This window comes from Ruegeria sp. N4 (assembly GCF_056531425.1).
The window spans coordinates 169,558-225,162 of record NZ_JBQFLT010000005.1 but is presented as its reverse complement, the minus strand read 5'-3'; the positions used below and the strand labels follow the sequence as shown (position 1 = coordinate 225,162).

At 60.5% G+C, this 55,605-nt stretch carries 57 protein-coding genes (1 of these 57 only partly in view); 25 read left to right on the top strand and 32 right to left on the bottom strand.

Features of this window, described 5'->3' with window-relative positions; genetic code table 11:
- Together ACR0LW_RS10495 and ACR0LW_RS10490 are read left to right on the top strand one after the other, a co-directional pair.
- Positions 1-123 carry the final stretch of a peptidase associated/transthyretin-like domain-containing protein gene (locus tag ACR0LW_RS10495; protein ID WP_170623688.1) on the top strand. The gene continues 366 nt to the left of window position 1, outside the view, so only the last 123 of its 489 coding nucleotides appear in the window; its start codon lies beyond the left edge, outside the window; its stop codon occupies positions 121-123.
- A 3-nt stretch (positions 124-126) separates the two neighbouring features.
- A complete protein-coding gene (locus ACR0LW_RS10490) occupies positions 127-726 on the top strand; it encodes a ferric reductase-like transmembrane domain-containing protein (protein WP_170623690.1) in 600 nt (199 codons plus the stop codon).
- Here the strand turns inward: ACR0LW_RS10490 and argF are convergent.
- Positions 723-1,649 carry an ornithine carbamoyltransferase gene (gene argF, locus ACR0LW_RS10485; RefSeq protein ID WP_480882607.1) on the bottom strand — a complete coding sequence of 309 codons (927 nt, stop codon included), beginning with the start codon at positions 1,647-1,649 and terminating at the stop codon, positions 723-725. The genes ACR0LW_RS10490 and argF overlap by 4 nt on opposite strands.
- Before the next feature lie 75 nt (positions 1,650-1,724).
- Positions 1,725-2,912, bottom strand: coding sequence for an acetylornithine transaminase (locus tag ACR0LW_RS10480; protein ID WP_480882606.1), 1,188 nt, complete (start codon positions 2,910-2,912; stop codon positions 1,725-1,727).
- 293 nt (positions 2,913-3,205) lie between these two features.
- Here ACR0LW_RS10480 and ACR0LW_RS10475 point away from each other — a divergent pair, with 293 nt between their 5' ends.
- Positions 3,206-4,096 (top strand): DMT family transporter, encoded by an 891-nt coding sequence (locus ACR0LW_RS10475; protein WP_480882605.1) that lies wholly within the window; start codon positions 3,206-3,208, stop codon positions 4,094-4,096.
- Here the strand turns inward: ACR0LW_RS10475 and ACR0LW_RS10470 are convergent.
- Positions 4,078-4,881 carry an ABC transporter permease gene (locus ACR0LW_RS10470; RefSeq protein ID WP_170737033.1) on the bottom strand — a complete coding sequence of 268 codons (804 nt, stop codon included), beginning with the start codon at positions 4,879-4,881 and terminating at the stop codon, positions 4,078-4,080. The two genes, ACR0LW_RS10475 and ACR0LW_RS10470, sit on opposite strands and share 19 nt — an antisense overlap.
- 128 nt (positions 4,882-5,009) lie before the next feature.
- Here ACR0LW_RS10470 and ACR0LW_RS10465 point away from each other — a divergent pair, with 128 nt between their 5' ends.
- Together ACR0LW_RS10465 and ACR0LW_RS10460 are read left to right on the top strand one after the other, a co-directional pair.
- The gene (locus ACR0LW_RS10465; protein WP_170454159.1) at positions 5,010-5,585 is read left to right on the top strand and encodes a GcrA family cell cycle regulator; all 576 of its coding nucleotides are present in this window, start codon (positions 5,010-5,012) and stop codon (positions 5,583-5,585) included.
- 5 nt (positions 5,586-5,590) lie between these two features.
- Positions 5,591-6,235, top strand: coding sequence for an NUDIX hydrolase (locus ACR0LW_RS10460; protein WP_480882604.1), 645 nt, complete (start codon positions 5,591-5,593; stop codon positions 6,233-6,235).
- A gap of 8 nt (positions 6,236-6,243) precedes the next feature.
- On the opposite strand, the gene ACR0LW_RS10455 is transcribed toward ACR0LW_RS10460, so the two are convergent.
- Positions 6,244-7,320 carry a T6SS phospholipase effector Tle1-like catalytic domain-containing protein gene (locus ACR0LW_RS10455; protein WP_170454161.1) on the bottom strand — a complete coding sequence of 359 codons (1,077 nt, stop codon included), beginning with the start codon at positions 7,318-7,320 and terminating at the stop codon, positions 6,244-6,246.
- 186 nt (positions 7,321-7,506) lie between these two features.
- Between ACR0LW_RS10455 and ACR0LW_RS10450 the strand changes: the two genes are divergently transcribed.
- The 5 genes from ACR0LW_RS10450 (at position 7,507) to ACR0LW_RS10430 (ending at position 13,530) form a co-directional block, all read left to right on the top strand.
- Positions 7,507-7,803, top strand: coding sequence for a hypothetical protein (locus tag ACR0LW_RS10450; RefSeq protein ID WP_480882603.1), 297 nt, complete (start codon positions 7,507-7,509; stop codon positions 7,801-7,803).
- A gap of 110 nt (positions 7,804-7,913) precedes the next feature.
- Positions 7,914-8,642: a dienelactone hydrolase family protein gene (locus tag ACR0LW_RS10445; RefSeq protein WP_170520647.1), complete on the top strand. Its 729-nt coding sequence runs from the start codon at positions 7,914-7,916 to the stop codon at positions 8,640-8,642.
- A 79-nt stretch (positions 8,643-8,721) separates the two neighbouring features.
- The gene (locus tag ACR0LW_RS10440) at positions 8,722-11,862 is read left to right on the top strand and encodes a valine--tRNA ligase (protein WP_480882602.1); all 3,141 of its coding nucleotides are present in this window, start codon (positions 8,722-8,724) and stop codon (positions 11,860-11,862) included.
- A gap of 138 nt (positions 11,863-12,000) precedes the next feature.
- Positions 12,001-13,164, top strand: a complete 1,164-nt coding sequence (locus ACR0LW_RS10435; protein WP_480580321.1) for a benzoate/H(+) symporter BenE family transporter — start codon at positions 12,001-12,003, stop codon at positions 13,162-13,164.
- Between the two features lie 33 nt (positions 13,165-13,197).
- Positions 13,198-13,530 (top strand): DnaJ family domain-containing protein, encoded by a 333-nt coding sequence (locus tag ACR0LW_RS10430; RefSeq protein WP_480580318.1) that lies wholly within the window; start codon positions 13,198-13,200, stop codon positions 13,528-13,530.
- On the opposite strand, the gene ACR0LW_RS10425 is transcribed toward ACR0LW_RS10430, so the two are convergent.
- Positions 13,531-14,313, bottom strand: coding sequence for a crotonase/enoyl-CoA hydratase family protein (locus tag ACR0LW_RS10425; RefSeq protein ID WP_480882601.1), 783 nt, complete (start codon positions 14,311-14,313; stop codon positions 13,531-13,533).
- A gap of 130 nt (positions 14,314-14,443) precedes the next feature.
- Between ACR0LW_RS10425 and ACR0LW_RS10420 the strand changes: the two genes are divergently transcribed.
- Complete coding sequence (locus ACR0LW_RS10420) at positions 14,444-15,553, top strand: pyridoxal phosphate-dependent aminotransferase (RefSeq protein WP_480882600.1); 1,110 nt, start codon at positions 14,444-14,446, stop codon at positions 15,551-15,553.
- A gap of 98 nt (positions 15,554-15,651) precedes the next feature.
- Here the strand turns inward: ACR0LW_RS10420 and ACR0LW_RS10415 are convergent, their stop codons facing one another.
- The 6 genes from ACR0LW_RS10415 to ACR0LW_RS10390 all read right to left on the bottom strand — a co-directional run bounded on the left by ACR0LW_RS10415 (position 15,652) and on the right by ACR0LW_RS10390 (position 24,476).
- Positions 15,652-16,842, bottom strand: a complete 1,191-nt coding sequence (locus tag ACR0LW_RS10415) for a pyridoxal-phosphate-dependent aminotransferase family protein (RefSeq protein WP_480882598.1) — start codon at positions 16,840-16,842, stop codon at positions 15,652-15,654.
- A 51-nt stretch (positions 16,843-16,893) separates the two neighbouring features.
- The gene (locus tag ACR0LW_RS10410; RefSeq protein ID WP_480882597.1) at positions 16,894-17,526 is read right to left on the bottom strand and encodes a bifunctional 4-hydroxy-2-oxoglutarate aldolase/2-dehydro-3-deoxy-phosphogluconate aldolase; all 633 of its coding nucleotides are present in this window, start codon (positions 17,524-17,526) and stop codon (positions 16,894-16,896) included.
- Positions 17,527-17,529: 3 nt separating this feature from the next.
- Positions 17,530-19,335 (bottom strand): phosphogluconate dehydratase, encoded by a 1,806-nt coding sequence (gene edd, locus ACR0LW_RS10405; protein WP_170736927.1) that lies wholly within the window; start codon positions 19,333-19,335, stop codon positions 17,530-17,532.
- A gap of 2 nt (positions 19,336-19,337) precedes the next feature.
- On the bottom strand, positions 19,338-20,783 hold the full coding sequence (gene zwf / locus ACR0LW_RS10400; RefSeq protein ID WP_170632942.1) for a glucose-6-phosphate dehydrogenase: 1,446 nt from the start codon (positions 20,781-20,783) through the stop codon (positions 19,338-19,340).
- Between the two features lie 164 nt (positions 20,784-20,947).
- Entirely contained in the window at positions 20,948-23,191 is a 2,244-nt protein-coding gene (gene ptsP, locus ACR0LW_RS10395; protein ID WP_170454187.1) for a phosphoenolpyruvate--protein phosphotransferase, read from the bottom strand.
- Between the two features lie 46 nt (positions 23,192-23,237).
- Positions 23,238-24,476 (bottom strand): aspartate kinase, encoded by a 1,239-nt coding sequence (locus ACR0LW_RS10390; RefSeq protein ID WP_170454189.1) that lies wholly within the window; start codon positions 24,474-24,476, stop codon positions 23,238-23,240.
- A gap of 165 nt (positions 24,477-24,641) precedes the next feature.
- On the opposite strand from ACR0LW_RS10390, the gene ACR0LW_RS10385 reads away from it, so the two are divergent.
- A complete protein-coding gene (locus tag ACR0LW_RS10385) occupies positions 24,642-24,998 on the top strand; it encodes a hypothetical protein (RefSeq protein ID WP_170454191.1) in 357 nt (118 codons plus the stop codon).
- Here the strand turns inward: ACR0LW_RS10385 and ACR0LW_RS10380 are convergent.
- From ACR0LW_RS10380 to ACR0LW_RS10360, 5 genes are all read right to left on the bottom strand, one after another.
- A complete protein-coding gene (locus ACR0LW_RS10380; protein WP_480882596.1) occupies positions 24,992-25,630 on the bottom strand; it encodes an SDR family NAD(P)-dependent oxidoreductase in 639 nt (212 codons plus the stop codon). The genes ACR0LW_RS10385 and ACR0LW_RS10380 overlap by 7 nt on opposite strands.
- 3 nt (positions 25,631-25,633) lie before the next feature.
- Positions 25,634-26,089: a DUF1178 family protein gene (locus tag ACR0LW_RS10375; RefSeq protein WP_170632937.1), complete on the bottom strand. Its 456-nt coding sequence runs from the start codon at positions 26,087-26,089 to the stop codon at positions 25,634-25,636.
- Between the two features lie 71 nt (positions 26,090-26,160).
- A complete protein-coding gene (locus tag ACR0LW_RS10370) occupies positions 26,161-26,622 on the bottom strand; it encodes an NUDIX hydrolase (protein ID WP_170623711.1) in 462 nt (153 codons plus the stop codon).
- A 129-nt stretch (positions 26,623-26,751) separates the two neighbouring features.
- The gene (locus ACR0LW_RS10365) at positions 26,752-27,495 is read right to left on the bottom strand and encodes an EcsC family protein (protein WP_480882595.1); all 744 of its coding nucleotides are present in this window, start codon (positions 27,493-27,495) and stop codon (positions 26,752-26,754) included.
- Positions 27,496-27,548: 53 nt separating this feature from the next.
- The gene (locus ACR0LW_RS10360) at positions 27,549-28,043 is read right to left on the bottom strand and encodes a GNAT family N-acetyltransferase (RefSeq protein ID WP_480882594.1); all 495 of its coding nucleotides are present in this window, start codon (positions 28,041-28,043) and stop codon (positions 27,549-27,551) included.
- A gap of 72 nt (positions 28,044-28,115) precedes the next feature.
- On the opposite strand from ACR0LW_RS10360, the gene ACR0LW_RS10355 reads away from it, so the two are divergent.
- Positions 28,116-28,721, top strand: a complete 606-nt coding sequence (locus ACR0LW_RS10355; RefSeq protein WP_170623717.1) for a flavin reductase family protein — start codon at positions 28,116-28,118, stop codon at positions 28,719-28,721.
- Between the two features lie 135 nt (positions 28,722-28,856).
- Here ACR0LW_RS10355 and ACR0LW_RS10350 read toward each other — a convergent pair whose 3' ends face one another.
- Entirely contained in the window at positions 28,857-30,491 is a 1,635-nt protein-coding gene (locus ACR0LW_RS10350) for a SulP family inorganic anion transporter (protein ID WP_170520613.1), read from the bottom strand.
- Between the two features lie 215 nt (positions 30,492-30,706).
- Between ACR0LW_RS10350 and ACR0LW_RS10345 the strand changes: the two genes are divergently transcribed.
- Positions 30,707-31,579, top strand: a complete 873-nt coding sequence (locus ACR0LW_RS10345; protein WP_170454205.1) for an S-methyl-5'-thioadenosine phosphorylase — start codon at positions 30,707-30,709, stop codon at positions 31,577-31,579.
- A gap of 5 nt (positions 31,580-31,584) precedes the next feature.
- Here ACR0LW_RS10345 and ACR0LW_RS10340 read toward each other — a convergent pair whose 3' ends face one another.
- Positions 31,585-32,448, bottom strand: a complete 864-nt coding sequence (locus ACR0LW_RS10340) for an alpha/beta hydrolase (RefSeq protein WP_480882593.1) — start codon at positions 32,446-32,448, stop codon at positions 31,585-31,587.
- A gap of 170 nt (positions 32,449-32,618) precedes the next feature.
- Here ACR0LW_RS10340 and ACR0LW_RS10335 point away from each other — a divergent pair, with 170 nt between their 5' ends.
- Positions 32,619-33,248, top strand: coding sequence for a LysE family translocator (locus ACR0LW_RS10335; RefSeq protein ID WP_170454209.1), 630 nt, complete (start codon positions 32,619-32,621; stop codon positions 33,246-33,248).
- A gap of 1 nt (position 33,249) precedes the next feature.
- Here ACR0LW_RS10335 and ACR0LW_RS10330 read toward each other — a convergent pair whose 3' ends face one another.
- Positions 33,250-33,423: a hypothetical protein gene (locus ACR0LW_RS10330; protein ID WP_170520607.1), complete on the bottom strand. Its 174-nt coding sequence runs from the start codon at positions 33,421-33,423 to the stop codon at positions 33,250-33,252.
- 324 nt (positions 33,424-33,747) lie between these two features.
- On the opposite strand from ACR0LW_RS10330, the gene ACR0LW_RS10325 reads away from it, so the two are divergent.
- Positions 33,748-34,287 carry an adenine phosphoribosyltransferase gene (locus ACR0LW_RS10325; protein ID WP_170454211.1) on the top strand — a complete coding sequence of 180 codons (540 nt, stop codon included), beginning with the start codon at positions 33,748-33,750 and terminating at the stop codon, positions 34,285-34,287.
- 169 nt (positions 34,288-34,456) lie between these two features.
- Positions 34,457-34,939 carry a fasciclin domain-containing protein gene (locus ACR0LW_RS10320; RefSeq protein ID WP_170454213.1) on the top strand — a complete coding sequence of 161 codons (483 nt, stop codon included), beginning with the start codon at positions 34,457-34,459 and terminating at the stop codon, positions 34,937-34,939.
- Positions 34,940-34,977: 38 nt separating this feature from the next.
- On the opposite strand, the gene ACR0LW_RS10315 is transcribed toward ACR0LW_RS10320, so the two are convergent.
- The 11 genes from ACR0LW_RS10315 to coxB form a co-directional block, all read right to left on the bottom strand.
- Entirely contained in the window at positions 34,978-36,393 is a 1,416-nt protein-coding gene (locus ACR0LW_RS10315) for an FAD-binding oxidoreductase (protein ID WP_480882592.1), read from the bottom strand.
- Positions 36,394-36,431: 38 nt separating this feature from the next.
- Entirely contained in the window at positions 36,432-37,250 is an 819-nt protein-coding gene (locus ACR0LW_RS10310) for an MBL fold metallo-hydrolase (protein WP_480626805.1), read from the bottom strand.
- Between the two features lie 161 nt (positions 37,251-37,411).
- Positions 37,412-37,996 (bottom strand): GNAT family N-acetyltransferase, encoded by a 585-nt coding sequence (locus ACR0LW_RS10305; protein WP_170454219.1) that lies wholly within the window; start codon positions 37,994-37,996, stop codon positions 37,412-37,414.
- Positions 37,996-39,258 carry a M16 family metallopeptidase gene (locus tag ACR0LW_RS10300; RefSeq protein WP_480882591.1) on the bottom strand — a complete coding sequence of 421 codons (1,263 nt, stop codon included), beginning with the start codon at positions 39,256-39,258 and terminating at the stop codon, positions 37,996-37,998. The genes ACR0LW_RS10305 and ACR0LW_RS10300 overlap by 1 nt, the downstream gene beginning before the upstream one ends.
- Positions 39,255-40,643, bottom strand: coding sequence for a threonine synthase (gene thrC / locus ACR0LW_RS10295; RefSeq protein WP_480580268.1), 1,389 nt, complete (start codon positions 40,641-40,643; stop codon positions 39,255-39,257). Before thrC ends, ACR0LW_RS10300 begins: the two co-directional genes overlap by 4 nt.
- Positions 40,640-41,317: an SURF1 family protein gene (locus ACR0LW_RS10290; protein WP_480882637.1), complete on the bottom strand. Its 678-nt coding sequence runs from the start codon at positions 41,315-41,317 to the stop codon at positions 40,640-40,642. The genes thrC and ACR0LW_RS10290 overlap by 4 nt, the downstream gene beginning before the upstream one ends.
- Positions 41,318-41,572: 255 nt before the next feature.
- Entirely contained in the window at positions 41,573-42,388 is an 816-nt protein-coding gene (locus tag ACR0LW_RS10285) for a cytochrome c oxidase subunit 3 (RefSeq protein WP_170454227.1), read from the bottom strand.
- 22 nt (positions 42,389-42,410) lie between these two features.
- Positions 42,411-42,986, bottom strand: coding sequence for a cytochrome c oxidase assembly protein (locus tag ACR0LW_RS10280; protein WP_170454229.1), 576 nt, complete (start codon positions 42,984-42,986; stop codon positions 42,411-42,413).
- Positions 42,986-43,147: a hypothetical protein gene (locus ACR0LW_RS10275; RefSeq protein WP_170632917.1), complete on the bottom strand. Its 162-nt coding sequence runs from the start codon at positions 43,145-43,147 to the stop codon at positions 42,986-42,988. The genes ACR0LW_RS10280 and ACR0LW_RS10275 overlap by 1 nt, the downstream gene beginning before the upstream one ends.
- Positions 43,144-44,100 carry a heme o synthase gene (gene cyoE / locus ACR0LW_RS10270; protein WP_480580265.1) on the bottom strand — a complete coding sequence of 319 codons (957 nt, stop codon included), beginning with the start codon at positions 44,098-44,100 and terminating at the stop codon, positions 43,144-43,146. The genes ACR0LW_RS10275 and cyoE overlap by 4 nt, the downstream gene beginning before the upstream one ends.
- Before the next feature lie 85 nt (positions 44,101-44,185).
- The gene (gene coxB / locus ACR0LW_RS10265; RefSeq protein WP_170632913.1) at positions 44,186-45,097 is read right to left on the bottom strand and encodes a cytochrome c oxidase subunit II; all 912 of its coding nucleotides are present in this window, start codon (positions 45,095-45,097) and stop codon (positions 44,186-44,188) included.
- Between the two features lie 176 nt (positions 45,098-45,273).
- Between coxB and tldD the strand changes: the two genes are divergently transcribed.
- The 3 genes from tldD to topA all read left to right on the top strand — a co-directional run bounded on the left by tldD (position 45,274) and on the right by topA (position 50,876).
- The gene (gene tldD, locus ACR0LW_RS10260; RefSeq protein ID WP_480882590.1) at positions 45,274-46,695 is read left to right on the top strand and encodes a metalloprotease TldD; all 1,422 of its coding nucleotides are present in this window, start codon (positions 45,274-45,276) and stop codon (positions 46,693-46,695) included.
- 238 nt (positions 46,696-46,933) lie between these two features.
- Positions 46,934-48,067: a DNA-processing protein DprA gene (dprA, locus tag ACR0LW_RS10255; protein ID WP_480882589.1), complete on the top strand. Its 1,134-nt coding sequence runs from the start codon at positions 46,934-46,936 to the stop codon at positions 48,065-48,067.
- 163 nt (positions 48,068-48,230) lie between these two features.
- On the top strand, positions 48,231-50,876 hold the full coding sequence (gene topA, locus ACR0LW_RS10250) for a type I DNA topoisomerase (protein ID WP_480882588.1): 2,646 nt from the start codon (positions 48,231-48,233) through the stop codon (positions 50,874-50,876).
- On the opposite strand, the gene ACR0LW_RS10245 is transcribed toward topA, so the two are convergent.
- The gene (locus ACR0LW_RS10245) at positions 50,873-51,457 is read right to left on the bottom strand and encodes a TetR/AcrR family transcriptional regulator (RefSeq protein ID WP_480580256.1); all 585 of its coding nucleotides are present in this window, start codon (positions 51,455-51,457) and stop codon (positions 50,873-50,875) included. The two genes, topA and ACR0LW_RS10245, sit on opposite strands and share 4 nt — an antisense overlap.
- A 65-nt stretch (positions 51,458-51,522) precedes the next feature.
- Between ACR0LW_RS10245 and ACR0LW_RS10240 the strand changes: the two genes are divergently transcribed.
- From ACR0LW_RS10240 to ACR0LW_RS10230, 3 genes are all read left to right on the top strand, one after another.
- Positions 51,523-51,951 carry a VOC family protein gene (locus ACR0LW_RS10240; RefSeq protein WP_480882586.1) on the top strand — a complete coding sequence of 143 codons (429 nt, stop codon included), beginning with the start codon at positions 51,523-51,525 and terminating at the stop codon, positions 51,949-51,951.
- An 87-nt stretch (positions 51,952-52,038) separates the two neighbouring features.
- Positions 52,039-52,743 (top strand): CoA transferase subunit A, encoded by a 705-nt coding sequence (locus ACR0LW_RS10235; RefSeq protein ID WP_170454246.1) that lies wholly within the window; start codon positions 52,039-52,041, stop codon positions 52,741-52,743.
- Positions 52,743-53,369, top strand: a complete 627-nt coding sequence (locus tag ACR0LW_RS10230; RefSeq protein WP_170520578.1) for a CoA transferase subunit B — start codon at positions 52,743-52,745, stop codon at positions 53,367-53,369. The genes ACR0LW_RS10235 and ACR0LW_RS10230 overlap by 1 nt, the downstream gene beginning before the upstream one ends.
- A 43-nt stretch (positions 53,370-53,412) precedes the next feature.
- Here ACR0LW_RS10230 and ACR0LW_RS10225 read toward each other — a convergent pair whose 3' ends face one another.
- Positions 53,413-54,279 (bottom strand): lytic transglycosylase domain-containing protein, encoded by an 867-nt coding sequence (locus ACR0LW_RS10225; protein WP_480882585.1) that lies wholly within the window; start codon positions 54,277-54,279, stop codon positions 53,413-53,415.
- A gap of 353 nt (positions 54,280-54,632) precedes the next feature.
- Between ACR0LW_RS10225 and ACR0LW_RS10220 the strand changes: the two genes are divergently transcribed.
- Together ACR0LW_RS10220 and ACR0LW_RS10215 are read left to right on the top strand one after the other, a co-directional pair.
- On the top strand, positions 54,633-54,866 hold the full coding sequence (locus tag ACR0LW_RS10220) for a Flp family type IVb pilin (protein WP_480882583.1): 234 nt from the start codon (positions 54,633-54,635) through the stop codon (positions 54,864-54,866).
- 273 nt (positions 54,867-55,139) lie between these two features.
- The gene (locus ACR0LW_RS10215; RefSeq protein ID WP_170632696.1) at positions 55,140-55,481 is read left to right on the top strand and encodes a hypothetical protein; all 342 of its coding nucleotides are present in this window, start codon (positions 55,140-55,142) and stop codon (positions 55,479-55,481) included.
- Positions 55,482-55,605: the final 124 nt, after the last annotated feature.

Below are 55,605 nucleotides of genomic sequence, written 5' to 3'. Positions count from 1 at the left end.
GGTCAGCCACACGGGCATCTGGCCTATGACAGTGGTGAATTCGAAACCGTGTTCCTGCGTCCGGTCATGTCCAGTGCAAGGGACAAAACCCTTGCGGCGCATTTCGTCCTTCAGCCCGTCTGAAGCGTGATCCGCAGCTTGGCAATCTGGGGGGCGCTGACGGCTGCCTTGCTTGTTCCGCTGATTGCAGCGGCGTCCAGCCCGTATCTGCAATGGCGTGACCCCATCTACATTACCGCCGGGTTCGCGGGTGTTCTGAGCATGGGTCTTCTGTTGCTGCAACCACTTCTGGCAGCCAAAGACCTGCCGGGACTATCGCCCGTGACCAGCCGGCGCTTGCATCGTGCGGTTGGAATAATGCTGGTCTTGGCCATCCTGACCCACGTAATCGGGTTATGGATCACAAGCCCGCCGGATGTCGTAGATGCCCTTCTCTTTACATCGCCAACCCCGTTTTCGGCATGGGGCGTGATTGCGATGTGGGCCGCATTTGGGGCCGCAGTTCTGGGCATCTGCTGGGCGCGCCTGAACCTGCGGTTTCGCCTGTGGCGGTTGAGTCATACGGGGCTGGCGATGATTACCATTCTGGGCAGCGTGATCCACGCCATGCTGATCGAAGGCACGATGGAGATCATGACCAAGACCGCTTTATGCGTTCTGGTGGTACTGGCGAGCGCCCGGGCGCTCACCAAATTACGGGTGTGGGATGCCAGACGGCGGGCTTAGACGCCGAGGCACCACCGCATGATCGACTTCTGCGCATGCAGGCGATTTTCAGCCTCGTCAAAAATGACCGAGTTCGGGCCGTCCATCACCTCGGACGTGACCTCTTCTTCCCGGTGCGCGGGCAGGCAGTGCATGAACAACGCGTCGGGCTTGGCGTGCGACATAAGCTCGGCATTGACCTGATAGGGGCGCAGCAGGTTGTGGCGGCGTTCCTTGGCCGATTGGGAATCGTGCATCGACACCCATGTATCGGCAACGATCAGATCCGCGCCTTCTACCGCTTTGTACGGGTCCCGTTCCACCACGATCTTCGAGCCTTTCTGGCGGGCGAACCCCATGAACTCTTGCTCGGGATCGAACTGCGCGGGGCCAGTGAAGGTCAGGTCAAACCCGAACTGACCGGCAGCGTGCAGGAACGAGGCGCAGACATTGTTGCCGTCCCCGGTCCAGACCACCTTTTTGCCTTTGATTGGGCCGCGATGCTCCTCAAACGTCAACACGTCGGCCATGATCTGGCAGGGATGGGTACGGTCGGTCAGACCGTTTATGACGGGCACATCCGAGTATTCGGCCATTTCCGTCAGGATCGTTTCGTCGAATGTCCGGATCATAATCATATCGACATAGCGCGACAGGACGCGGGCGGTGTCGGCGATGGTTTCGCCATGACCCAGCTGCATGTCCTTGCCCGACAGCACCATGGTCTGACCACCCATCTGCCGGACACCTACATCAAAGGACACGCGCGTCCGGGTCGACGGTTTTTCGAAGATCAGGGCGACCATGCGGTCCTTGAGCGGTTGTTCGTCGTCCAGTGCTGCCTTGGGGCGGCCCAGACGGGCCTGTTTCATTGCTGCGGCCTGATCGATCATGGCCCGCAGGTCCTCCTGATCGGTCATGTGGATATCAAGGAAATGGTTCATATCGTTTCGCTTTTGGCTGATCGGCAGGTGGGGGCCAGCCCCCACACCCCCGGAGTATTTGGGAAAAGATGAAGATCAGGCAGTGGCAAGTTGGCCTTCGACCTGCGCGGCGGCTTTGTCCAGGCGGATGACAGCCTGCGCGATGTCGTCTTCAGTCAGCGTCAGAGGCGGCAGCAGGCGGATCACGTTATCGGCGGCAGGCACGGTAATAACCTGATTGTCGTAGCCTGCATTCACCACGTCCAGATTGGTCGCCTTGCATTTCAGCCCCAGCATCAGGCCAGAGCCACGGACCTCTTCAAAGACGTCCGGATGATCGGCGATCAAACCTTCGAGTTTCTGGCGCAGCAGGCCCGCCTTACGGTTAACGCCTTCCAGAAATTCAGGGGTTGCGACGTGATCGATCACCGCGCATCCGACGGCGCAGCCCAGCGGGTTGCCGCCATAGGTCGAGCCGTGGGTGCCTGCGGTCATGCCGCTGGCGGCCTCTTCCGTGGCCAGCACCGCGCCCAACGGGAAGCCGCCACCGATGCCTTTGGCAACCATCATGATATCGGGCGTGATCCCCGCCCATTCATGAGCGAAGAGTTTGCCGGTGCGCCCGACGCCGCATTGGACCTCGTCCAGGATAAGCAGAAGCCCGTGTTCGTCGCAGATCTGGCGCAGGGCTTTGAGTTCCGCGTCGGGGACCGGGCGGATACCGCCCTCGCCTTGAACCGGCTCGATCATGATTGCGGCTGTCTGTTCGGTGATCGCATCGGTCACGCCATCCAGATCACCGAAGGTCAGGTGGACAAAGCCGGGCAACAGCGGGCCAAAGCCCTTTGTCATCTTCTCGGACCCCGCCGCCGCAATCCCGGCCGAGGAGCGACCGTGGAAAGAGCCGTCGAAGGTGATGATCTCGACCCGGTCCGGCTGGCCTTTGTCATAGAAATACTTGCGAGCCATTTTCACGGCCAGTTCGCAGGCCTCGGTCCCGGAATTCGTGAAGAAAACCGTGTCGGCAAAGCTGTGCTCGACCAGCTTGTCAGCCAGCGCCTGCTGCTGCGGGATGTGGTAGAGGTTCGAGACATGCCATAGCGCCTCTGCCTGCTCGGTCAGGGCGTTGACCAGTGCCGGATGCGCGTGGCCCAGCGCGTTTACCGCGATCCCCGCGCCGAGATCCAGAAACCGTCGGCCATCCGCCTCGGTCAGCCAGGCGCCTTCGCCCTTCACAAAGGTCAGGGGCGCGCGGTTATAGGTCGGCAGAACGGACGGGATCATCGGATCATCCTTTTCGGGTAGGTTAAGCCCTGTGGTTGATACACAAGGGCCATGGTCGTCAACTGATTTGGTGGGGTTAGCGCGGATTTACAGCGCGCAATTGGATCAAACGGGCCGGTTACGCTGTGCGGCGTCGGCGTCGGAGGCGCAGGATATGTGCTGTTTTGATCATGGCCGGTCGTATAGCGGGATGTGCAGGATCTGAAAACCCCGAATCTGCGCTGATACCCGAAAGGCATAAGGCGCGGGTTTTCCCACTTGCCATTTCCCCGGATGTAACGCACCGCTTGGACATGACACCCACGCCCCAGAACCCGCCGCTTGCGGCTTTGCTGATCTTTGTCGCAAGCGCCCTGATCGCCGCCACGACGCTGTTGGCCAAGGCGTTGGGCACTGACACTTTGGGCCCGCCTTTGCACCCGATGCAAATCAGCCATGGGCGGTTTCTGTTCGCGTTTCTGGTGATCATCAGCGCCGTCGCCGCGCTGCGTCCCAGGCTTCGGCGGCCGCATTGGGGCTTGCACATTGGCCGCACCAGTTTTGGCTGGTTGGGGATCACGCTGATGTTTGCTTCGGTCGCTTACATCCCAATAGCGGATGCCACCGCGATCTCTTTCCTCAACCCCGTCTTTGCGATGGTGTTGGCCATCCCGCTGTTGAAGGAAGGTGTTGGGCCGTGGCGCTGGCTGGCCGCTGCGGTAGCGCTGAGCGGGGCGCTTATTCTGCTGCGCCCGACGCCTGCAAGCTTTCAGCCCGCTGCTTTGTTGGCGCTGACGGCGGCGGCGGTGATCGGGATGGAGCTGATTTTCATCAAAAAGCTGGCGGGCCGGGAAATTCCGATTCAGATTCTGCTGGTGAACAATTCGATGGGTCTGGCCATTGCAACGGTCGCCGTGATCGCCGTGTGGCAGCCGCCTACACCTGCCCAATGGGCGGCGCTGGCTGGTATCGGAGGGTTGATGGCCTGCGCGCAGGCGTGTTTCGTCAACGGAATGGCGCGGGCGGATGCGTCATTTGTCGCCCCGATCAGCTATGCAACGCTGATCTTTGGTGCGCTTTACGATTTCGCGATCTTCGAAGTGATCCCCGATGTCGTCAGCGTCATCGGATCCTCGGTCATCCTGACCGGAGCACTAATCCTGGTCTGGCGTGAAACGCGGCAGCGTCAGGCCTTGAGCCGGTAACCGGTGCGCAGCATCTGCCAGGTGGCGCAACAGACAATCAACGTGGCCAACCCACACACCGCAAACCCCAAAACAGGTGCGCTGTCCGAGACTCCGATCATGCCGTATCGCAACCCGTCGATCAGATAGAACACCGGGTTTACATGGCTGATCCGGTTCAGAAGCGGCGGCAGCGCCTCGACCGAGTAGAACGTGCCCGACAAGAACGCCAGCGGGGTCACAATGAAGTTCGTGATCGCCGCCATCTGGTCGAACTTGTTGGCGAATATCCCGGCCAAAAGCCCCAGGGCCCCCATGAATGCGCCGCCCATGATAACAAAGATCAACGCGACCAGCGGGTGTTGCGGCACGATCCCCAACACCAAAGCCAGCGCAGCCGCAACGACACAGGCGATCAGCACGCCGCGCGCGATACCGCCTGCCAGATAGCCCAGAAGGATCTCCAAAGGAGAGAGCGGCGGCATCAGTGTATCGACGATGTTACCCTGTACCTTCGAGATCACCATCGACGAGGACGTATTGGCAAATGCATTCTGGATCACCGTCATCATCATGATGCCCGGGGCCAGAAAGGTCAGAAACGGCACACCCATGACGTCCGACCGGCTGGGGCCGATGGCGATGTTGAAGATCAGCAGAAACAGACCGGCGGTCACCAACGGGGCCAGCAAGGTTTGTGTCCAGACCGCCAGAAAGCGCAGCGTTTCGCGTTGCGCCAGCGTATAAAGACCCATCCAGTTGAACGGACCAAACCGTGGTTCACTCTGCTCTGCGGGGCTCTGCATCATCTGACCTCAATCCGATTCGAAGACTGCTTGTAACTCGGGGCGCAGTGATTAGAATAGGGGGCTGACACGAATTCCCAAGGCGGCCCGAATCCGGGGCCGCTTTCCCGTTTTTTGAAAGGCAACCCATGTCCTGGACCGACGAGCGCGTAGAACTGCTGAAAAAGATGTGGGGCGAGGGCCAGTCGGCCAGTCAGATCGCCAAGGAACTGGGTGGCGTGACGCGCAACGCGGTGATCGGCAAGGTGCATCGTCTGGGCCTGTCGAACCGGGCAACCGGCGCCAGCCCGGCGAAATCCGAACCCAAGGAAAAACCCGCGCCCGCACCCAAGGCCGAGGCCAAGCCCAAGCCTGCGCCCAAAACCGAACCGGCGCGCCCGGCCCCTGCCCCGGCGGCAGAAGCCAAACCAGCGGTCCCGGCCCGTCGTCAGATCATCCCTGCCGGTCAGCCATTGCCGCCGCAGCCCTCGGCCAACGAAATCAGCCCCGAGGCGCTGGCTAAGGTCAACGAGGTTGAGAAGAAGGCCAAGAAGCTGACGCTGATGGAGTTGACCGAGAAGACCTGCAAATGGCCCGTCGGTGACCCCGCGACCGATGATTTCTGGTTCTGCGGCCTGCCCGTTGAGGCTGGCAAACCCTATTGCGAGGCACATGTGGGTGTGGCCTTCCAGCCCATGAGCTCGCGCCGGGACCGTCGCCGCTAAATCCGATGCGCCAGGATCCGACCGCGATGGAGGATACCTGGCTCACCCGGGCAAAAAGACTGCTGGCTCTGGCCGAAACCGGCCAACATTTCACCAAAGACCCGTTCGACCGCGAACGCTATGACGAGATTGCCGACATGGCCCGCGCTATGCTGGCCGATCTGGGGCGCATCCCTCTGTCGGAACTCGACGCTTTGGTATCCGAACATGCGGGCGGCTACGCCACGCCCAGCATCGACATTCGAGGGGCCGTGATCCGCGACGGCCACATCCTGCTGGTGCGCGAGCGCAGTGACGGAAAATGGGCGATGCCGGGCGGATTTGCGGATATTGGAAGCTCTCCGGCGGAAAACATCGAGCGTGAAGTTTGGGAAGAGGCCGGATTGCGCGTTCGTGCACGGCACCTTTATGCGCTTCGGCACAAGGCACGGCACCCGTACCCGGCTGACATTCGGGATTTCTACAAGCTGTTCTTTCTGTGTGATGAGGTGGGAGCGGCCACACCGAAACCGGGACCCGAGACAAGCGACGTGGCGTTTTTCCCGAGGGACAGCCTGCCCGACCTTTCTTTGACACGGAACCTTGAACAGGACATTCAGGCGGCGTTCGAAGCGTTTCGGTCCCAACACCCCTCGGCACTGTTCGATTAAACCGAAGGTTACTGCGCCGGATGTGACGGGAAATCCGGCATCGGCACCCAGCGCGGCAACTCATCCGGTGCGACCGAGACATGCAACCGTTCCGACCGATCCTTCCCCACTTTTCGATGCTTGCGCAGCAGGAAAATCTTGCCCCACCCGCGCCACGTGCCAACAGACGGCGCATGGGCATTTGTGGGGAACCGGTCGCGCCACCCTTCGGGCAGCGGCAGACCGTGCATCTCGGCCTTATCCAGCATCCAGATCAGAGAGATATTGCTAAGCGGCCGCGCCTGCTCAAACCCGTTCAACTGGCCGCCCACATCGCCGTGGCTGCCGCGAAACCAGACCTGCTCGACATGGCCCTGAAAGTCGGGCGTGCATTTCCACAAGACGGGCTCAAAGACTTCGCGGGTTTCATCCAGCGCCATAGCGTGATAGCCGTGACGGGTGGCGCGACCCAGATGATGGTTGTGAAAGGCATGCCGATCCTCGGCCCAGCGCCACAGCAGCGGCAGGCGTAGACCCAGCGCTTTCACCGTGTCCCACACGCCGATCATCTCGATAGCGATCTCGTCATGGCAAAACTGCTGTCGAAAATCCCGTGCCGCGGCGCCACTGGGGTTGCACTCGTAATGGCGGTAGGCCTGTTTGATATTGCGCTCGGTTGCGTGTTCAGCCTTGAGCAACCCGATCATGTCGATCACCCCGGCCAGACTGCGCACCCCATAAGCCCCCCGCGAATAGCCGATGAAATAGATCCGGTCGCCCGGCTTGTACCGAGACGCCAGATACCCATACGCCCGGCGGATCTGCCGGTTGATGCCGCGCCCCATCATCACGTCCAGCGAAGATTTCCAGTTTTCCCACTGAACACCGGATTCGTAGAAGACCGAGACCTGACTTCCGGCCTCGCGGCACAAACGGTAGGTGTGACCGGCGTGGGTCTCAAACCCCGGCTCCAGCGTCGACATGGTACCGTCAAGAATGATGACATGGCTGATCGGCTCGCGATGCGGCGTCTCGGCGGAATGCTCGGATCGCAATGGCCGTCCGAGCCATCCAAGAACCCTCCTACTCAACCGCGACAAATTCATCTTTCAGCACTTCCTATTCGTTTTGGGATGTGGCGGACATCTCAGCCCGCTGCACCCTGTACGCCTTGGGCACGTCTCCGGCCGTATCTTCCAAGCGACCGGTGCGCCTGCCTAGCTGCCCCGGTCTCTGCCGCCGATCCCGAAGATACAGGTATCGCCAACACAACCGCCGGGGCAAACCTGATCATGGGTATCCCAAACGCCTGGGGCAAGGCACAGGCCATGAACGAAGGCGTGAGCCGTTGCCGATTGGCACCAAGGATCACGGCCAATCTCACCGCCGGATCGACAGCATCCCAAACCAGAGATTTCAAACGCGCTATGATCTTCATGACACTGAAACCATTAACAAAACACAAACAACACAACATATCAGACCAAAGCTATCACCTGAGCGTCGCAGCTACCCCAGATATGAGTTTTTGGGCAGCCGATCTGCTCGCGGTATTGCTATCTGAGTTACAATTTGTAGCAGATTGTTAGAGCATGGTCTGTGACGCGCCTCACGTTGCGAACCCACACCAAAGCAGCGATTTTCGGTACCCGTGCGCCCAAATGTTGCTGCGTTTCAGAAATCAGGTAGCATGCAAGCCATGGCTTGGACACATGACACCGTTTTCCCATTCACAGCCCCGCTGACCGGTGGGCAGAACACCACGCACGATGTTTATGTCGGCGGCAACGGCCCTCCGATCCTTATCCTTCAGGAATTGCCGGGCATCGGGCCTGAAACGCTGGATCTGGCAACCAAGCTGAACGCATCAGGGTTCCGCGTTTACCTGCCGCATTTGTTCGGCACCTATGGCAAGATTGAAATGGCCAAGAACGCCGCCCGGCTGTTTTGCGTGCGAAAAGAGTTCAACATCTTCGCAAGAGGCAAGCAAAGCCCCATCGCCGGATGGATGCGCGCCCTGACGCAAGAGATCAAGCAGCGCGAAAACAGCGCGGGCGTCGGTGTCATCGGCATGTGCCTGACTGGCAGCTTCGCCCTGACGCTGATGGCCGAAGATGCCGTGGTGGGCGGTGTGGCCAGCCAGCCCGCCCTGCCCATTTTTGGCGGCAAGCACCTGCATATGAGCGCGCAGGACATCGCCGCAGCCTCGGCCGGTATGACGGCGAAAGGCCCCGGATTGGCAATGCGATACGAAGGCGACAAGCTGGCCCCGAAAAAACTGATGGACGCGTTGGAACGGGCCTTTGGCGATCTGCTGGAAACCAAGGAATATCCGGGCAAGGACCACTCGCTTCTGACCCTCGACTTCCACGAACCGGCCTATCAACGCGTCGATGCCTATTTCAAAGCCCGCTTTGGCATGACCTAGGCGCGCAGGCCCTTCCCCTTCCTGCCTCCATTCGCTATTGCAGGCGCTGATCAAGGATTGACGACGCAGGACGCACCCCATGGCGATGGAAAAGACATTCAACGCGGCCGAGGCCGAGGCCCGCATTTACAAGGCCTGGGAACAGGCCGGAGCCTTCAAGGCAGGCGCGAACAAAACGCGTGACGAAAGCTTTACCATCATGATCCCGCCGCCCAACGTGACGGGTGCTTTGCATGTGGGCCATGCGTTCAACAACACGCTACAGGACATCCTGATCCGCTGGCACCGCATGCGTGGGTTCGACACGCTGTGGCAACCCGGTCAGGACCATGCGGGCATCGCGACCCAAATGCAGGTCGAGAAGATGCTGGCCAACACCCAGCAGCCCGGTCGGCGAGAGTTGGGTCGCGAGAAGTTCCTTGAGAAAGTCTGGGAGTGGAAGGGCGAATACGGCGGCACGATCATCGAGCAGCTTAAGCGCCTCGGCTCCTCCTGTGACTGGTCGCGCAACGCCTTCACCATGGCAGGTGCATCAGGCGACCCGCGCACGGGGCACGAGAACTCGGCCAATTTCCACGATGCCGTGATCAAGGTCTTCGTCGACATGTACGAAAAGGGCCTGATCTATCGCGGCAAGCGTCTGGTCAACTGGGACCCGCATTTCGAAACTGCGATCTCGGATCTCGAAGTCGAGAATATCGAAGTCGCGGGCCACATGTGGCACTTCAAATACCCGCTGGCGGGTGGTGAAACCTACACTTACGTCGAGAAGGACGAGGACGGGAACATCGTGCTTGAGGAAGAGCGCGACTATATCTCGATCGCCACGACCCGCCCCGAGACCATGCTGGGCGACGGCGCGGTTGCGGTTCACCCCTCGGATGAGCGTTACGCGCCAATCATCGGCAAACTCTGCGAAATCCCGGTTGGTCCGAAAGAGCATCGCCGCCAGATCCCGATCATCACCGATGACTACCCCGATCCGAATTTCGGCTCGGGCGCGGTGAAAATCACCGGCGCGCATGACTTCAACGACAACATGGTCGCCAAGCGCAGCGGCATTCCGATGTATCGCTTGATGGACACCAAAGGCGCGATGCGGGCCGATGGTGCGCCGTATGCCGAAGAGGCCGACAAGGCGCAGGAATATGCACGCGGTAAAGCATTCACCGAGAACGAGATCGACGCGATCAACCTGATCCCCGATCATCTGCGCGGGCTCGACCGGTTCGAGGCGCGGGCGAAGGTGGTGGAAGAGATCACCGCAGATGGTCTGGCCGTCATGACCCGCGCGGATGATCCCCGCTTGGGTTCGACCGCCTTGAAACCTGATCATGAAGGTGCAGACAAGCTAGTCCCGCTGGTCGAGAGCAAACCGATCATGCAGCCCTTCGGAGACCGCTCGAAAGTCGTCATCGAGCCGATGTTCACCGACCAGTGGTTCGTCGACGCGGCCAAAGTCGTCGGCCCCGCGCTGGATGCGGTCAAAGACGGCACGGTCAAGATCATCCCCGAGTCGGGCGAGAAGACCTATTACCACTGGCTGGAAAACATCGAGCCCTGGTGCATCTCGCGCCAACTGTGGTGGGGGCATCAGATTCCGGTTTGGTATGGGCCGAGCATGCTCAAAAAACCCGGCGAATATGTCGTAAGCGCACGTACAATGCCAGCGTTTCCAGAAGATGCATTTGACGAGAAGGGTAGACCTTTCGACGTATCACGCGTTGAATTCTTCTGCGCCCCCACAAAAGAAGACGCACAAGAGAAAGCTAGTGAGTTCTACGCTCCCTTCCCAGTCAAGCTGTTTGATGACGAACAGGAATATAAGGATGCCTGTGAATTCTGGAGAATGGGCAACCCCGAGGCACCTCATGAACTTCAACCAATCCCACTCTATCGCGACCCCGACGTCCTCGATACATGGTTCTCCTCCGGCCTCTGGCCCATTGGCACGCTGGGCTGGCCCGAACAGACCGAAGAGCTTGAGCGCTACTTCCCAACAGACGTCCTGATCACCGGTTTCGACATCCTGTTCTTCTGGGTCGCCCGGATGATGATGATGCAACTGGCCGTGGTCGATCAGATCCCGTTCCACACCGTCTACCTGCACCAGCTCGTCCGCGACGAGAAGGGCAAGAAGATGTCCAAGACCACCGGCAACGTCATCGACCCGCTGGAGATCGTGGACGAATTCGGCGCCGACGCGCTGCGCTTTACCAACGCCTCAATGGCGGCGATTGGCGGCGTGCTGAAACTGTCCAAGGAACGGATCACCGGCTATCGCAACTTCGGCACCAAATTGTGGAACGCCGTCCGCTTTGCCGAGATGAACGAGGTCTTCACCGACGCTGTGCCGCAACTGGACGTGGCCGACCTGAAACCCAAGGCGGCCGTGAACCGCTGGATCATCGGCGAAACCGCCCGCGTGCGCGAGGAAGTTGACGCCGCGCTGGAAAGCTATCGCTTCAACGACGCCGCCAACGGGCTGTATGCCTTTGTCTGGGGCAAGGTCTGCGACTGGTATGTTGAGCTGTCCAAACCGCTGCTGCAAGGCGACGACGCCGAGGCGAAGGCCGAAACCCGCGCCACCATGCGCTGGGTTCTGGATCAGTGCATGGTCCTGCTGCACCCGATCATGCCCTTCATCACCGAGGAACTCTGGGGTCTGACCGGCAACCGCGCGAAGATGATCGTTCACGCCGACTGGCCGACCTATGCCGCCGCCGATCTGATCGACGCGGACGCGGATCAGGAGATGAACTGGGTGATCTCGGTGATCGAAAACACCCGCTCGGCCCGTGCGCAGATGCGGGTTCCGGCGGGCCTCTATGTGCCGATGCTGGTGACGGAAATCGATGCAAACGGCCAATCAGCATGGGACCGCAACGAGACGCTGATCAAACGTCTGGCGCGGATCGACAGCCTGACCCAAGCGGACGAATTGCCCAAAGGCACCATCTCCATCGCCGCGCCCGGAGCCTCCTTCGGCCTGCCGCTGGCGGATATCATCGATATCGGTGCCGAAAAGGAACGGCTGGAAAAAGCCAAAGGCAAGCTGGCCAAGGAACTCGGGGGCCTGCGCGGGCGTCTGAACAACCCCAAATTCGTGGCCTCGGCCCCGGAAGAGGTTGTCGCGGAAGCCAAAGCCAACCTCGCCGCCCGCGAAGAGGAAGAAGCGAAACTGAACGAGGCCCTCGCCCGTCTGGCAGAAATCGCCTGATCTTCTTCTCGTTCCAAATACGGAAATCCCGAACCCCGCCACCCGTCTGGCGGGGTTTTCTATGGGCGACACAGCTTTCCACTTGCTCATGATAGCCCGCGATTGTTAGCAATCTGCTCAAACAAGCCCGAGGCAGCAATGGCGCACCCGCTTCCCCCCGTGCAGACAATCTCGACCGGCCTCGTGGTGGCGGTGGTCGGGTTCTTCAGCTCTTTTCCGATTGTGTTGCAGGGTCTTGCGGCGATGGGCGCATCGGGCGCTGAATCCGCATCCGGCCTGATGATGGCGGCGATTGCGATGGGGCTGGCGGCCATCATCCTCAGCCTTTGGCACAAGCAGCCGATCAGTGTGGCGTGGTCCACGCCCGGTGCGGCGCTGCTTGCGGTCTCGGCCACGCCTGCCGCTGGCTTTTCAGGGGCCGTCGGCGCGTTTCTGTGCGCCGGAGCCCTGACCGTTCTGGCCGGTCTCTGGCGACCGCTGGGGCGGCTGGCGGCGGCGATACCGACGACACTGGCGCAGGCCATGCTGGGCGGGGTGCTGCTGCCCCTGTGCATCATTCCCTTCAAAGCCGCCGTGGAACTGCCGTGGCAGGCCCTGTCGGTGATCCTGACCTGGTTCATTGCGGGCCGTTTCAACCGGCTGTTCGCCGTCCCCGCCGCCGTGGTCGCGGCGGCAATCGTCGTTGTCCTGAACGCCGGAGGCAGCCCCGTCCGCCCCGAGCATCTGGTGGCCGCGCCGGTCTGGACCATGCCCACATTCTCGGTGGCGTCCGCGGTCGGGATCGGCATCCCCCTGTTCATCGTCACCATGGCCACGCAGAATATCCCCGGCATCGCGGTGATGCGCAGCTTTGGTTACACGCCGGATGCGGGCAAGCTGTTCTCGGCGGTCGGAGGGGCCAGCATCCTGTCGGCCCCGTTCGGCGCCCCCGCCACCTGCCTTGCCGCAATCACCGCCGCGATGTGCTCGAACGAGGACAGCCACCCGGACCGGGACCAGCGCTATTGGTCGGCGGTCATGGCCGGTGTATTCTATTGCCTGTTTGGCGTTTTTGCTGTGGCGATCACCGGGTTTGCTGCCCATGCCGACCCGCTGTTGATGGGAACCCTGACCGGAGTTGCGCTGATCGGCGTGATGGCGAACGCAACCTTTGCCGCGCTCGAAGTGCCTGCCGAACGCGAGGCGGCCATCCTTACCTTTGCCATCACCGCTTCGGGGATTACGGTCTTTGGGCTGGGTGCCGCGGTCTGGGGATTGGCGGCGGGTGGCATCGCTTATCTGGCGACAAACCGAATCCGCTAGCTGCCGGGACCGAGATTGAGGTACAGTGAAGACATGTTTGGACCGCTGGGAAAACTGATCGAATGCCAGATCAAAAAGGCGCAGGCCGAGGGCCAGTTGCAGGGGCTTGAGGGCGAAGGCAAACCCCTGCCCGACCGGTCTGCCGAGGCGCAAGGCGATCCCGCCATTGCCGCCGGGCACCGGATCATGGCGCAGGCCGGTGTGCTGCCCGAAGAATTCGAGATCCGGAAAAATCTGGACGCCGCCCGCAAGGATTATGCCGCGCTGACTGACCCCGAGGCCCGCAAGGCCGCCATGGCCCGCATCGCCGAACTTGAGATGCGATACAACATGGCCCGCGATGCGCGACGGGCCTTCATGCGGTGACTATTTGAACTCGGGCTTGCGGCCCTGCATCTGGGCCATCACGACCTCCATCTGATCCGGCTTGCCGATCAGTTCCACCTGCGCGGCGGACTCCTCAAGCAGCACGTCGGCGCGGGGCCGGGTCTCGGCCACATCAATCAGCCGTTTCGCCGCACGGATGGCCGAGGGGCTTTTGCCCGCGATGTCTTCGGCCAGTGCCTGCGCCTCGGTCAGCGGATCGTCCGAGAGTTTTGTGACCAGCCCCCACTCGGCGGCCTGTGCCGCGCCGATGGGGCGCGCGGTGTAGGTCAGCAGGCGCAGCACATCCGAGCGCACAAGATTCGGCAGCAGAACCATGCCGCCCATATCCGGGATGATGCCCCATTTCATCTCCATCAGGGCCAGCTTGGCCTCGGGGTGGGCGATGCGGATATCCGCGCCCAGCGCAATTTGCAAACCACCGCCATAGGCCACGCCCTGTATGGCGCAAATCACCGGCACCGGCACGCGCCGCCAGATCATCGCGACCTCTTGCAAGGGGTTGGCGTCCTCATGCGTGCGCGGCATCAGCATCTCGTTCGGATCGGCCTGCGCCAGCCTCGCCATGCTGGCCATGTCCAGCCCGGCGCAAAAGCTTTTGCCTTCGCCCGACAGCACAACGGCGCGGGCGTCCGAGGCCGCGACGTCCTGCCCGGCCGACACAATCGCCTTGAACATCGCATCGTCCAGCGCGTTCATCTTGTCGCCGCGTGTCAGCGTTACGTGGGCAATGTGGTCTTTGTATTCGACGGATACGCGCGCCATGCAGGGCCTCCCAACTCTGGTTTTTGTCAGCATGCCCCGAAAGGCGGGCCGAGTTCCACTGCGACGTCAGGGCAAAGGCCAGCCTTGGCTGAGCCTTGTCGAGCCGCGCGACTTGCGTTTATCTGCACGTATGACCGGACCACGATATACATCCCTTGCGCGATCCCTGCCTGCCACCGTGCCCTTTGTCGGTCCCGAAACACAGGAGCGTCAGCGCGGCGCGTCCTTCACGGCCCGGCTGGGCGCGAATGAAAGCGTGTTCGGCCCTTCGCCGCGCGCAATTGAGGCGATGCGACAGGCGGCGGGCGAGATCTGGATGTATGGAGATCCGGAAAACCACGATCTGCGCGTTGCTCTGGCCGAGCATCATGCTGTGTCAGCCGAGAATATCGTGGTTGGTGAAGGCATCGATGGGCTGCTGGGCTATCTCGTGCGTTTGCTTGTGGGTCCGGGCGACGCGGTTGTGACCTCGGATGGGGCCTATCCGACGTTCAACTATCACGTGGCGGGTTATGGGGGCGTTTTGCACAAGGTGCCCTATGCCAAGGACCACGAGGACCCGTCTGCCCTGTTTGCCAAGGCCGCCGAGGTTGGGGCCAAACTGGTTTATCTTGCCAACCCGGACAACCCGATGGGCAGTTGGCATAGCGGGGAGGATATCGTGACCGCGATGGAGGCACTGCCCAAGGGCTGCCTGCTGGTGTTGGATGAAGCCTATGTGGAATGCGCGCCCGAAGGCACGGCAGCGCCGGTGTCGGCGGAAGACCCGCGCGTGATCCGAATGCGCACGTTTTCCAAGGTCTACGGGATGGCCGGAGCACGGGTCGGCTATGCGATTGGTGCGCCTGAATTGATTTTGGCCTTCAACAAGCTGCGCAATCATTTCGGGATGAATCGCGCGGCGCAGGCCGGGGCGCTGGCCGCGTTGGCGGATGGGGCCTGGTTGGCGCAGGTTCAGGGTTTGATCGACGCGGCTCGGGATCGGATCAACCAGATAGCGCGGGACAACGGGTTGGTGCCCTTGCCCTCGGCCACCAATTTCGTGGCGATTGACTGCGGTCGGGATGGTATCTTTGCCAAGGCAGTATTGGAGTCGTTGATCGCGCAGGGAATCTTTGTGCGGATGCCTTTTGTTGCCCCGCAAAATCGCTGTATCCGGGTCAGTTGCGGGACGGATGCTGATCTGGACGCATTTGCGGCCGCGTTGCCCAAAGCGCTGGACGCGGCGCGCGGGATGTGATCGGCGCAAGGGGGGCTGTCTGCCCCCCAATCGCGCATTGCGCGATTTCCCCCCGAAGATATTTTTGGCCAGATGAAGCAGCGGATCCTGTTGAGGGGTTACCCCGCCAGAACGGCAGCTGCAGCGTCGAGCGCGCCCGAGCCGCGGGGAATGTTCAGCGCAGAAAGGCCGGATTCGACGCCGCCCAGCATCCCCATGATCATCTGCCCGTTTACATGGCCCATATGGCCAAGGCGGAAACAGCCGTCTTCATCCGCCATTCCAAGTCCGATCCCCAGTGTCAGGCCCAATTGGGTCTCGGTGTATCTGCGAAGTGATGTTCCGCGCCCATCGGTCAGGCGTAGCGCGGTCACCGCGTGGCTGCGGTGCTGGCGGTCGGCGATGTTGATGTGCAGGGCATCGCCCTGGGACCAGATCTCGCAGGCGGCCCAAACAGCTTGTGCCAGACGTTCGTGGCGGGCCCAGACATGCTCGATCCCTTCCGCATGGATCATGTCCAGCGCGGCGCGCAAACCATACAAGTGGTGGGTGGGCGCGGTGCCGTTGAAATACTGGTAGAACAGATCGGGATTGGCGCGCGGCACCCAGTCCCAGTATTGCGAGACGCGGGGCATGGTTGCGCGTTTCGCCTGTGCCTTGTCGTTGAAGAAGACAAAGCCAACGCCTGCCGGGGTCATCAGCCCCTTTTGGCAGGCGGTCACCATGACATCGACGCCCCAGGCATCCATCTCGAACCGGTCGCAGCCCAGCGAGGCGATGCAATCGGCCATCAGAAGCGCCGGATGATCCAGATCGTCCAGCAGCGCGCGAAGGGCTGGAATATCGTTGCGGACCGAACTTGAGGTATCGACATGCACCGCAAGCACCGCTTTGATCTGGTGGGCGGTATCCGCGCGCAGGGCCTCGGATATCTGGTCGAAATCCCACGGCGACGCGGTGCCGAAATCCAGCAGTTGGACCTTGGCGCCGATCCCATCGGCCATCTCGGCCCAGCCATGGGTGAACCGGCCCGAAGCCGGGGCCAGCACCGTTTCACCCGGTGCGATCACGTTGGACAGCGCCGCCTCCCACGTGCCGTGGCCGTTGGAGATGTAGATGGCGACATTGTGATCCGTGCGGGCCACGCGACGCAGGTCGCGGGTCAACGCGGGCATCATCTCGATCAGCGCGCCTTCGTAGATATTGGGCGACGGTCGGTGCATCGCCTGCAGAACCGCGTCGGGTATGACGGACGGACCCGGAATCGCCAGATACCCGCGCCCCTGCGCAAGGGAGATTTGGTTTGTCATGGGATCAACCTGTATGAATTGATCCTTACCCTAGCGTTGCTTTGGGCGGCGTCAATCCGTCAGGCGGGACGCCTCGCGCGCAAGAGTTTCAATGCCTGCCCAGTCGCCATCCTGCACCATCTGTTTCGGCGCGACCCAGCTGCCACCGGCGCAGACCACGTTGGACAGGGAGAGGTAATCGCGCGCATTTGCCGGGGAAACTCCGCCTGTGGGGCAGAATTTGATCTGGGGCAGAGGTGCTCCGATCGCTTTCAATGCGGGCGCGCCGCCCGAGGCTTCGGCAGGGAAGAATTTCAGCATGTCATAGCCCCGTTCCAGCAGCGCCATCGCCTCACTGGCGGTGGCTGCGCCGGGCAGCAGGGGCAGGCCTTCTGCCTCGCAGGCAGCAATCAAAGCGTCGGTCGCGCCGGGTGAAACACCGAATTGCGCGCCCGCTTCTTTCGCGGCGCGGACATCGTCGGGCGTGACCAGTGTTCCGGCCCCAACGACACCGCCCGGCACGTCGGCCATGGCCCGGATTGCGTCCAGAGCCGCCGGAGTGCGCAATGTGACCTCAAGCGCCGGAAGGCCGCCAGCGACAAGTGCTTCGGCCAGCGGGCGCGCTGTGGCAGCATCGTCCACGACCAGAACCGGAACAATCGGGGCAAGGGCGCAAATCTCGCGCGTGCGTTGGGTTTTGGACATGGCTTACACTCCGAAAATGCTGGCACCGGTGTCGGCGGACCCGACATTGGCGCGGAATGTGCCGAACAGATCGCGCCCGACACCAAATTGATTGGCCGAGAGATCGGCCTTCGCAGGCACCCGGTCCAGAACGCCATCGGTGAGAATTTCCAGCTCACCTTTCACCGCATCGACCCGCACCAGATCACCATCCTGCAGATATGCGATTGCACCACCGTCCAGCGCTTCGGGTGAGACATGGATCGCCGCCGGAACCTTGCCGGACGCGCCGGACATGCGGCCATCTGTGACCAGCGCCACCTTCTGCCCGCGCCCTTGCAGGATCGACAGGATCGGGGTCAGCGAGTGCAGCTCGGGCATCCCGTTGGCTTTTGGCCCCTGAAACCGCACGACAACAATGACGTCATCGGTGAACTCACCGGCTTTGAAAGCGGCCTTGACCTCATCCTGATCGTGGAACACGCGGACCGGGGCTTCGACCACCTGATGTTCAGGCGCGACGGCGGACACTTTCATGACCCCGGTGCCCAGATTACCGGTCAGGCGCGACAGGCCTCCGGTGGGTTGGAACGGGTCCTTGGCTGAACGGACGATCTTTTCGTTCAGGCTGTGGCCCGTGCCGTCTTGCCACGTCAATTCTCCGTCGATCAGCTTGGGTTCTTTGGTGTAGTTGTGCAGGCCCTGCCCAGCGACTGTCAGTGTGTCGGGATGCAGCAGGCCATCCTCGAGCAAGGTGCCGATGGTGTAGCCCAACCCTCCGGCGGCGTGGAAGTGGTTCACGTCGGCCAGACCGTTGGGGTAAACCCGCGCAACCAAGGGGACCACGGCGGAGACGTCCGAGAAATCCTGCCAGTCCAGCACGATACCACCCGCGCGGGCCATAGCGATCAGGTGGATCAGCAGGTTCGTGGATCCACCGGTAGCCATAAGACCCACGATCCCGTTCACAAAGGCGCGTTCATCCAGGATCTGGCACACTGGCGTATAGTGATTGCCCAAAGCGCTGAGCGACAGCGCACGGCGCGCGCCCTCTTCGGTCAGGGCATCGCGCAGCGGCGTGTTTGGATTGATGAAGCTGGAGCCCGGCAGGTGCAGGCCCATGAACTCCATCAGCATCTGGTTGGTGTTGGCAGTGCCGTAAAAGGTGCAGGTGCCGGGGCCGTGATAGGCGGCCATTTCAGCGGCCATGAGTTCTTCGCGACCAACCTCTCCGGCAGCGAATTTCTGGCGCACCTTGGCCTTTTCGTCATTCGGCAAGCCACTGGTCATCGGACCGGCAGGCAGGAACACCGCGGGCAAATGACCAAACGCCTGTGCGCCGATCACAAGGCCGGGGACGATCTTGTCACAGACGCCAAGGAACACGGCAGCATCATAGGTGTTGTGGCTGAGCGACACTCCGGTCGCCAAAGCGATCACGTCGCGCGAGAACAGGGACAGTTCCATCCCCGCCTCGCCTTGGGTGACGCCATCGCACATGGCGGGCACACCGCCTGCGACCTGAGCGGTTCCGCCTGCGGCGCGAATGGCCTGACGGATCAGCTCGGGGTAACGCTCGAACGGTTGGTGGGCGGACAGCATGTCGTTATAGGCGGTGACGATGCCCAAATTTCCGGCTGTCCCGGTGGCCATGGCCTGCTGATCTGTGCCCGCCCCCGCATAGGCATGGGCCTGACCGCTGCAGGACAGATGACCCCGCGCGGGCCCCTTGGATTTGGCCTGTTCCATCCGTTCCAGATGCGGGCCACGCAGGTCGGCGCTGCGGTCGATGATCCGCTGGGTGACGTCCTTGATGACGGTGTGAACCATTCCTAACCTCCGATCTGACGCCAGCGGCGTCCATCGCGATGCATCAGCATCAGTGCTTCTTCCGGCCCCGAACTGCCCTGATCATACCGTGACGGGCGGTCGCCGCGTTGTTCCCACCCCTGAATGATAGGATCGACCCAGGCCCAGGCGGCTTCGGCCTCATCCCCACGCATGAACAGGGTCTGGTCGCCGCGGATCACGTCCATAATCAAACGCTCATAGGCGTCCGGGGCGCTGGCATCGTCGCCCAGCGCGTCGGCAAAGCTCATATCCAGCGAGACGTCGGACAGGCGGAAGCCGCCCGGACCCGGGTCTTTGATCGTGGTACGCAGGGTGATGCCTTCATCCGGTTGCAGGCGGATCACCAGCACATTGCCGCGCAAGGGGCCGACATTGGGGAAAATCGTATGGGGCGGGTCGCGGAAGAACACCGCAATCTCGGATTCGCGCGCCCGCAACCTTTTGCCCGTACGCAGGTAAAACGGCACCCCGGCCCAGCGCCAGTTGCCCAGGTGGACCTTGAGCGCAATGAAACTTTCGGTACGGCTGGCCGGATCGCCGACGTGGTCGACATATCCGCCCTCGCCCTTATCCGCACGGTACTGGCCACGTGCGATGTCTTTGGCGTCGACCGGCTCCAACGCCTCGATCACCTTGACCTTTTCGTCGCGCACCGAGTTTGGCGAAAACTTCGACGGCGGTTCCATCGCGGTCAGACACAAAAGCTGCACAAGGTGGTTCTGGATCATGTCCCGCATGGCACCGGACTGGTCATAATACGCGCCGCGCCCTTCGACCCCCACAGTTTCGGCCACGGTGATCTGCACATGATCAATATGGGTCGAGTTCCACAGCGGTTCGAACAGCGAATTGGCAAAGCGCAGCGCCATCAGGTTCTGCACCGTTTCCTTACCCAGATAATGGTCGATGCGGTAAATCTGATGTTCCTCGAAACAGGCGCGCAGACCTTCGTTCAGCGCCTTGGCCGAGGCCAGGTCATGCCCAAATGGCTTTTCCACCACGATACGGCTGTCGGGTGTCGCAAGACCCTGATCCTGAAGGCGCTTTGCGATCCCCGAGAACAGGCTTGGCCCCACCGACAGATAGAACGCGCGAACCACATCCTCGCGCAAAACGGACTTGAGATCATCCCAGCCCGCCGCGCCCAGCGCATCCACGGGGACATATTCGACCCGCTCAAGAAAGCGGTCCAGCGTGGCCTTGTCAAAGCCGGGCGCGAATTCGTCCATCGATTTGCGCACCTGATCCCGGAACGCGGCGCTGTCCATATCTGACCGCGCTGTGCCGATGATCCTGGCGTCTTCCGGCATCTGGCCCACCTGGAACCGATGATAGAGGCCCGGAATGATCTTACGCTGCGCCAGGTCGCCTGTCGCACCAAACAGCACCAGGTCGAACGGATCCACCGGAATTACGCGAGACACCATGGCAAGGTTCCTTTCGAATTCTCTGTCGTCAGCTTAGCACGACCGGCTTTTTCGGCACGAAGCGCCCAAAACGCGAAACTGTTATCGCTAACATTTAAGGCGTCAATAGAAAGGCCGCGCAGAAAAATCAAGCTTGGATTTGCGGAATGCGACAGGTTTTCCACCTATGGCTGGTTGCGCAGCCACTCCATCACCGATGGCCTTACGGATTGCTCACCCCTGTGGCGCGCATCCGCGATGATCTTGCGCACATCCTGCAGGTTCGAGCGCAGAAGAAGGGTTTTGACCGGCCCGATCGAAGCTGGACGCATCGACAAGGTCCGAATCCCCATGGCCGCAAGACACAGCGCCTCGACCGGACGCCCGGCATCCTCACCACAGAAGCTGAGCGGGGTGTCCGATATATCGCAGCGTTCGACGATACGCTCGATAAAGCTGAGGAAGCTGACATTCAGCGTGTCATAGCGGCGGCGGACCAGTTCGTTTTCGCGGTCGGCAGCAAAGAAAAACTGCTTCAGGTCATTGCCACCGATCGAGATGAAATCGACCTCGTCAAAGAATTTCTGCGGCGCGAACCCCAGCGAGGGCGTTTCCAGCATCGCGCCCACTTCCAGCGTTTCGGGCAGCACGTGACCCAGACGCTTTTCCCGCTCGATGGTCTTGTTGACCTCCCACCGGGCTTCGCGGAATTCATCGGCCTGCGCGACGAAGGGGAACATGATCGTCAGCGGCCGCCCGTTTGCAGCCCGGATCAACGCCTGCAACTGCATCCGCATCACGCCGCGCTTGTCCAGCCCAACGCGGATCGCGCGCCAGCCTAGCGCCGGGTTCGGCTCGGCCACGTGCTTCATGTAAGGCAGAACCTTGTCCGAGCCGATGTCGAGCGTGCGGAACACCACACGCTTGTCACCCGCCGCATCCAGCACGCGCTTGTATTGTGTGACCAATTCCGACCGTTTGGGCATCTGGTTGCGGACCAGAAACTGCAACTCGGTCCGAAACAGCCCCACGCCTTCTGCGCCCGAATTGTCCAGCGACGGAAGGTCCGCCATCAGCCCCGCGTTCATGACCAGATTTATCCGCGCGCCATCTTGCGTGACAGTCGGCGTTTCCCGGATCGAGGCATAGCGTTCCTGCGCCTTGGCCTGCATCGCGATCTTGTCGCGGAAGGCGCTGACCACAGTGTCTTCGGGACGCAGATGCACCACGCCCTGATCGCCATCGACAAGGACGTGATCGCCGTTCAAAGCCTCGGTCGTGATCCGACCCACATGCACGACCAACGGAATCGCCAAGGCCCGCGCCACAATGGTCGCGTGACTACCGACAGATCCTTCTTCCAGCACGATACCTTTCAGCGAGCGACCATATTCCAACAGATCACCGGGGCCGATGTTGCGCGCCACCAGAATCGGATCGGGCGGCAGGTCGGAACTGTCGGTTTTGCCCTGTCCTGTCAGAATGCGCAGCAACCGGTTGCTGAGGTCATCCAGATCGGCCAGCCGTTCCCGCAGATACGGGTCGGTCACCTGACCCATACGGGCACGGGCCTGCGATTGTTCCTTTTCCACCGCCGCCTCGGCGCTGAGGCCCAGGGCGATGTCCTCTTCCATCCGGCGCATCCAGCCTTTGGAGTTCGCAAACATCCGATAGGCTTCCAGCACCTTCAACTGATCCGAGTCGCCGCCCTGAGAAATCTCGAGCATTTTGTCGACGCCAACACGCAGTTCTTCGACCGCTTCGACCAGACGCTCACGCTCGCGATGCGGATCGTCGGCAATCGGGTTGGTGACCACCACGCGGGGTTCGTGCAGCCAGACATGGCCTTCCGCCGCCCCTTCCTGCGCTGGTCCGCCCCGCAGCAGAACAGATTGCTGGTGCAACGGCGACAGGGCCGCGCCCTCGCCGACAAAGGCGCCAAGCTCGGCCATTTCGGCCAGTACCATGGCGACAACTTCCAGCGCATATACCTCGTCGGAGGAAAACTCGCGCGCCTCGCGGGATTGCACGACCAGCACGCCCAGCTTCTGACCAAGCCGCTGCACCGGGACACCCACAAACGAGGAATACCGCTCCTCACCGGTTTCGGGCATGAAACGGAAGCCCTTGGCCGACGGCGCATCGGCCGTATTCACCACTTTTCCGGATTTGGCGACGCGCCCCACCAGACCTTCGCCCAGCCGCATACGGGTCTTGTGAACCGCCTCGGGCGACAGACCTTCGGTTGCGCAAAGCTCAAGGGTTTCTTCGTCCCGGAACAGGTAGATCGAGCACACCTCGCGCTGAATGCTGTCCGCAATCAGTTGCGTGATCCGGTCAAGACGTTCCTGACCGGCGGCCTCGCTCGCCATTTCTTCGCGCAGCCGCCCCAGCAGCTTGCGGGATTCTGTTTCGGTGCCGTCCGCCATGGCCCACCCAAATTAGCGTGTCAGGCGAAACCTTTGGCCGATCAGCTTAGGCCGCCTTGTCCAGTTCAAAGGCATCATGCAGTGCCTGAACCGCAAGTTCCATGTATTTCCTGTCGACCAGCACGGAAATTTTAATCTCAGAGGTTGTAATGACCTTGATGTTGATCCCCTCATCCGAGAGCACCTTGAACATCTTGGCCGCCACACCGGACTGAGAGCGCATACCGATTCCCACAACCGAGACCTTGCAGACATCGTTATCCGCAACCAGTTCGGCATAGTTCAGCTCGCCCTTTTCCTTGATCGCCAGCAGCGCCTTTTCGGCACGGGCCACCTGATCTGTCGGGCACGAGAAGGTCATGTCTGTGCGCCCCTCGTCCGAGATGTTCTGCACGATCATATCCACATTCACGCCCTCATCGCTGAGCGCGGTAAAGATGATCGAGGCGATACCGGGGCGGTCGGCCACCGATACAACGGTCATCTTGGCTTCGTCGCGGGAATAGGCCACACCGGCCACAACATTGGATTCCATGATATCCTCCTCGTCGCAGACCAGGGTACCGGCCTCGTCGGATTGTTCTTCAAAACTTGAAAGAACGCGTAATTTCACCTTATAGCGCATCGCCAGCTCGACCGAGCGGGTTTGCAGAACCTTTGCGCCCAGCGAGGCAAGTTCCAGCATTTCTTCGAACGAGATCCGGTCCAGCTTGCGCGCCTTTTCGCAGATGCGCGGGTCGGTCGTGTAGACGCCGTCCACATCCGTGTAGATATCGCAGCGCTCGGCATCAAACGCGGCGGCAAAGGCCACAGCGGTCGTGTCCGACCCACCGCGACCCAGCGTTGTGATACGGCCTTCCGGGCTGATGCCCTGGAACCCGGCCACAACGGCAACCTTCATGCCCTCACCAAACTTCTGGTTCAGGTTATCGGTCGGAATTTCCTCGATCCGGGCGGCGGAGTGTGCCCCGTTGGTCAGCAGCGGCACCTGCCAGCCTTGCCAACTGCGCGCCGGAATATCCATTTCCTGCAGGGTCAGCGCCATCAGGCCAGCGGTCACGTTTTCACCCGAGGACACCACGGCATCATATTCGCGCGCGTCAAACAGGGGCGAGGTTTCGTTGACCCAACCCACAAGCTCATTGGTCTTTCCGGACATGGCCGAAACGATGACGATCACGTCGTATCCCTTGGCCACTTCGACGCCCACGCGCTTTGCAGCGCGGCGGATGCGGTCAAGGTTGGCAACCGAAGTGCCACCGAATTTCATTACGAGTACGGGCATGGGGGCTGGTGTCTCCGCGCCTTGGACTTATGGTTCCGTGCCTCATATGCGAGGGGGGGAACAAGGGCAAGGGCGCAAACAGGCTTTGCCTGCGACGCAGGGCCGCTTTACAATGGGCAGGCGCGGTGTCAGCCTGCGCATCGCAATCATTCCAAGAGGTTATTCATGCTCCGTCTTGCCGCTGCCTTCGCCCTTTTGTCCTCTGCCGCCACGGCTCAGGTTACCAGCCTGGCTGGAACCGATGGTCAGAACGCATTGGGCACAATCCCATGCGCCGCAAACGCCGGAGATCCGCTGAAAACCTGCAATGCCGAACTGCGCCGGCGCGACGATGGCAGCGCAACACTTGCCGTTGGTCTGGGCAATGGCGAGGTGCGCAACATCTATTTCACCGATGGCATTCCCGACTCCAGCAGCTCAACCTCGAAACTCACCTATGAGACCCGTGGCGATTTGCTGGTGATCTTCATCGAACCCGGCGAGGTTTACGAACTGCCCAAGGCGGCCCTGAACACTCAGTAGGCGTGCGCCTGCCCGTCATAGGTTTCAAAACACCCCGAGGTATCCAGCGACAAGCTGTCGAAACGGTCAATCAGGCCGGATACGGCCTGATCCAAATGGATGTCTGCGGCCGATCCGCCCATATCCGTCTTGACCCAGCCGGGGTGATAAATGCCAACCGCAATACCGTCCGACCGCAGATCGGTGGCCAGGTTCCGGCCCAGGTTCAGCACAGCGGCTTTGGAAGACCGGTAGATATAGCTACCGCCCGGCGCACGTGTGTGTGACGCCATCTGAGATGAAATGATCGCAATCCGACCCCGCGCCGCGCGCAGGTTCGGCAACAGCGCCTGAACGGTCAGAAACACACCGGTCACATTTGTCGCGAAGCTCTGCGCCCACATCTCGGCCGGGTAGCCGTCAATGCCCTGCCCCTTGTCCAGATAGACCCCCGCATTGCAGATCAGCAAGTCCACCGGCTGTCCCTGCAAACGATCCGCCATGGCGCTGTGGTGCGTGGGGTCAGACACGTCCAGACGGATTTCGGCACTGTCGTCCCGCGCCGTCCCCGTCACCTGATGGCCATCGTTACGATACTGATCTGCCAGCGCTTTTCCGATACCGCGATTGGCCCCGGTAATCAGGATATGCATGTCTCAGTTGGTCTTTCTGCTGGGAACAAAGGGAAGCGGCGCAACCGGTACACCATCTTCGATCAGGGCTTTCGCCTCATCCGGTTTGGCCTCACCATAGATCGCCCGATCCGGCGCTTCGCCAAGATGGATTTTACGCGCCTCGCTGGCAAAATCCTTGCCTACGTAATCCGAGTTTTCCTCGACCTTGCGCCGCAACTCGGCCAGAACCTTTTGGACATCGGGCGCGGGGGTTGCCACGCTGACATCGTTCTGCGCCGGCGTCGGAGCCTCTGGCTGTTTCGCAGCGCTGCGTGCAGGACGAACGCGCGGCGTCATGATCGCCTTCTCCACCTGCGCGCTGCCACAAACGGCACATGTCACAAGCCCCGCCGCCGCAAGCTTGTCATACGCTTCCGCTGACTGAAACCAACTTTCGAAAGTGTGGCCTTCACGGCATTTCAATGCGTATTGAATCATGGTCCGTCCAAAAATCGATTGCCGAATAGATACCGACCGACAAGGCAATATCAAGCCCCTCTGGCCGCCCTTCAATGCAGCCGAGGCTTAAAGTCGCGCAAAATCGCGGCAAGTTCAGGTGACGCAACCTTTGCGGCCGCTTTTTTGGGCGAGAACCACTCTCGCCTGCGCTGCCCTTTCTCAGGAAACTTCTGGGCAACGGATTTTACAAAAAGCGGAAAGACATCCACCATGCAAAGTGCCGGCCCCTTCTTGGCGCGCAGTTTGACAAAGGGAAAATGCCCCAGCTGCTGTGGGCTGCACCGCCCGATCACGCCTGCCTCTTCCCAGGCTTCCTGTGCGGCAGCCTCGGCCGCTGACAGCCCAGGCATCAGCCACCCTTTTGGAATGATCCACCGACGGGTCTGACGCGTCGTTATCAAAAGAACTTCGGGCCGCCCCTTTTCAATCCGATAGCACAAGGCGGCAACTTGCGGCAAAACCGGAAGATTTCCAGCGCCGTGCAACAGATCGGATGAAAGCCGGGCATTCATCGCCGCCAATCCCTTTCGCCATGAGGGTCATGCCTGTCTGCCAGACCGCCGGTTTTTATCCTATTTTGCGGCCCTTACCTGTCTGGATACCACATAATGAGGCTCAAGCCAAGGAACAGGCGGATTGGCCTACATTCTGGCCGACAGTTTCCGCACCAGTTCGACATGTGGAATATCGGCGTCAATGGCCAATCGGCGCAGGCCGAAATGCACATGGGCGATCTGCTGGTAGTAGCGTGTATAGACGTAATTGGTGCCGCCTCCGGCCAAGGCGCCCAGCACCGGTACAGACTGCGCCGCCAGCTTTTGCCCCAAGACAATCGACAGCCGAGGTGCCACAGCAGCAATCAAGCGCTGCATCGCCGGGCCCGTCAGTGTCAAACGAACGGAAAAGAACCCAAGATCTGCCCCGTCATCGTAGGACAGCGGTCCAGCCGCCGACAGAACCCGAACGCAATCGAACTTGACGTTTTCCTCAGCCGGATCAAAGCCTTCCCGCGCCGCCGCCCCTTGAATTGAGCGCAGTAGCATCGCTGTCGTTGCAGGCAGTTCCATCAAGGCGGTGGACAGACCGCCCATTCCGCCCGCCGCCCCCATTGCGGTTGTCACAGCGGTATTGACCCAGGGTTTCTGATCCGGAATTGCGCGACGAGAACCCTGAGCCGCATGAATCGCCAACCACAGCGCCCGTTCCGTCGCTCCGGTCAGGCCATGACGCACCGGTTCGGGCAATTGATCAAGCAGAGACTCCGCCGACCCGCCCAGCGCGTTCAGCAGTTTTACCCCGGCCCCGCCAGCAGATTTGTAATGCTCCGCCAGCCGGTCCAGCACGGCCTCGGCATCTACGTTTTTGACAAGAACCACGTCCTGCATCTGTGCCCTCCTGTCTTGGAAACATCGGGGCTGACGGGCGCGGTTTCAATAGCTCAGCGCATCCAGCGTGTAACGGGGCCGCGCACACCTGCCCACGCTTGAGAGTCCAATTCCACTCCCAAAACACGATCCGGGTTTGTCGGAGGGGGCATTTCCACTCCACTCAACCGGGCAAAGCCAAACCTTGCGTAATAGGGCGCGTCGCCCACCAGCATGACCCGTTTCCAACCCTTGGTCCGCCCGGCGTCGATCCCGGCATGGATCAGGTATCCGCCCAACCCTTCACCCTGATGCGTGGGATGCACCGCAACCGGCCCCAGCAACAAAGCGTCATCCGCGCCCACATGGACCGGCCAGAACCGAATAGCGCCCGCCAGAATGCCCTGCCCGTCCCGAGCCACCAAAGACAGGCTCGAGACCGGAGGGACATCGTCGCGCAGACGATAGGACGACAGCGCCTCGCGCCCCGGCGCAAAGCACAGGTCATAGAGGGCCTCGACCTCCCACCAATCGTCCGGCTCTTCCGGCCTGATCCCGAATTGCTGCACGCCTGCCCTCTTTTCCTAGCTGGCAATCGCCCTAGCACTTCGCTACGCCTTGGGCAAACGCTTGGAGATCAGATGTTCTATCGCCCCGAAGACGGCCACGGCCTGCCGCATAACCCGTTCAATGCCATCATCACGCCCCGCCCGATCGGCTGGATCTCATCCCGCGATGCGGATGGGATCAACAATCTGGCCCCTTATTCGTTCTTCAACGGGGTCGCCTACACGCCGCCACAGGTGATGTTTGCAACCACCGGCACCAAGCATGATCAGAACGGCGGCAAAGACAGCATTGCGAATATCGAAGCCACACAGGTTTTTTGCGTAAACGTCGTCGCCCATGCCCATCAGGACGCAATGAACGCAAGTTCAGCGGGTTTGTCAAAAGAGACCGACGAGTTTGCACATGCCGGTTTGACACCTGTCGAGTGCGAAACCATCCCATGCGCCCGGGTCGCAGGCGCACCGGCAGCGCTGGAATGCAAACTGACCAAGATCGTCACCCTGCCGGGTGAAGCCAACAGGGTCGTATTCGGCGAGGTCACAGGCGTCCACCTCGACGACGACCACATCCGCGACGGGAAATTCGACGTGACCTCGTTCAAACCGCTGGCACGGCTTGGGTATCGGGATTATTCCGTAGTCAACGAGTTATTCTCACTGAACCGCCCCGACGATTGACGGGGTTGGGGGGCTCTGCCCCCGCCGCGCTGCGCGCGCCTCCCCCGGGATATTTTCAGCCAGATGAAGCAAGGGATCCTTCATTCATCTGGCCCTAAATATCCCGGAGCGCGAGGCAGAGCCTCGCACAAAGCCTCAGTGACCACCCAGAATGCCGGTGCGGACAGAGTAGTCGACGGCGAGGCCGTAATCCGGGTCATCGTCACTGTCCACCATCAGATGGCCCGCCTTGTTCAGCAGTTTGTGGCAGTCATGGCTAAGATGGCGCAGCATCACGCGCTTGCCTGCGGCCTCATATTTACCGGCAATGTTCTCGATGGCCTGCAGCGCGGACTGATCCACCACCCGGCTTTCGGCGAAGTCCACGATCACCGTGTCGGGATCGTTGGGCACATCAAACAACTCAACAAAACCGTCTGAGGACCCAAAAAACAGCGGGCCCTGGATTTCGTAGACCTTTGCGCCTTTTTCGGTTTCGGAGTCGCGCGTGACAGCATGGATACGCTTGGCATTGTTCCAGGCATAAGCAAGCGCCGAGACGATCACACCGACGACGACGGCAACCGCAAGGTCTTCCATCACCGTCACGACAGTCACCAGTACGATCACAAAGGCGTCCATGGCAGGGACCTTGCGCATGATCTTGAACGAGTTCCAGGCGAATGTGCCGATTACCACCATGAACATCACGCCCACCAGTGCGGCCAGCGGGATTTGTTCGATCAGCTTCGAGGCAAACACGATGAAGATCAGCAGGAACAGGGCGGCCGCGATGCCCGCGATCCGGGTTCGGCCACCGGATTTCACGTTGATCATCGACTGACCGATCATCGCGCAACCACCCATGCCGCCGAAAAATCCGGTTACAATGTTCGACGCGCCCTGGGCGATACATTCTTGCGAGGCTCCGCCCCGTTTGCCGGTGATTTCACCCACAAGGTTCAGCGTCAGCAGGGATTCGATCAGGCCGATGGCAGCCAGAATGACGGCATAGGGCAGGATGATTTCAAACGTTTCCCAGTTCAAAGGCACCATCGGGATGTGGAAAGCAGGCAGCCCGCCTTCGATTGAGGCCAGATCACCGACGCGCGGCACGTCCAGGCCAAAGCCGATCACAAGCGCCGCAACCACCAGAATACCGGCCAGGGGCGCAGGAATGATGCGCGTGATCCGCGGCATGACCCAGATAACTGCCATGGTCAGCGCCACAAGGCCCAGCATGGTATAAAGCTGCGCGCCCGAGAGCCACTCGCCCCCGCTCATCCCATGGCCGGTGTTTTCCATCGAGCCGGGCACTTTGAACTGGCCCATCTGTGCCAGAAAGATCACGATGGCCAGACCATTCACAAAGCCCAGCATCACCGGATGCGGCACAAGGCGAATGAACCGGCCCCAATGCATGGCACCGGCGATGACCTGCAAAATGCCCATCAGAACAACGGTCGCGAATAGGTATTCCACCCCGTGCTGCGCCACCAGCGCCACCATTACAACGGCCAAGGCACCCGTTGCGCCCGAAATCATGCCCGGGCGACCACCGATCAGAGCCGTGATCAGACCGACCAAGAACGCCGCGTACAGCCCGACCAGCGGGTGCACACCCGCAACAAAGGCAAACGCCACCGCTTCGGGCACCAGCGCCAGTGCCACCGTCAGACCCGACAACAGCTCGATCCGCAGGCGCGAGACGGTCAGGCCCTCGTCCGGAACCCAACGCAGATCGGGTTTGGCTATACGGTTGGCAAAGCTTGCCAGCATGGCTCGGGGCATGAGACGGTCCTGTGGGTCGTTATGTTCGCGCGAAGGGGGCCTTCTACCGGTTAAGCCCGGGCTGAGATACCACATTAACGGGAACCCGCTATGCATTTCTTGCATAACTTCACCCTTAGGACACGTGCACAAGACACAAACAGTTGACTGCACTTGCCAATTTGATCGCCGGGTCGCAGAACTCGGGTATCAGAAATTCAGTGCGGAGGCCGAACGTGACCCAAACAAAAATCGCCGTGATCGGAGGATCGGGTATTTATGACATCGATGGCCTGCAAAACGCGCAATGGGTCACGGTCGAAACGCCATGGGGCGCACCGTCCGATCAGATCCTGACCGGATCGCTGGATGGGGTCGAGATGGCCTTTCTACCCCGCCACGGGCGCGGGCATGTGCATTCGCCCACCGAAGTGCCCTATCGCGCCAATATCGATGCGCTGAAACGCTTGGGCGTGACGGATGTGATCTCGGTCTCGGCCTGTGGATCGTTTCGCGAGCATATGGCTCCGGGCGATTTTGTGATCGTCGATCAGTTCATCGACCGGACGTTTGCACGCGAGAAAAGCTTCTTTGGCACCGGATGCGTTGCGCATGTCAGCGTTGCCCACCCCACATGCCCGCGGCTGAGCGATGCGTGTGAGACCGCCGGTAAGGCTGCGGGTATCAACATCCATCGCGGCGGAACCTATCTGGCAATGGAGGGGCCACAATTCTCGTCGCTGGCCGAATCCAAAATGTACCGCGAGCAATGGGGCTGTGATGTCATCGGAATGACCAACATGCCCGAGGCGAAACTCGCCCGTGAGGCCGAGCTTTGCTATGCCTCCATCGCGATGGTCACCGATTATGACAGCTGGCACCCGGACCATGGCGAGGTTGATGTCACCGCCATCATCGCAACCCTGACCGGCAATGCCGAAAAGGGACAGGCGTTGGTCAAAGGATTGCCATCCTTGTTGGGGGCCGTGCGCGTGCCCTGCCCGCACGGATGTGACCGGGCATTGGAATATGCGATCCTTACGGCCCCGGAAAAGCGCGATCTGGTCTTGCTGTCCAAGCTGGACGCGGTGGCCGGGCGAGTGCTTTGATGCGCTCAGGGCTGGGGCAGCGTGTCCTGGACCACCTGCCACAGCCCGTGCGACCACAAATCATCATGTGTTCCACCGATGATCAGATACAGGCTGGCCGTATCCTCGGCCAGTGACGCCAAAGCCTGTCCGTGATGGGAAGGAACAACCGTATCCGCCGAGCCGTGGAAGATCAGCGTCGGGACCTCGATATCCGCCATGATGTCACGGGTGGCGAAATGGTCCTTCATCAACGCTTTGACCGGAAGCCACGGGTAACGCTCACCCGCCACGTCAACGGTTGCGGTAAATGGGGCTTCAAGCACGAGCAACTCGGCCGCTGGACGCTGCGCCGCAACGGCAGCCGCAACTCCCGTGCCCAGGCTTTGGCCATGCAAAACGACGGGTTTGTCCTGATCGTTCAGCCAGTCGAACAGTTCCAGCCCATCCAACACGAATGCCACCTCGGACGGCTCACCTGCGCTGCCGGGATAGCCCCGATAGCTAGGGGCAAGCAGCCCGTAGCCGCTGTTGAGGATTTCCCGAAGGCGCGCAGCCCGGTCGCCCAGATTGCCGCCCTGACCGTGGAAGAACAACACGGTTGGCGCATCTTCGGTGGCTGGCGTTGCTGACCATGCGGTCAGTTCGGTTCCATCCGACATGGGCAATGTGATGACGTCCGCATCCGCCAACCCGACTGCTCCGGGTTCTGGCAAATCCCCCATCGGTTTGAACAGCAAGTTGCGTTGATTAACGTACATGTATCCGACAGCGGCCAGATACAGAACGGCGACCAAAGCAAACAAGGTGACAAACAGCCGGGTCACACGACGCGTACCGGGCGCATCGCTTGGCGCGGTGCCCTGCCCTACTTTTTGAGTTCGGTTCATCGATGACTCCGCCGAATGCAGTGATGCCCTTAGTCTGGGGGCCGGTTTGCCAGATTCAAGAAACATACGCCAAGCTTAATCTGGGGTTAATGTTGTGGCGCTCACAGCAAAACTCTTGACCCCAGCGCGCCAAATGGGCTTGCTGCGGGTTGCACAAATCCGGGTGAACCATGTCTTTCGAACTCTGGCTGGCCTTTGTCGCCGCATCAACTGCGCTGCTGCTGATCCCTGGACCAACGGTGTTGCTGGTCCTCAGCTATGCGCTGTCCAAGGGGCGCAGCGTCGCCGTGGCCTCGGCCACCGGGGTTGCGCTGGGTGATCTGATTGCAATGACGGCCTCGCTTTTGGGGCTGGGCGCGCTGGTTCTGGCCTCGGCGACGTTATTCACCGTCCTGAAATGGGTCGGAGCGGTCTATCTGGTCTGGTTAGGGTTAAAGCTGCTGCGCAGCGCCCCGTCTGGCGGATTGACCCCGGTAGAGACCGGGCGCGATGTAACCGCCCGAGGCGTCTTTGGTCACGCTGCCGCAGTGACCGCGCTGAACCCCAAATCCATTGCGTTCTTCATTGCCTTTGTGCCCCAGTTCCTGCGCCCCGCCGAGCCTCTGGGTCCGCAATTCGTTATCCTGATCGCCACATTCGTCGGACTTGCCGCGCTGAATGCGCTGGCCTATGCGCTGTTGGCCGACCGGTTGCGCGTGATGATCGGACGCGCGGGCGTGATTACCGCCCTGACACGCGCCGGAGGGATCGCGCTGATCGGAATGGGCATCGCAACAGCGGTACTGCGCCGCCCTGCCTGACCTATTCCTCGGCGTTTTCCTTCATGAAACCGCGAATAAAGCGGCGGATTTCGCGCGCTGCCGAGGTGTCGAGCTCTTTGCACAATTCGACAAAAGCATCGCGTTCATCTTTGTCCAGACGCAAGACCAACTGACTGTTTTTCTTGGTGGAACCCTTACCGTCTTTCTTTGCCACGCGCCTTTTTCCCGTCTGAATCTTGAATCTCTTTGCGATGCAATGTATATACATGGCATAGAAGTTGTAGATAGCGGGCACATAACAACAAAAATAGGATTATGGCAATGAACCTTCATACTGCTCAGGCATTTCTTTTGCGAGATCAGCGCAACTGGCGCAAACCGCACCTGTCCTGGTTGCCCGCCGCACTGTACCGATATTACGGTTTGCCCAAGGCGTCCCCGGACCGCCGCAAATAGGCGCAGGCGGTATTCTTTTCTTGCATGACTGACCCCGATGGGCCAAACAGCCCGGCGTGTTTTGACGCCAAAGGGTTGCCTCATGTCCAGAAACAAGACGGTCAAAGATTACATCCGGACCATCGTCGATTTCCCCCATGAAGGGATCATGTTCCGCGATGTGACGACCCTGTTTGCCGATCCCCGCGGGTTTCGCATGGCCATCGACCAGATGCTGCACCCTTACGCGGGTGAACGGATCGACAAGGTTGTGGGGCTGGAAGCGCGCGGGTTCATTCTGGGCGGTGCCATCGCGCACCAGCTTAGCGTCGGTTTTGTGCCGATCCGCAAAAAGGGCAAACTGCCGGGCACCACGATCAGTCAGGATTACAAACTGGAGTACGGCGAGGCGATTGTCGAGATCCACGATGACGCCATTCTGCCCGGCGAGAAAATCCTGGTGGTCGACGACCTGCTGGCGACAGGCGGCACTGCGGCGGCCGGGATCAAGCTGATCGAACGTCTGGGTGGCGAAATCGTCTCTTGCGCTTTCATCATCGACCTGCCCGAGCTGGGCGGGCGCAAGGTTCTGGAAGAGATGGGCATGGATGTGCACATCCTTTGCGAATTCGAAGGTCTTTGACCTAAACAAAATCACATATTTTTGAGTGGAAATCTGAAATGGCTCGGGCTTAGCCCGGCTTCGCCGGTTTTCAAGCCAATTCTTTGCGCGTTTCATGTGATCTGTTCCATGCGCCCGGCGTATCCCGGTTGATGCTGCTGAGAGCATTCCAAACCAGGGAGACTACGTTATGTTTCGCAAATTCGCCGCCGTCAGTGTTGCTTCGATCCTTCTGAGCACCTCGGCCATGGCCGATGGCCACGGCAAAGACATTGTCGACACCGCCGTCGCCGCCGGAAGCTTTGAAACCCTTGTTGCAGCTGTTCAGGCTGCCGAGCTGGTGGATACGCTGAAGGGTGAGGGCCCGTTCACCGTGTTTGCCCCGACCGATGAAGCCTTTGCAGCGCTGCCCGAGGGCACGGTTGCGGACCTGCTGAAGCCGGAAAACAAAGATCAGCTTGTGGCGGTCCTGACCTACCACGTCGTGCCGGGCAAAGTGATGTCGGGCGATCTGTCCGACGACATGACCGCTGCGACCGTTCAGGGTGGTGACATCACCATCGATCTGGACTCGGGCGTGATGGTCAATGACGCCAACGTTGTTCAGGCCGATATCGAGACAAGCAACGGCGTGATCCACGTCATCGACAAGGTGATCCTGCCTGCGTCCTAAGCACTGTTCTTCACGGCCCGGTCCCGGCTGGGCCGTGATCACATCTTTAGAACAGCGCCCGGGTTCATGATGCCCTTTGGGTCCAAAGCCGCCTTGATCGCCCGCATGGCAGACAGTTTCGTCGGGTCAGAGAAATGCTCAAGATCCTCTGTCTTTAGCCGACCTATCCCATGCTCCGCGCTGACAGATCCTTCGAACGCATGCACGAGATCGTGCACCGCCTGTTTGACCAGCATGCGGTCTTCGGCAAAATCTGCCCGGCTCTGCCCCTTGGGCGGAAACACGTTGTAATGCAGGTTGCCGTCGCCCAGATGACCAAAGCAGTTGATCCGGAACGGCCCCAGCGCCCCGATAATCTCAGCCCCATGCTGAATGAACTCGGGGATCGCCGAAATCGGCACTGAGATGTCGTGGCTCGAGACCGAACCGATCAAGCGATTTGCTTCGGGGATGTTTTCCCGCACCGCCCAAAGCTCCTGACGCTGCGCCTCGCTTTGCGCGATCACCCCGTCATTGACCAAACCCCTTGCACTCGCAGCGCTGAACAGGGCCTCCAAAGCGTCATACGGGTTTTGCCCGGCAGGCAGGCCCAGCTCGATCAGAACGGACCAGTCTGGCGGCGTGTCAAACGGCTGGCGCACATCCGGCAACACCTCGGTCAAGAAGTCCAGCCCCTGCCTATGGATCAACTCAAACGTACTGACCGTCTCGCCCACCTGATCGCGCGCCACGCCAAGCAGGTCGATCGCGGCCTCGGGTGAGGCAACCTGAAAAATCGCAGTCCCGGTCGCCGCGGGGCGCGGAAACAGCTTCAGCGACGCCGCCGTGATGATCCCCAACGTGCCTTCGGACCCGATCAGCAAATTGCGCAGATCATAGCCCGTGTTGTCCTTCCGCAACCGGCTGAGACCATGCCAGATCTCACCGCTTGGCAGCACGGCTTCAAGCCCAAGACACAGATCGCGGGCGTTGCCATAGCGCAGCACATTGACCCCACCCGCATTGGTCGCAAGGTTGCCGCCAATCCGGCATGACCCCTGCGCCGCCAATGCCAGAGGAAACAGCCGTCCCGCCGCCTCGGCCGCGGCCTGCACATCGGCCAGTACAGCGCCCGCTTCGACAATCATGACATTCTCGGTGGGATAGACCTCACGTATCGCGGTCATGCGTTCCAATGAGATCACCAACGGGGTCGGCCCGTCAGGCATCACCTGCCCCCCGACCAGACCTGTACCGCCGCCATATGGCAGAACGGGCACCGCCTGCTCGGACGCAAGCCGGACAAGGGCGGAAACCTCTTCGATCGAATGCGGCAGGGCCAACAGGCCCGGCTGCCCGGAAAACCGGCCACGCGGTTCTTCCAGATATCGCTCTGAAATCGGGCGCAGCACATCGATCCCCACGGTTGAGCGGATCAGGTCTGCAAGATGGTCATCAGCGGGGTTCAGGGTCATTGCTATTCATTGCCCAAGGTGCACGGCACCCACAAGCCTTATTCCAGATCAATCAGATATTCCGGCTCAAGCACCACAACGGTTGGCCGGTCAGGCAACGTGCGCAACGATACGGTGATTTCGGACGTGCCTTCACGCACAACAGGGAACTCATCACGGATATCGACCAGAAACCGATCCAGCGAGAAACTGGAAAACCAGTGCATCGGGATGATGACCGAGCTTTTCAGCCGCCTCAGCACCGAAATCATGTCGGGCAATGGCATTGTCGTACCCCCATCCACCGCCGCCATGACCACATCCAACCGCCCCAGCGCCGCGAATTGCTCATCCGAGGGCACGTGGTGCAGATGCCCCAGATGACCGATGCACAAGCCCTCAACCTCGAAGACAAAGATCGAGTTGCCCTGTTCTTCCACCCCGCCATAGACCGAGCGGATGTCGGTCGAAACATTGCGCACTAGCATCTCACCCAGATCGAGGTAGTGATCGATCCCCTGACCGAACTCGCCCCATCCCGGCAGAACATGCGGGATCGCGGGGTCCGGGTGGGCCGTCCAATGGGTGCTGTGGGCGTGGTTCATGGTCACGATGTCCGGGATCAGGTCGGCACCACCAATGAACCCGGTGAAATCCGTCACTGCGTTCAACCCGCCGCGCGTCTGGATCAGAAAAGACGCATGGGCGACATAACTGATCCGGACCGAAAACTCAGGCACAGGATCCTGCCAGGCCGCCTTGTGGATATACGCGATCCCCGGAGCTGCATCCGCAATGGCGATGCAATGGCTCGGCCGCCGCTCTTGCGCTGCGGCCCCGCCCGAAATCACCATCAATGCCGCAACCAACCAGCGCATACCCAGAGTGTAGCGCAGAACGCCCCCAAGTCATGCGCTTTAGTTGCGCATGTCCGAGCGGCACAAATCAGGTGCCAACTTTTGTGCGACGTGCCCCTTGTTCATCTGGCCAAAAATATCTCGGGGGAGTCGCGGCCTGCCGCGACGGGGGCAGCGCCCCCTTACCCCGCGTCCGTCTTGCCGCGCCGATCCGATCGAAGGCTCGCGTACAGAACATGCGTCCGCCACCGCCCATTGATCTGCAAATAGGACTGCGCCACGCCTTCATATTTGAACCCCGAGCTTTCCAACAACCCCCGAGAGGCCGCGTTTTCCGGCAGACAGGCTGCCTCGATCCGGCTCAGATCCAAACGCGTGAAAGCGTGGTGAACAACCGCCCCAATGGCCTCGCGCATGTAACCACGGCGTGCGAATGCCTGCCCGGTCCAATACCCCAGCGTGCCCGCTTGCGCCGGGCCGCGACGAATATTGTCCAGCGTGATTGCACCCAACAGCACGTCATCTTCACGCCGGAACAGAAACAGCGGAATGGCGGTGCCGCTGGCGACCGAGCGCTGCGCCCAGTAGACGCGATTGGTAAAAGATTTCCGGCTCAGATGGTCCTTGGCCCAGATCGGCTCCCACGGGGTCAGGTAGTCTTTCGAGGATCGGCGCAGCGCGGTCCAGTTGTTGAAGTCGGAATGGACGGGCGGGCGCAGGCTCAGGCGCTCGGTTTCGAGTTTCAGCTTGCGTCTGCCCAACAGCATCACGCCGCACGCCTCTCCTGCAATTCCGCCAGCAACGGCGCGCCTGAAACGGGGCCATACAGCGCCAGCGCCGCCGGGGCCTGCACCGCCATCTTCTCGGCAAAGGCACGTACATCCTCGGTGCTGACCGCGTCGATCTTGGCGACCGTATCCTCAAGCGAGGGCACCCTTCCCCAGATCTGCACCAGACGCGCCAGACGTTCCGCGCGGTTCGATGGGCTTTCCAGCCCCATCAGCATCCCCGCCTTCATCTGGGCGCGGGCGCGGGCGACCTCTTCGGGGCTCATGTCCTCGGCCGCGCGCTTCATCTCATCAATTGTGATCGTCGCCAGTTCGCCCACCTGATCGGCCGAGGTTCCGGCATAGATCGTGGTCGTTCCGGTATCGGCATAGGCCCCGGTCTGGGCAAAGATCGTATAGCACAGCCCGCGCGTCTCACGCACCTCCTGAAACAGGCGTGAGGACATGCCGCCGCCCAAGGCAGTCGAGTAAATCTGCGCCGTATAGATCGCATCGTCACTGTAGCCCGGACTTTCCAGAGCCAGCGCGAAATGGGCCTGCTCCAGCTCTTTCTCCTGCCGAGCCTCACCGCCGGTGAAACGGGCCGCTTCGGGGATCAGACCCTTGCGCGGTTGCAGATGACCAAACATTTCTTCGGCCATTTTCATCAGCGCATCGTGATCCACGGCACCCGCTGCGGACAGGATCATCTGCTCGGGCCCGTAATGTTCCGCCACGAACCCCGACAGATCCTCACGCGAGAACGCGCTGACCCGTTCGGTTGGTCCCAGTATGGTTCGCCCCAAGGGCTGATCGTGATAGCTCTGCTCCTGCAACCAGTCAAAGATCACGTCGTCGGGCGTGTCATAAGCCTGACCGATCTCCTGCAGGATCACACCACGCTCAACCTCAATCTCGCGCGGGTCGAAAACCGGGTTCAGAACAATGTCGCCGATCACATCCATCGCCAGCGCCACATCGTCTTTCAGCACACGCGCGTAATAGGCCGTGACCTCGCGCGAGGTATAGGCGTTGATATAGCCGCCCACATCCTCGATCGCCTCAGCGATTTGCAGCGCGGACCGCCGTTCCGTACCCTTGAACGCCATATGCTCAAGGAAATGGGCGATGCCGTTCTGTTCGATCCGTTCATGCCGCCCGCCGGCGGTCACCCAGATGCCGATGGCCGCCGATTGCAGCCCCGGCATATGTTCACTGACGATACGAAAACCGTTCTTCAGCTGGTCCTGTCTGACTGTCACTCAGCAATATGCCTTCTGATATGATCCTCAAGGGCGCCCAGATCATTGGCAATCCGCGTCACCCGTTCCGGACGTTCATACAGATCAGACATGCGGGATGGAAGAGGCGGATGTTCGCCGCTCGCCGTCTCGACCGCCGCCGGGAATTTCGCCGGGTGCGCGGTGGCCAGCGTGATCATCGGAACGTCCGCCGCGCGGTGATCCTCGGCGACCTTGATGCCAACGGCGGTGTGCGGGCAGACCAGCTCGGCGCTGCGACCCAGCGTGGATTTGATCGTCGCCAGCGTTTCCTCCTCGGACACCCTTCCCGAGTCGAAATTCTCGCGCAGCGCCTCCATCGCGCCCTGACTGACGTTGAAGCCACCGGACTTGAGTTCATCCATCAACTGCGCCACGGCGCTGCCATCCTCGCCATAAGCGTAATACAGCGCGCGCTCAAAGTTCGAGCTGACCTGAATATCCATCGACGGGCTGATCGAAGGGATGGTATCGCCCTTGAAATACCCCTCGCCCGAGAGGCAGCGATGCAGGATGTCGTTCTGGTTCGTCGCCACCACCAGACGGTCGATGGGCAGGCCCATGCGTTTGGCGATGTAACCGGCAAAGATGTCACCGAAATTTCCGGTGGGCACGGTAAAGCTGACCTTGCGATGCGGTGCGCCAAGGCTGGTGGCCGCCGAGAAATAATACACCACCTGCGCCAGCACGCGCGCAAAGTTGATCGAGTTCACACCGGCCAGTTTGACCCCGTCGCGGAAGTCGAAATCGTTGAACATATCTTTCACGGCGGCCTGACAATCGTCAAAATCGCCATCAACGGCCAGTGCATGAACATTGCTGTCGGCGGGTGTCGTCATCTGACGGCGCTGTACCTCGGACACGCGGCCATGCGGGAACAGGATGAACACGTCCACCGCGTCCAGCCCCCGGAACGCCTCAATCGCGGCCGAGCCGGTGTCGCCGCTGGTCGCGCCCACGATGGTCACGCGATCATTGCGCCGTTTAAGCGCCACCTGGAATAGCTGACCGATCAGCTGCATGGCGAAATCCTTGAAGGCCAGCGTCGGCCCGTGGAACAACTCCAGCAGGAAGTGGTTCTCGTTCAACTGCTTCAGCGGCGCGCGGGCATCGTGGCCGAAGCCTTCATAGGCGCGGGCGATGATATCCTTGAACTCACCTTCGGCAAATGAGCCGCTGACATAGGGCCACATCACCCGAAACGCGATTTCCTCATAGGGCAGACCGGCCAAAGCGGCGATGTCGTCGTGGCTCATCACCGGGATTTCGGCGGGCAGGTACAGGCCGCCATCACGGGCCAGCCCGGTCAGCATCGCCTCTTCAAAACTCAGTTCGGGCGCCTGCCCACGGGTCGAGATATATTTCATGTCGCGTCACTTTCAGAATTGGCACGGCTGCGCCACAGGAAGTACCCGGTCATCGCGGCCCAGACCAGAGCCAGACCAAACCAAGTGATTGCATATTGCAGATGATCGTTCGGAATGCCCGTCGTGCTGACGGGCAAGGGCGTGATGCCGGGGTCGGTTTGCGACCGGGCGATCAGCAAGACAGGCTCTGCCCCCAAAGCGGCGGCCAGATTGGGCACGTCGCGGGCAAACCAGATGTTGGCATCGATATCGGGCTCGGGCGTGTAACTGTCGATCTCATCTGGCCAGTGCAGATTGCCGGTGATCTGCATAGGCCCGGTCAGGCGGTCGGTCTGTTTCGCCGTGGTCGGCACAAATCCGCGATCTACCAGAATGGTCCGGCCCTGCGTGCTGAAGGACTGGATGATGCGGTACCCTGCCCCGACCTGCTTGACCGAGACCAGAACGTGGATTTCACCCGGTTCCATGTCGCCCTCGACGACGACCGGCAGGTATTTGTCAACACCCTCGGAGATCTGCTGCGGCAGCGCCACAGGGTCGGCTGAAATGCGGCTGTCGATCTCCGCCAGCACGCCCTGTTTCCATGCCAGCCTTTGCACCTGCCACACGCCCAGCGACACCAGCACGGCGAGACCGGCAAGGCCGAAGATCAGCAGAAACAAAAAGCGGCGCATGGCGGGGGCAAACCTCATTGCAGGAACCGGCGTCTTGTTAAGGGCGGCGCGGGCCGGATTGCAACCACGCAATTGTATCGGGCGCAATCTTGCGCCCTTGAAGCGCTTTTCGTTTGTTTTGAATCAGAATGCGCTGCCTCTCCCTTCGGTCGAACGCGCATTCTGATGAAGAAATCTAGATAAAACGAAAAGCGCCCTAATCGAGAAAAAGCCGCCCCAAGGGGCGGCTTTTGCAATTGGATCACCTGACCGGTGTTACATCAGCGGGGCCTGGCCCCAGATGTAGACGGCGAAGAACAGGAACAGCCAGACGACGTCAACAAAGTGCCAGTACCAGGCAGCAGCCTCGAAACCCACGTGCTTTTCAGGGGTAAAGTCGCCCTTGAGCGCGCGGATCAGACAGACCGACAGGAAGATCGTGCCGATGATCACATGCGCGCCGTGGAAACCGGTCGCCATGAAGAAGTTCGAGTAGAACTGGTCGCCGCCAAACTTCCAGTCCTCATGCGCGAGCAATTCATAATATTCGAAACCCTGCAGCGCGGTGAAGGCGATGCCCAGAACGATACCGATGGCCAGACCGTTGATCAGCGCCTTGCGGTCATTGTCGTGCACCAGCGCGTGGTGCGCCCAGGTGATCGCACAGCCCGACAGCAGCAGGACCAGAGTGTTGATCAGCGGCAGGTGGAACGGGTCAACCGCATGGATATCCGGCTGGATGTATTCAGTGCCTGCATAGTCGTACATCGGATACATGCGATGTTTGAAGAATGACCAGAACCAGGCAAAGAAGAACATCACCTCGGACATCACGAACAGAATGAAGCCATAGCGCAGACCGATGCGCACGACCGGCGTGTGATCGCCCTGGCGGCTTTCGACCACCACTTCGGACCACCAGGCGAACATGGTATAAAGAACAGCCACCAAACCGGCCCAGAACATCCATGGCGTGATGCCGTGCATCCACAGGACGGCTCCGAACAGCATCACAAAGCCCCCAATCGCGCCGACAAGCGGCCAGATTGAGGGGTTCAGAATGTGGTAATCATGGTCTTTTGCGTGTGCCATCAGTGTCCCTCACCTAAAGGCGTTAGTTCGTGTTTGTATCGGTCTGCGCGTCCAGGGCGGCAAAGCCCTCGGGCAGGTCAATTTCGTAGAATGTATACGACAGAGTGATCGTATGCACATATTTCGCTTCCAGATCCTCGACCATTTCGGGGTCGACGAAAAAGCTGACGGGCATCTCTACCCGCTCGCCCGGTTGCAGTACCTGTTCCTCAAAGCAGAAACAGGCGATTTTCTGGAAATAGCCGCCGGCCGAATAAGGCGCCACATTGTACGACGCTTGCCCGGCGATGGGTCGGTCGGTCGGGTTGTAGGCCTCGTAAAAGGCCAGCCCGGTCTCGCCGATGCGCACTTCCATCTCGCGCTCGACGGGTTTGAACTCCCACGCCATGCCCTTGGCCTTTGAGGCATCAAAGCGAATGGTGACGGTGCGGTCCAGAATGTCTTCGGGGGCCGCTTCGGCCACGCCGGTGGTGCCGCCAAACCCAGTGACGCGACAGAACCAGTCGTAGAAGGGGACAGCGGCCCAGGCCAGGCTGCCCATCAGGACAACCACACCCACCGTTTGTGCAACCGTCTTCTGCGGGCCGGTCAATGCCATCAATTCTGTACCTCCTCAGTCGCCATGCCAAAGTCTGTGCCCGACACTTTCACGACCGTCAGGCCAAAAATGATCACGATGAACGCCGCCAGGGTCAGCCCGACCCCAAGGTTGCGGCCAAAGCGGCGTTGGTGCAGTTCGTGGCTTTTGCGCAGGCTCATGACCAGCCTCCCAAGCCGTAAGGTTTCAGCAGGGCTTCGACCAGAATAGCCCCGAAATGCAGGAAGAGGTAGAGAAGCGAAAGCTTGAAGAACCCACGCTCGACTTTGAAGTTGTCTGCCTCGGAATCGTCCTCGGTCCGGCGCGCGATCTGCCATGCGCCGCGCAGGAACAGCGCGTTCAGCACCAGCGCGACGGTCAGATAGACCGGGCCGCCAATGCCCGAGAAGGACGTGCCGACTGCCAGCAGGGCCAGCAGCACGGTGTAAACCAGAATATGCCAGCGTGTTGCGCGACGACCATGCGTGACGGTCAGCATCGGCACGCCTGCGTCGTCATAGTCCGAGCGCATGAACAACGCCAGCGCCCAGAAATGCGGCGGTGTCCACATGAAAGTCAGGGCAAACATCAGCCAGGGCTCGATCGACATCGACCCGGTTGCCGCAACCCAGCCGATCACCGGAGGGAACGCACCCGCAGCGCCGCCGATCACGATGTTCTGCGGCGTCGTGCGCTTCAGCCACATCGTATAGACGACCACGTAGAAAAAGATGGTGAAGGCCAGAAACGCACCCGCGAACCAGTTGGTCGCAAGGCCCAGCATGATTACCGACAGACCGGACAGGGCCAGCCCGACCGCCAGCGCCTCGCCTTCTTCTACCTTACCGGAAGGGATCGGGCGGTTCTTGGTACGCTTCATCACCTTGTCGATATCCGCATCCCACCACATGTTCAGCGCGCCCGAGGCTCCGCCGCCGATGGCGATGAACAGAATGGCGCAGAAACCCACGAAGGGGTGCACCGCAACCGGAGCTGCCAGCAGACCGACCAAGGCCGTGAACACGACCAGAGACATGACGCGGGGCTTCAGCAGGGCGAAGTAATCGCCAAAGCTGGCCTCATCCGCGTGCGCCTGAGCGGTCGTTGCGCTGGCATTGATGCTTGCGTCGGTCATTCCGGGTCCTTTTGCGGCGAAAGCTGCGCGATCCCCCGCGCAGCTGGCTGTTTATTGCAGACAGGTCGCCCTGCCCGCACAGTGCTTAGTTCGAAGCAACCTGATAGCTTTGCGGCAGGCCCGCATATTCGTCGATCGCGCCTTGCAGCCACTGTTCATAGGCCTCTTCGCTGACGACCTTCACAGTGATCGGCATATAAGCGTGGTCCTTGCCGCACAGTTCCGAGCACTGACCGAAATAGATGCCTTCCTTGTCAGCCTCGAACCACAGCTCGGCCAGACGTCCGGGCACGCCGTCCTGCTTCACGCCGAAGGACGGGATGGTCCACGAATGGATCACGTCTGATGCGGTGACTTGCATCACGATCACTTTGCCAACCGGAACAACCACGGCGGTGTCGGTGGCCAGCAGCCACTCATCATCGCTGTAGCCCGAGTCGGCCAGCTTGGCGCGCATCGCATCGTCCAGCACGAACGGAGTGACGTCTGCATCCGCAGGCCGCGCACCTTCGTCCAGCGTGGCCGGATGGCCCAGCAGATAGCTGTCAAACGCGAAATCGTGATCGACATATTCATAGGTCCAGTACCACTGGTTCCCGACCACCTTGATGGTGATGTCGCCTTCGGGAATCTCCTGCTGCTTGAACAGCACCGGCAGCGAGAAGGCACCGATAAAGACCAGAATCAGGATCGGGCCCAAGGTCCACGCAATCTCGACCGGGGTGTAGTGCGAGAACCGCGCCGGGGTTGGGTTTACACGCTGATTGTAGCGCACGATGCAGTAAACCAGCAGCGCGGCAACAAACACGCAGATCAAGGTGATGATCACCAGAATCATCGTATCCAACTTGTGGATGCCTTCGGCAAGGCTGGTGGCCGCAGGCTGGAACCCAAGGCCGCCATCGACCGGCTTGCCAATAATCTCAAGCTCCTGAGCCATGGCGGGAAGGCTGGAGAGGGCTGTCATAAAGCCCGAAAGCATCAAAGCATTCTTCATGTTCTGTCCTGATCGTTTGATCTTTGCGTCCCTGGCGAAAAGGTGTGAATCGGTCGCACCTCTCCCGTTGTCTTTGGCCGCGTTAAAAACCATATTCCTGCTGGTAGATAAAGCAAAATGCTTGCGTCAAACAGACGCTATTTTTGATCTGGATCAAACCCGAAAGGTCCCAACCCATGGCTCAAGCCCCGTTTCGCCCCTTTGAAAACGCTCTGCCGCATGACGAAGCGCTGTCTATACTGCAGTCCGCGACAGCCGGGGCCGAGGACGGAGAGCTGTTTGTCGAGCGGCGAAAATCCGAGGCTCTGGTCTTTGATGACGGGCGTTTGCGCACCGCATCCTACGATGCGTCCGAAGGGTTCGGCCTGCGTGCGGTGCAAGGTGAGGTTGCCGGATATGCCCATTCGACCGAGGTTTCGATCCCCGCACTAAAGCGCGCGTCCGAGACGGCGCGACTGGCCGTGGGCGACGGTGGCGGTACTCTGGCCGAGGCCCCGCGCGCCACCAATACGCGGCTTTACACGGACGAGGACCCCATCGAATCCGCCGCCTTTCCGGTGAAAATCGAAACCTTGCGCGAGATTGACGCCTTCGCCCGCGACCTTGATTCCCGCGTCGTGCAGGTCAGCGCCTCGATCAGCGCCGAGGTGCAAGAGGTCGAGATTCTGCGCCCCGATGGTGTGCTGGTGCGCGATGTGCGCCCGATGACACGGGTCAATGTCTCGGTGATTGTCGAACAGAATGGCCGTCGTGAAAGCGGCTCGGCAGGCGGTGGCGGGCGCATTGGCCTAAGCGGGCTGCTGGATCCGACCAATTGGCAGGACAAGGCGCGCGAAGCGTTGCGAATCGCTCTGGTCAATCTGGATGCGGTCCCTGCCCCGGCTGGCGTGATGGAAGTGGCGCTTGGCCCCGGCTGGCCCGGCATCCTGCTGCACGAAGCCATCGGTCATGGGCTTGAAGGCGACTTCAACCGCAAGGGCAGTTCGGCCTTTGCCGGGTTGATGGGCCAGCAGATCGCCTCGAAGGGCGTCACGGTGGTCGATGACGGCACGATCTCCGACCGTCGCGGCTCGATCAGTGTGGATGATGAGGGCACGCCCAGTTCGCGGACTGTGTTGATCGAAGACGGTGTGCTGACCGGCTATATGCAGGACCGCCAGAACGCGCGCCTGATGGGCGTTGCGCCCACTGGCAACGGGCGGCGGCAAAGCTATGCGCACAAACCCATGCCGCGCATGACCAACACTATCATGCTGGGCGGTGAGGCTGATCCGGCCGCGCTGGTGGCCGATATCAAGGACGGTATCTGGGCCGTTGGCTTCGGGGGCGGTCAGGTGGATATCACCAACGGCAAATTCGTGTTCTCCTGCACCGAGGCGTATCGGGTCGAAAACGGCAAGATCGGCGCGCCGGTCAAAGGGGCCACGCTGATCGGGGACGGGCCGTCGGCGCTCAAGCGGATTCGGGGGCTGGGCAATGACATGGCACTGGATCCGGGGATGGGCACCTGCGGCAAGGATGGCCAATGGGTTCCGGTCGGGGTCGGTCAGCCCACGGTTCTGATGGATGGTTTGACGGTCGGCGGCTCGGCCGCCTGAGTCGGACGAACCAGTGATACGGACGGCGCAGGGTTAACCTGCGCCTTTCTTTTGGCTTCGTGTCAACGCGTTCCACCGTTTGACAAAAAATTCACTGCAGATTTTGTTTTGTTAAATTTCAACAGTTTAGCGAATACTCTTGCGGTTTTTCGAAAGAGATTGTGTATAATTTTCCAAGATTCACAGGCTGTTAACCCGCGCAATCGTAAACCAGTTCTGCAATCAGGCGGAGCATCGGATGACCGAAGAGCAGCTTTCTTCCAATCACCCCCCACTCCCACCCACCACGGAAGAGGACAGGTTTTCCTGGCTCCGTCTGTTGCGCTCGCGCAAGGTTGGCCCGGCGACGTTTCGTCGGCTGCTGCGCGAACATGGCTCGGCGCAGAATGCGCTGGCCGCGCTGCCGGAAATGGCACGCGCTGCCGGAATAGAAGGGTATGAAATTTGCCCCCCCGGCGTGATTGAGGCGGAGCTCAAGGCCGCAAAAGCCGCCAAAGCGCTGCTTTTGTGCCTTGGGGCCGCCGATTTCCCAGATGCCTTGATGGACCTGTCCGACGCCCCGCCGTTGCTGTGGGCGATTGGGGATACGTCCGTCCTGAAACGGCGGTCGATTGCGATGGTCGGCGCGCGCAATTGCTCGTCCCTGGGGGCCCGCATGGCGCGCGGGCTGGCGAAAGAGCTTGGTGAGAAAGGGTTCGTCATCGTCTCGGGGCTGGCCCGAGGGATCGATACGTCCGCACATTTGGCCTCGGTCGATACCGGGACGATTGCGGTTATGGCCGGTGGTGTGGATGTGATCTACCCGGCTGAGAATACGGATCTTGCACGGGACATTGCCGAAACCGGCCTGCGCCTGTCCGAACAACCCATCGGCGTGACCCCGCAGGCGCGGCATTTTCCGCGCCGCAACCGAATCATTTCAGGCCTGGCGCAAGCGGTTGTGGTGGTTGAAGCCGCCGCCAAATCCGGCAGCCTGATCACGGCCCGCGACGCTTTGGATCAGGGGCGCGAGGTTCTGGCGGTTCCGGGACATCCGTTCGATGCACGCGCCGCGGGGTGCAATCTGCTGATCCGCGACGGGGCGACTTTAGTGCGCTCGGCGGAGGATGTGATTGACGCCTTGCCACCTGAACACGCCGAGATGTTCTCAGAACCGCCCTCCCCGGTTGCGACCGACCCAAAGCCCGCCTCCAACCCTGCTGCGCTGCATAACGAGATTCTGATGCGGCTGGGGCCTTCACCCATTGCCGAGGACCAGCTGATCCGCGACATCGCCGCGACCGCAGGGGAAATCGGCCCCATTCTGGTCGATCTGGAACTGGATGGGCGGATTCAACGCCAACCCGGCGGTCTTCTGTCCTTGGCCGGTTGACGCCAAAGTGGCGACAAAACGGGCCGTTAGCCCACCGGAAGACGCACTAAATCGACGCGCGCCCGCTGGTGACCAAAGGAACGCATTGACAATTCGATCTTGCCGCACACATTTTGCACGGCCATACAAAGCGCAAAGCCCGTCGAACGAGGATTCCTCTTAAATGCCCGTAGTTGTTGTAGAATCTCCGGCCAAAGCAAAAACGATCAACAAGTATCTTGGCCCCGACTACACGGTTCTGGCCTCATACGGTCATGTTCGCGACCTGCCGCCCAAGGACGGATCTGTCGATCCCGACCATGAATTTTCGATGAAATGGGAGGTTGGCAATGACAGCCGCAAGCATGTCAAAGCCATCGCCGACGCGCTGAAGGAAGACAACGCACTGATCCTCGCCACCGACCCCGATCGCGAGGGCGAGGCGATCAGCTGGCACCTGCAGGAGGCGCTGACCAAGCGCCGCTCGATCAAGAAGGACACGCCCGTCAGCCGCGTCACCTTCAACGCCATCACCAAAGAGGCGGTGACCGAGGCGATGCAGAACCCGCGTCAGGTCGACATGCCGCTGGTCGAGGCGTATCTGGCGCGTCGCGCGCTGGACTATCTGGTGGGCTTCAACCTCTCTCCGGTTCTGTGGCGCAAACTGCCAGGAGCCCGGTCGGCGGGCCGGGTGCAATCGGTCTGCCTGCGCCTGATCGTCGAACGCGAGATGGAGATCGAGGCGTTCAAACCGGTCGAATACTGGTCGGTGCGCGCGCTGTTCGAAACGCCGCGTGGCCAGACCTTTGAGGCGCGTCTGGTCACTCTGGCCGGGAAGAAACTGGATAAGCACGATCTGGCCAACGCCACACAGGCGGAACTGGCGGTTCAGGCGATCACCAGCCGCGCACTCAGCGTTACCTCGGTCGAGGCGAAACCGGCTGCCCGCAACCCCAGCGCCCCATTCATGACGTCGACCCTACAGCAGGAAGCCAGCCGCAAGTTCGGCATGGGCGCACGCCATGCGATGCAGGTGGCGCAGCGGTTGTATGAGGCCGGCTATATCACCTATATGCGGACCGACGGCATCGACATGGCACCCGAGGCGGTGGCCGCCACGCGTGAGACAATCGCGGATCGTTATGGTTCCGAATATGTGCCAGACAGCCCGCGCATGTATAAGAACAAGGCCAAGAACGCGCAGGAAGCCCACGAATGTATCCGCCCGACGGATATGTCGCGCGACGCCAAGGCGCTGAAGGTCACCGACGAAGATCAGCGCAAACTTTACGATCTGATCTGGAAACGCACCATTGCCTGTCAGATGGCCGCTGCACGGCTGGAACGCACAACTGTCGAGATCGGCAGCGATGACGGGCAGGTCGGCCTGCGCGCTACCGGTCAGGTGGTGCTGTTCGACGGGTTCATGCGCGTCTACGAAGAAGGCCGCGACGATGTGGCCGATGACGACGAAAAGCGCCTGCCGCAGATCATGCAGGGCGATCCGGCGCGGTTCGCCAAGCTGTCGCTGCGTGATCAGTTCGCAAAAGCCGAAGATAAAGCCGCCATTCTGTCCGACAACGAAGCCGTGCTGGCGCTGCAACATCACACCCAGCCCCCCCCGCGCTATACCGAGGCCACGCTGGTCAAGCGGATGGAGGAATTGGGGATCGGTCGCCCCTCGACCTACGCCTCGATCGTGACAACGATTCAGGACCGCGAATATGTTCGCAAGGACAAGAACCGGCTGATCCCCGAGGAAAAGGGCCGGATCGTCACGATCTTCCTGCTGAATTTCTTCCGTCAGTATGTGGGCTATGAATTCACGGCCAATCTGGAAGAAGAACTGGACGACGTCAGCGCCGGTGACCGCGACTATAAGGACCTTCTGGGCAAGTTCTGGCGCGACTTCTCGGCCGCGATTGGTGAAACGTCGGAACTGCGCATTTCAGAAGTGCTGGACAGGCTGGACGAAGCGCTTGCGCCTCAGCTGTATCCGCCGCGCGAGGACGGGTCCGATCCGCGTGTCTGCCCAAAATGCGGCGTGGGCCAGTTGCATCTCAAAACCTCACGCACCGGCGGCTTTGTCGGTTGCGGCAACTATCCTGAATGCAACTACACCCGTCCCATCGCAGGTGAAGGGGCCGAGGGCGAGGAACGTCTGCTGGGCGAAGATGCCGGGGACGAGATCTGGCTGAAATCCGGGCGGTTCGGTCCATATGTTCAGCGCGGCGAACCGACGCCAGAGAACAAGAAACCTCCGCGCGCCTCGCTGCCCCGCGGGTGGAGCAAGGATGACATGGATCTGGAAAAGGCGCTGACCCTGCTGTCCCTGCCCCGCCAGATCGGCGAACACCCCGAGGGCGGCATGATCACCTCGAACTTTGGGCGGTTTGGGCCTTACCTGATGCATCAACTGGCCGACGAGGCAAAGCCGGTTTACGCCAACCTCAAAGACCCCAACGATGTGTTCGAGATCGGTATGAACCGCGCCGTTGAACTGCTGGCCGAAAAACGCGCCAATCCGGGGCGCGGCCGTCGGGCTGCGGCCAAACCTTTGAAAGAGCTGGGCGAGCACCCCGATGGTGGCGCGATGCAGGTCCTGGACGGACGTTATGGGCCCTATGTGAAATGGGAGAAGGTGAACGCCACCATTCCCAAGGACATCAAGCCCGAAGACGTAACGCAAGAGATGGCCATCGAACTGGTCAACGAGCGGGCGGCGAAGAAGGGCACCAAGAAAAAGGCGGCCCCAAAGAAGAAAGCCGCAGCCAAAAAGACGGCGACCAAGAAGACGGCAGCCAAGAATACAGCGGCCAAAAGCTCTTAACTGCGCGTTGCGGCCTCGATCAGTCGGGTCATGACCTGAACATAAGGCTTTTGCGGTTGCCCTTGGGCAATGGCCAATGCCGCGCGGTCGTAAGCGGCCGACAAGACGTCGGAGAGCGCCTCAAGTTCAGCGGAATCAGCTTGCGGCAACGCGGCCGCAAGCCCCTCGTGCAGGCTTCGGCGTCCGCCGCCCGCATCGATGGCCACCATTTCCGCGTGTCCCAGCACGGCGGGGCCGTCGATCAGTAACAAACGAGCCCGTCCGGATACACGCATGGCCTGAAAGAACGCCATGCTGCCTGCAGTCATCGGCGCCTCGCTCGTGGACTGTGCGCTTTTGTCGATCGCTTGCGCCAAGGCTTCAGCCTCGGCCCTGACAACAGCGCGGAAGAGGTCCTGCTTGTCCGTAAAGTGATGATACAGCGCGCCACGCGTGACATTTGCGGCGCGCACGATCTCGGGTGTCGACGTGTCCGCATACCCTTTTTCAACAAACAGCGCGCGGGCGTGTGAAATCAGACGGGCACGCATCGCTGCGCGACGATCTGCATTCGGGACGGGTGTCGTAGTTTTTTCTTGCATACAAACAGCCTGTATGTTTATTTCAACATACATACAGATTGTACGTAAATTTGAAGGAGCGCAACATGAAGACCACACAATATTACCCCGTCATCCAAACAAACGATGTGCAAGGCACTGCCAAATTCTATCAAACTCACTTTGGGTTCAGCCCTGCCTTTGCCGCCGACTGGTACGTTCACCTGCAATCTGACACGGACCCCAGCGTCAATCTGGCGATTCTGGATGCCCATCACGACACTATTCCAGCCGCTGGGCGTGGCTGTGCCGCCGGGCTGATCCTGAATTTTGAAGTCGCCGACGCAGCAGCTGAGTACAAGCGTTTGACACTCGCTGGTCTGCGAATTCTGAAACCGCTCTGCGATGAAGATTTCGGTCAACGGCACTTTATCGCTGCTGACCCCAACGGGGTACTGATTGACGTCATCACCCCGATCCCGCCCTCTGCCGCCTTTGCGGAACAATACAGCGCAGATGCTTTGCCGACCGGGTAGAAATACCTACGCGCTTTGGTTTCATTGACTTCCCAATGACGTGGCGGCACAACCTGCGGCATCACCGTGTCATTGGGGGAGTTTTCCATGAAGAAAATCTATGCCAATGCCTCTGAGGCACTCGACGGAGTGCTGTCGGACGGCATGCTGATTGCGGCTGGCGGGTTCGGCCTGTGCGGTATTCCCGAACTGCTGCTGGATGCGATCAAACAATCCGGCGTGCAAAACCTGACTTTCGCGTCTAACAACGCGGGCGTCGACGATTTCGGCATCGGTATTCTGCTGCAGACCAAGCAGGTCAAAAAGATGATCAGCTCGTATGTCGGTGAGAACGCAGAATTCATGCGTCAATATCTGAGCGGCGAGCTGGAGTTGGAGTTCAATCCGCAAGGCACTTTGGCTGAACGGATGCGGGCTGGCGGCGCGGGCATCCCCGGGTTCTACACCAAGACCGGCGTCGGCACCGTGATCGCCGACGGCAAAGAGCACAAAGACTTCAACGGCGAAACCTACATCATGGAAGAAGGTATTTTTGCCGATCTGGCCATTGTGAAGGCGTGGAAAGCGGATGACACGGGCAACCTGATTTTCCGCAAGACCGCTCGTAACTTCAACGTCCCTGCTGCGACCTGCGGCAAGATCTGCGTGGCCGAGGTGGAAGAGATCGTGCCGCGCGGCTCGTTGGACCCTGACCAGATCCACCTGCCCGGCATCTACGTGCACCGCATCATTCAGGGCGATCATGAAAAGCGCATCGAACAGCGCACCACCCGCAAGAAGGAGGACGCATAATGCCCTGGGACCGCAATCAGATGGCCGCCCGCGCGGCGCAAGAGCTTGAAGACGGCATGTATGTGAACCTCGGCATCGGCATTCCGACGCTGGTGGCAAACTATGTGGGCGACAAGGACATCACCCTGCAATCCGAGAACGGTATGCTGGGCATGGGCCCTTTCCCCATTGAGGGGGAAGAGGATCCCGACCTGATCAACGCAGGCAAGCAGACGATCACCGAATTGTCCCGCACCTCGTATTTCGACAGCGCCACGTCCTTTGCTATGATCCGGGGCGGCAAGATTGCTGCGGCGGTGCTGGGCGCGATGGAGGTCGACGAAGAAGGCGATCTGGCCAACTGGATGATCCCCGGCGTGCTGGTCAAGGGTATGGGCGGCGCAATGGACCTGGTGGCCGGTGTGGGCCGTGTGATCGTTGTGATGGATCACACCAACAAACACGGCAAATCCAAGCTGCTGAAAAAATGCACCCTGCCGCTGACCGGCAAGAAGGTGGTGGACCGCATCATCACCAATCTGGGCGTTCTGGATGTGGTCGAGGGCGGTCTGAAGATTATCGAATTGGCCGAGGGCGTGACCGAAGACGAAATCCGCGCCGCAACCGAAGCGCAATTGGTCAACTGAACCAGACTAAAAAAGAAAGCCCGCCATTCAGGGCGGGCTTTTTCTATCTGCTGGTCTGAAACACGCACCCGTCCGAGATCAGATCGGGCGGTGTGGTGCACAAAGCCCGCGCAATCTGAAACGCCGCCAGAACTTTGGGCACATAGTCCCGCGTTTCCGCATAAGGCGGCACTCCGCTGTGTTTGCGCACCGCGCCCTCGCCCGCATTGTAGCCAGCCAGAACAAGAATCGGGTCGTTCCCGAACTCTTCCATCAGCCAGTTCAGGTATTTCACCCCCCCGGAAATGTTCTGACCGGGCTGGAAGCTGTCGCTGACGCCGAACCGAGCCGCCGTTGCGGGCATCAACTGCATCAATCCCTGCGCGCCTGCGGAACTTACGGCATCGGCGCGCCCGGCGGACTCGACGGCGATCACGGCTAGGACCAAAGCAGGCGAGACGTTGGTCCCAACGGTCGAGCGCAGAATCTCGATCCCCTGCTCTTGCGCGATGTTCTGCAATGTCTGCAAACGGGGGGACCTGACGCTGGTCGCGGCCAGCGCGTTGATCGCATCATCCAGACGCCCCGCCCCAGCCTGCGCCATCTCGGGCGACACGCGATCCCAGAACGCCTTGTAGGACCCTTTGGGATTGCTTTTGACGCCTGCATCAGGCGCGGTGGCGGGCGGAACCTTGGCGCGTTTGATAATTTCTGGCACCACAAGCTCGGTGCCGGTGCTGGGCGCAGAGGGCCGTGCTGCGTGTTCTTCAGGTGAAATCTGCACGGTCACGCGCCGACGCTCGCCCGGCTGTGGTGCCTTGATCCTTTTGTATACGCCACGGGGTTCGGGCTCGGTCGCGACCGCGGGCGCAACACCAGATGCCAGAAACGCCAGTGCACCGGCGCATGTAAGTGCGTCCCGGAGATTCATTTGCCTGCCTCATGTTCTCTTTTTAGGTGATTTGAACCTCAAAACGTCCCGCAAGGCCAGAAAAACAAAGCGAATTGGGGCAATTTCGCCTCATTTGGCGCAATTTTGCACCGCCCACCCCTGTATCACATCGATTGTTTGTATTTTTATTTGTTGATTTTCAATGCTTTACGCAAATCGTATCTAAAAAGTTAAGGTTGACGAAAAAAAATATACGTTTGGCCCAATTCCTGCCACGCGCAACGGGCAAACATAGATGCATACCGAGACGGACTGGAGCGGACTGAGAGAGAAAGCTCTGAAACACGCCAAGGTTTAACAGACTTATTTTGATCCTTTAGGAGGGACGTAACATGATCAAGTTCTTCAAGAACTTCCGCAAAGACGAAGACGGCGCAGTAACAGTTGACTGGGTTGTTCTGACCGCAGCAGTCATCGGCCTGGCAGCCGTTGCATACAACCAGATCGAAGGCGGCGCGACCGGCCTGGCGACTGACGTGAACACCGCTCTGAACGCAGCGACCATCTCGACCGGCGACAACACCGGCGCAGAAGGCGGCATCACCGGCGCTGGTTCGAACAACTAAGCCAGCGCTTCGCAAAAAACAAACCGCGCCAGTTTGGCGCGGTTTTTCTTTTTGGTGCACAAACATCAATTAGCTGCACGCTAGACTTTGCACGCAAGGGTCTCTTTTTCTGACGGCTCAAAGTGAGAAATCCGGCAATCCTCGGACTAAGGCGTGAAATTCAATCTTTGGCCGCATTTCCGCCACTGACATCACGCTAAAATGAACCCAGGAAACTTGCACCCGGAAATAGGGCTATTGGGCTCTCGGGAACTGAGAGGGCGGAGAGGAAACATGCTCAGATTCGTTAACCGATTTTCGAGAGAAGAAGAAGGTGCCATCACCGTTGATTGGGTTGTGTTGACCGCCATGATCATTGGGCTGGGCTCGGCATTGTTTTTTGCTATCTCCACTGCGACGGACGACTTCGGCGGGAATGTGAACACAGCCCTAACAAGCGCAACCATTAGCACTGGTGACAACGACAACGCCGGCGGTATCACCGTTGCCGGCACCGCTGGCGGAAGCTCAGGGGCTGGATCATCTGGTGGTAGCTCCAGCGGAGGGTCTTCTTCGGGCAGCAGTTCCAGCGGAGGATCGTCTTCAGGTGGCGGAACAGTGGGTGGCGACGGCTAAGGCCGGACACAACTTCCCAGAAAATGAACGTGTTGATACGACCGTTGTTAGCGTGGCTTTGACGGTCGTTTTTTGCGCACCCCGCCAAACGAAGTTGCGCCCTCTCTTCCTCCTAGGTTCGGCT

Bases quoted from the DNA above. Each gene is read 5' to 3' on its own strand.
- zwf (WP_170632942.1), bottom strand. From the start codon at position 20,783: ATGGTGTCTCGCGTAATTCCGGTGGATCCGTTCGACCTGGTGCTGTTT.
- ACR0LW_RS10285 (WP_170454227.1), bottom strand. From the start codon at position 42,388: ATGGCACACGCAAAAGACCATGATTACCACATTCTGAACCCCTCAATC.
- ACR0LW_RS10280 (WP_170454229.1), bottom strand. From the start codon at position 42,986: ATGGCATTGACCGGCCCGCAGAAGACGGTTGCACAAACGGTGGGTGTG.
- ACR0LW_RS10305 (WP_170454219.1), bottom strand. From the start codon at position 37,996: ATGCTGTTGGGCAGACGCAAGCTGAAACTCGAAACCGAGCGCCTGAGC.
- ACR0LW_RS10225 (WP_480882585.1), bottom strand. From the start codon at position 54,279: ATGAATCTCCGGGACGCACTTACATGCGCCGGTGCACTGGCGTTTCTG.
- ACR0LW_RS10320 (WP_170454213.1), top strand. From the start codon at position 34,457: ATGTTTCGCAAATTCGCCGCCGTCAGTGTTGCTTCGATCCTTCTGAGC.
- tldD (WP_480882590.1), top strand. From the start codon at position 45,274: ATGGCTCAAGCCCCGTTTCGCCCCTTTGAAAACGCTCTGCCGCATGAC.
- coxB (WP_170632913.1), bottom strand. From the start codon at position 45,097: ATGAAGAATGCTTTGATGCTTTCGGGCTTTATGACAGCCCTCTCCAGC.
- edd (WP_170736927.1), bottom strand. From the start codon at position 19,335: ATGGTTCACACCGTCATCAAGGACGTCACCCAGCGGATCATCGACCGC.
- ACR0LW_RS10310 (WP_480626805.1), bottom strand. From the start codon at position 37,250: ATGCGCTGGTTGGTTGCGGCATTGATGGTGATTTCGGGCGGGGCCGCA.
- ptsP (WP_170454187.1), bottom strand. From the start codon at position 23,191: ATGGCGGACGGCACCGAAACAGAATCCCGCAAGCTGCTGGGGCGGCTG.
- ACR0LW_RS10455 (WP_170454161.1), bottom strand. From the start codon at position 7,320: ATGAATTTGTCGCGGTTGAGTAGGAGGGTTCTTGGATGGCTCGGACGG.
- ACR0LW_RS10385 (WP_170454191.1), top strand. From the start codon at position 24,642: ATGCTCCGTCTTGCCGCTGCCTTCGCCCTTTTGTCCTCTGCCGCCACG.
- ACR0LW_RS10240 (WP_480882586.1), top strand. From the start codon at position 51,523: ATGAAGACCACACAATATTACCCCGTCATCCAAACAAACGATGTGCAA.
- ACR0LW_RS10410 (WP_480882597.1), bottom strand. From the start codon at position 17,526: ATGTCCAAAACCCAACGCACGCGCGAGATTTGCGCCCTTGCCCCGATT.
- ACR0LW_RS10235 (WP_170454246.1), top strand. From the start codon at position 52,039: ATGAAGAAAATCTATGCCAATGCCTCTGAGGCACTCGACGGAGTGCTG.
- ACR0LW_RS10445 (WP_170520647.1), top strand. From the start codon at position 7,914: ATGGCTTGGACACATGACACCGTTTTCCCATTCACAGCCCCGCTGACC.
- ACR0LW_RS10315 (WP_480882592.1), bottom strand. From the start codon at position 36,393: ATGACCCTGAACCCCGCTGATGACCATCTTGCAGACCTGATCCGCTCA.
- ACR0LW_RS10220 (WP_480882583.1), top strand. From the start codon at position 54,633: ATGATCAAGTTCTTCAAGAACTTCCGCAAAGACGAAGACGGCGCAGTA.
- ACR0LW_RS10355 (WP_170623717.1), top strand. From the start codon at position 28,116: ATGTTCTATCGCCCCGAAGACGGCCACGGCCTGCCGCATAACCCGTTC.
- ACR0LW_RS10230 (WP_170520578.1), top strand. From the start codon at position 52,743: ATGCCCTGGGACCGCAATCAGATGGCCGCCCGCGCGGCGCAAGAGCTT.
- thrC (WP_480580268.1), bottom strand. From the start codon at position 40,643: ATGAAATATATCTCGACCCGTGGGCAGGCGCCCGAACTGAGTTTTGAA.
- ACR0LW_RS10425 (WP_480882601.1), bottom strand. From the start codon at position 14,313: ATGGCGCGCGTATCCGTCGAATACAAAGACCACATTGCCCACGTAACG.
- ACR0LW_RS10325 (WP_170454211.1), top strand. From the start codon at position 33,748: ATGTCCAGAAACAAGACGGTCAAAGATTACATCCGGACCATCGTCGAT.
- ACR0LW_RS10450 (WP_480882603.1), top strand. From the start codon at position 7,507: ATGGGTATCCCAAACGCCTGGGGCAAGGCACAGGCCATGAACGAAGGC.
- ACR0LW_RS10365 (WP_480882595.1), bottom strand. From the start codon at position 27,495: ATGCAGGACGTGGTTCTTGTCAAAAACGTAGATGCCGAGGCCGTGCTG.
- ACR0LW_RS10390 (WP_170454189.1), bottom strand. From the start codon at position 24,476: ATGCCCGTACTCGTAATGAAATTCGGTGGCACTTCGGTTGCCAACCTT.
- ACR0LW_RS10430 (WP_480580318.1), top strand. From the start codon at position 13,198: ATGTTTGGACCGCTGGGAAAACTGATCGAATGCCAGATCAAAAAGGCG.
- argF (WP_480882607.1), bottom strand. From the start codon at position 1,649: ATGAACCATTTCCTTGATATCCACATGACCGATCAGGAGGACCTGCGG.
- ACR0LW_RS10460 (WP_480882604.1), top strand. From the start codon at position 5,591: ATGCGCCAGGATCCGACCGCGATGGAGGATACCTGGCTCACCCGGGCA.
- ACR0LW_RS10435 (WP_480580321.1), top strand. From the start codon at position 12,001: ATGGCGCACCCGCTTCCCCCCGTGCAGACAATCTCGACCGGCCTCGTG.
- ACR0LW_RS10350 (WP_170520613.1), bottom strand. From the start codon at position 30,491: ATGCCCCGAGCCATGCTGGCAAGCTTTGCCAACCGTATAGCCAAACCC.
- cyoE (WP_480580265.1), bottom strand. From the start codon at position 44,100: ATGACCGACGCAAGCATCAATGCCAGCGCAACGACCGCTCAGGCGCAC.
- ACR0LW_RS10375 (WP_170632937.1), bottom strand. From the start codon at position 26,089: ATGATTCAATACGCATTGAAATGCCGTGAAGGCCACACTTTCGAAAGT.
- ACR0LW_RS10420 (WP_480882600.1), top strand. From the start codon at position 14,444: ATGACCGGACCACGATATACATCCCTTGCGCGATCCCTGCCTGCCACC.
- ACR0LW_RS10470 (WP_170737033.1), bottom strand. From the start codon at position 4,881: ATGCAGAGCCCCGCAGAGCAGAGTGAACCACGGTTTGGTCCGTTCAAC.
- ACR0LW_RS10440 (WP_480882602.1), top strand. From the start codon at position 8,722: ATGGCGATGGAAAAGACATTCAACGCGGCCGAGGCCGAGGCCCGCATT.
- ACR0LW_RS10480 (WP_480882606.1), bottom strand. From the start codon at position 2,912: ATGATCCCGTCCGTTCTGCCGACCTATAACCGCGCGCCCCTGACCTTT.
- ACR0LW_RS10245 (WP_480580256.1), bottom strand. From the start codon at position 51,457: ATGCAAGAAAAAACTACGACACCCGTCCCGAATGCAGATCGTCGCGCA.
- ACR0LW_RS10215 (WP_170632696.1), top strand. From the start codon at position 55,140: ATGCTCAGATTCGTTAACCGATTTTCGAGAGAAGAAGAAGGTGCCATC.
- dprA (WP_480882589.1), top strand. From the start codon at position 46,934: ATGACCGAAGAGCAGCTTTCTTCCAATCACCCCCCACTCCCACCCACC.
- ACR0LW_RS10340 (WP_480882593.1), bottom strand. From the start codon at position 32,448: ATGAACCGAACTCAAAAAGTAGGGCAGGGCACCGCGCCAAGCGATGCG.
- ACR0LW_RS10370 (WP_170623711.1), bottom strand. From the start codon at position 26,622: ATGAATGCCCGGCTTTCATCCGATCTGTTGCACGGCGCTGGAAATCTT.
- topA (WP_480882588.1), top strand. From the start codon at position 48,231: ATGCCCGTAGTTGTTGTAGAATCTCCGGCCAAAGCAAAAACGATCAAC.
- ACR0LW_RS10335 (WP_170454209.1), top strand. From the start codon at position 32,619: ATGTCTTTCGAACTCTGGCTGGCCTTTGTCGCCGCATCAACTGCGCTG.
- ACR0LW_RS10465 (WP_170454159.1), top strand. From the start codon at position 5,010: ATGTCCTGGACCGACGAGCGCGTAGAACTGCTGAAAAAGATGTGGGGC.
- ACR0LW_RS10475 (WP_480882605.1), top strand. From the start codon at position 3,206: ATGACACCCACGCCCCAGAACCCGCCGCTTGCGGCTTTGCTGATCTTT.
- ACR0LW_RS10380 (WP_480882596.1), bottom strand. From the start codon at position 25,630: ATGCATATCCTGATTACCGGGGCCAATCGCGGTATCGGAAAAGCGCTG.
- ACR0LW_RS10290 (WP_480882637.1), bottom strand. From the start codon at position 41,317: ATGCGCCGCTTTTTGTTTCTGCTGATCTTCGGCCTTGCCGGTCTCGCC.
- ACR0LW_RS10415 (WP_480882598.1), bottom strand. From the start codon at position 16,842: ATGACAAACCAAATCTCCCTTGCGCAGGGGCGCGGGTATCTGGCGATT.
- ACR0LW_RS10275 (WP_170632917.1), bottom strand. From the start codon at position 43,147: ATGAGCCTGCGCAAAAGCCACGAACTGCACCAACGCCGCTTTGGCCGC.